Origin of the sequence: Rhizobium sp. 'Codium 1' (assembly GCF_020889605.1) — a bacterium.
Lineage (GTDB): Bacteria > Pseudomonadota > Alphaproteobacteria > Rhizobiales > Rhizobiaceae > Allorhizobium > Allorhizobium algae.
In genome coordinates this window covers 1-56,079 of the sequence record NZ_JAJGPW010000009.1, presented here as the reverse complement: position 1 = coordinate 56,079, position 56,079 = coordinate 1, and the positions used below count along the sequence as shown (strand labels likewise).

The 56,079-nt window shown below is 61.2% G+C and carries 54 protein-coding genes and 1 other RNA gene (1 of these 55 only partly in view); 28 read left to right on the top strand and 27 right to left on the bottom strand.

The window, feature by feature from the left end:
* On the top strand, positions 1-149 hold the 3' portion of the coding sequence (locus tag LJE98_RS18835; RefSeq protein WP_229576807.1) for a CreA family protein. 340 nt of this gene lie to the left of the window's left edge; 149 of the gene's 489 nt are visible here — the last part of the coding sequence; its start codon lies off the left edge, out of view; the stop codon is at positions 147-149.
* Between the two features lie 209 nt (positions 150-358).
* On the opposite strand, the gene LJE98_RS18830 is transcribed toward LJE98_RS18835, so the two are convergent.
* The 3 genes from LJE98_RS18830 to LJE98_RS18815 all read right to left on the bottom strand — a co-directional run bounded on the left by LJE98_RS18830 (position 359) and on the right by LJE98_RS18815 (position 2,641).
* Positions 359-721 carry a hypothetical protein gene (locus LJE98_RS18830; protein ID WP_229576806.1) on the bottom strand — a complete coding sequence of 121 codons (363 nt, stop codon included), beginning with the start codon at positions 719-721 and terminating at the stop codon, positions 359-361.
* Between the two features lie 241 nt (positions 722-962).
* Positions 963-1,427 carry a chemotaxis protein CheW gene (locus tag LJE98_RS18825; protein ID WP_006725961.1) on the bottom strand — a complete coding sequence of 155 codons (465 nt, stop codon included), beginning with the start codon at positions 1,425-1,427 and terminating at the stop codon, positions 963-965.
* Between the two features lie 425 nt (positions 1,428-1,852).
* Complete coding sequence (locus LJE98_RS18815) at positions 1,853-2,641, bottom strand: DUF2189 domain-containing protein (protein WP_229576805.1); 789 nt, start codon at positions 2,639-2,641, stop codon at positions 1,853-1,855.
* A gap of 136 nt (positions 2,642-2,777) precedes the next feature.
* On the opposite strand from LJE98_RS18815, the gene LJE98_RS18810 reads away from it, so the two are divergent.
* From LJE98_RS18810 to LJE98_RS18800, 3 genes are all read left to right on the top strand, one after another.
* The gene (locus tag LJE98_RS18810) at positions 2,778-2,933 is read left to right on the top strand and encodes a hypothetical protein (protein ID WP_229576804.1); all 156 of its coding nucleotides are present in this window, start codon (positions 2,778-2,780) and stop codon (positions 2,931-2,933) included.
* A 123-nt stretch (positions 2,934-3,056) separates the two neighbouring features.
* Entirely contained in the window at positions 3,057-3,656 is a 600-nt protein-coding gene (locus LJE98_RS18805; protein ID WP_229576803.1) for an SCO family protein, read from the top strand.
* Positions 3,657-3,744: 88 nt separating this feature from the next.
* Entirely contained in the window at positions 3,745-4,629 is an 885-nt protein-coding gene (locus LJE98_RS18800; protein ID WP_229576802.1) for a 50S ribosomal protein L11 methyltransferase, read from the top strand.
* 149 nt (positions 4,630-4,778) lie between these two features.
* Here LJE98_RS18800 and LJE98_RS18795 read toward each other — a convergent pair whose 3' ends face one another.
* The gene (locus LJE98_RS18795) at positions 4,779-4,952 is read right to left on the bottom strand and encodes a hypothetical protein (RefSeq protein WP_229576801.1); all 174 of its coding nucleotides are present in this window, start codon (positions 4,950-4,952) and stop codon (positions 4,779-4,781) included.
* Between the two features lie 263 nt (positions 4,953-5,215).
* On the opposite strand from LJE98_RS18795, the gene LJE98_RS18790 reads away from it, so the two are divergent.
* Complete coding sequence (locus tag LJE98_RS18790) at positions 5,216-7,051, top strand: aminopeptidase P family protein (protein ID WP_229576800.1); 1,836 nt, start codon at positions 5,216-5,218, stop codon at positions 7,049-7,051.
* Between the two features lie 3 nt (positions 7,052-7,054).
* Here the strand turns inward: LJE98_RS18790 and LJE98_RS18785 are convergent, their stop codons facing one another.
* The 6 genes from LJE98_RS18785 to pncA form a co-directional block, all read right to left on the bottom strand.
* A complete protein-coding gene (locus LJE98_RS18785) occupies positions 7,055-7,342 on the bottom strand; it encodes an AzlD family protein (protein WP_229576883.1) in 288 nt (95 codons plus the stop codon).
* Between the two features lie 20 nt (positions 7,343-7,362).
* Positions 7,363-8,067 (bottom strand): AzlC family ABC transporter permease, encoded by a 705-nt coding sequence (locus LJE98_RS18780; protein ID WP_229576799.1) that lies wholly within the window; start codon positions 8,065-8,067, stop codon positions 7,363-7,365.
* A 209-nt stretch (positions 8,068-8,276) separates the two neighbouring features.
* Positions 8,277-8,618: a hypothetical protein gene (locus LJE98_RS18775; RefSeq protein ID WP_229576798.1), complete on the bottom strand. Its 342-nt coding sequence runs from the start codon at positions 8,616-8,618 to the stop codon at positions 8,277-8,279.
* 151 nt (positions 8,619-8,769) lie between these two features.
* On the bottom strand, positions 8,770-9,597 hold the full coding sequence (gene panB / locus LJE98_RS18770; protein ID WP_229576797.1) for a 3-methyl-2-oxobutanoate hydroxymethyltransferase: 828 nt from the start codon (positions 9,595-9,597) through the stop codon (positions 8,770-8,772).
* Position 9,598: 1 nt separating this feature from the next.
* Positions 9,599-10,471, bottom strand: a complete 873-nt coding sequence (gene panC, locus LJE98_RS18765) for a pantoate--beta-alanine ligase (protein ID WP_229576796.1) — start codon at positions 10,469-10,471, stop codon at positions 9,599-9,601.
* An 89-nt stretch (positions 10,472-10,560) separates the two neighbouring features.
* Positions 10,561-11,187, bottom strand: a complete 627-nt coding sequence (gene pncA, locus LJE98_RS18760; protein ID WP_229576795.1) for a bifunctional nicotinamidase/pyrazinamidase — start codon at positions 11,185-11,187, stop codon at positions 10,561-10,563.
* A 192-nt stretch (positions 11,188-11,379) separates the two neighbouring features.
* On the opposite strand from pncA, the gene LJE98_RS18755 reads away from it, so the two are divergent.
* The 3 genes from LJE98_RS18755 to LJE98_RS18745 all read left to right on the top strand — a co-directional run bounded on the left by LJE98_RS18755 (position 11,380) and on the right by LJE98_RS18745 (position 14,847).
* On the top strand, positions 11,380-13,719 hold the full coding sequence (locus tag LJE98_RS18755; RefSeq protein WP_229576794.1) for a glucose/quinate/shikimate family membrane-bound PQQ-dependent dehydrogenase: 2,340 nt from the start codon (positions 11,380-11,382) through the stop codon (positions 13,717-13,719).
* Between the two features lie 130 nt (positions 13,720-13,849).
* Positions 13,850-14,128 (top strand): DUF6074 family protein, encoded by a 279-nt coding sequence (locus LJE98_RS18750; RefSeq protein ID WP_229576793.1) that lies wholly within the window; start codon positions 13,850-13,852, stop codon positions 14,126-14,128.
* Between the two features lie 119 nt (positions 14,129-14,247).
* Positions 14,248-14,847, top strand: coding sequence for a thymidine kinase (locus LJE98_RS18745; RefSeq protein ID WP_229576792.1), 600 nt, complete (start codon positions 14,248-14,250; stop codon positions 14,845-14,847).
* Between the two features lie 25 nt (positions 14,848-14,872).
* Here LJE98_RS18745 and LJE98_RS18740 read toward each other — a convergent pair whose 3' ends face one another.
* Complete coding sequence (locus LJE98_RS18740; RefSeq protein WP_229576882.1) at positions 14,873-15,826, bottom strand: glycosyl transferase family 90; 954 nt, start codon at positions 15,824-15,826, stop codon at positions 14,873-14,875.
* A gap of 87 nt (positions 15,827-15,913) precedes the next feature.
* On the bottom strand, positions 15,914-18,400 hold the full coding sequence (locus tag LJE98_RS18735) for an ATP-dependent helicase (RefSeq protein ID WP_229576791.1): 2,487 nt from the start codon (positions 18,398-18,400) through the stop codon (positions 15,914-15,916).
* 276 nt (positions 18,401-18,676) lie between these two features.
* Between LJE98_RS18735 and LJE98_RS18730 the strand changes: the two genes are divergently transcribed.
* The 4 genes from LJE98_RS18730 to LJE98_RS18715 all read left to right on the top strand — a co-directional run bounded on the left by LJE98_RS18730 (position 18,677) and on the right by LJE98_RS18715 (position 28,387).
* Positions 18,677-19,897: an efflux RND transporter periplasmic adaptor subunit gene (locus tag LJE98_RS18730; RefSeq protein WP_229576790.1), complete on the top strand. Its 1,221-nt coding sequence runs from the start codon at positions 18,677-18,679 to the stop codon at positions 19,895-19,897.
* Positions 19,894-23,043, top strand: a complete 3,150-nt coding sequence (locus tag LJE98_RS18725; RefSeq protein WP_229576789.1) for an efflux RND transporter permease subunit — start codon at positions 19,894-19,896, stop codon at positions 23,041-23,043. Before LJE98_RS18730 ends, LJE98_RS18725 begins: the two co-directional genes overlap by 4 nt.
* A gap of 120 nt (positions 23,044-23,163) precedes the next feature.
* A complete protein-coding gene (locus tag LJE98_RS18720; RefSeq protein ID WP_229576788.1) occupies positions 23,164-24,573 on the top strand; it encodes an FAD-binding oxidoreductase in 1,410 nt (469 codons plus the stop codon).
* 73 nt (positions 24,574-24,646) lie between these two features.
* Positions 24,647-28,387, top strand: a complete 3,741-nt coding sequence (locus LJE98_RS18715) for an AsmA family protein (RefSeq protein WP_229576787.1) — start codon at positions 24,647-24,649, stop codon at positions 28,385-28,387.
* Between the two features lie 27 nt (positions 28,388-28,414).
* On the opposite strand, the gene LJE98_RS18710 is transcribed toward LJE98_RS18715, so the two are convergent.
* The 5 genes from LJE98_RS18710 to ssrA form a co-directional block, all read right to left on the bottom strand.
* Positions 28,415-28,771, bottom strand: coding sequence for a hypothetical protein (locus LJE98_RS18710; RefSeq protein WP_229576786.1), 357 nt, complete (start codon positions 28,769-28,771; stop codon positions 28,415-28,417).
* A 152-nt stretch (positions 28,772-28,923) separates the two neighbouring features.
* The gene (locus tag LJE98_RS18705) at positions 28,924-29,145 is read right to left on the bottom strand and encodes a ribbon-helix-helix domain-containing protein (protein ID WP_229576785.1); all 222 of its coding nucleotides are present in this window, start codon (positions 29,143-29,145) and stop codon (positions 28,924-28,926) included.
* Positions 29,146-29,209: 64 nt separating this feature from the next.
* Complete coding sequence (locus LJE98_RS18700) at positions 29,210-29,401, bottom strand: DUF4169 family protein (protein ID WP_229576784.1); 192 nt, start codon at positions 29,399-29,401, stop codon at positions 29,210-29,212.
* A 50-nt stretch (positions 29,402-29,451) separates the two neighbouring features.
* Positions 29,452-29,955, bottom strand: coding sequence for an SspB family protein (locus tag LJE98_RS18695; protein ID WP_229576783.1), 504 nt, complete (start codon positions 29,953-29,955; stop codon positions 29,452-29,454).
* 169 nt (positions 29,956-30,124) lie between these two features.
* Positions 30,125-30,501: a transfer-messenger RNA gene (gene ssrA, locus LJE98_RS18690) on the bottom strand.
* A 137-nt stretch (positions 30,502-30,638) separates the two neighbouring features.
* On the opposite strand from ssrA, the gene LJE98_RS18685 reads away from it, so the two are divergent.
* The 6 genes from LJE98_RS18685 (at position 30,639) to LJE98_RS18660 (ending at position 36,116) form a co-directional block, all read left to right on the top strand.
* A complete protein-coding gene (locus tag LJE98_RS18685; protein WP_229576782.1) occupies positions 30,639-31,433 on the top strand; it encodes a thymidylate synthase in 795 nt (264 codons plus the stop codon).
* 21 nt (positions 31,434-31,454) lie between these two features.
* Positions 31,455-31,976, top strand: a complete 522-nt coding sequence (locus LJE98_RS18680; RefSeq protein WP_229576781.1) for a dihydrofolate reductase — start codon at positions 31,455-31,457, stop codon at positions 31,974-31,976.
* A gap of 153 nt (positions 31,977-32,129) precedes the next feature.
* Positions 32,130-33,257, top strand: coding sequence for an FtsH protease activity modulator HflK (gene hflK, locus LJE98_RS18675; protein ID WP_229576780.1), 1,128 nt, complete (start codon positions 32,130-32,132; stop codon positions 33,255-33,257).
* Between the two features lies 1 nt (position 33,258).
* The gene (hflC, locus tag LJE98_RS18670; protein WP_229576779.1) at positions 33,259-34,209 is read left to right on the top strand and encodes a protease modulator HflC; all 951 of its coding nucleotides are present in this window, start codon (positions 33,259-33,261) and stop codon (positions 34,207-34,209) included.
* Between the two features lie 4 nt (positions 34,210-34,213).
* Complete coding sequence (locus LJE98_RS18665) at positions 34,214-34,399, top strand: DUF2065 domain-containing protein (protein WP_229576778.1); 186 nt, start codon at positions 34,214-34,216, stop codon at positions 34,397-34,399.
* Between the two features lie 127 nt (positions 34,400-34,526).
* Positions 34,527-36,116 (top strand): Do family serine endopeptidase, encoded by a 1,590-nt coding sequence (locus LJE98_RS18660; RefSeq protein WP_420710178.1) that lies wholly within the window; start codon positions 34,527-34,529, stop codon positions 36,114-36,116.
* Positions 36,117-36,119: 3 nt separating this feature from the next.
* Here the strand turns inward: LJE98_RS18660 and LJE98_RS18655 are convergent, their stop codons facing one another.
* From LJE98_RS18655 to serB, 3 genes are read right to left on the bottom strand one after another with little or no spacing between them, the layout of a single operon-like run.
* Entirely contained in the window at positions 36,120-38,495 is a 2,376-nt protein-coding gene (locus tag LJE98_RS18655; RefSeq protein WP_229576777.1) for a putative bifunctional diguanylate cyclase/phosphodiesterase, read from the bottom strand.
* Positions 38,496-38,518: 23 nt separating this feature from the next.
* Positions 38,519-39,106 carry a GNAT family N-acetyltransferase gene (locus LJE98_RS18650; protein WP_229576776.1) on the bottom strand — a complete coding sequence of 196 codons (588 nt, stop codon included), beginning with the start codon at positions 39,104-39,106 and terminating at the stop codon, positions 38,519-38,521.
* A 10-nt stretch (positions 39,107-39,116) separates the two neighbouring features.
* Entirely contained in the window at positions 39,117-40,007 is an 891-nt protein-coding gene (gene serB, locus LJE98_RS18645; RefSeq protein WP_229576775.1) for a phosphoserine phosphatase SerB, read from the bottom strand.
* Here serB and miaA point away from each other — a divergent pair.
* Entirely contained in the window at positions 40,006-40,920 is a 915-nt protein-coding gene (gene miaA / locus LJE98_RS18640; RefSeq protein ID WP_229576774.1) for a tRNA (adenosine(37)-N6)-dimethylallyltransferase MiaA, read from the top strand. The genes serB and miaA overlap by 2 nt on opposite strands.
* Positions 40,921-40,926: 6 nt before the next feature.
* On the opposite strand, the gene LJE98_RS18635 is transcribed toward miaA, so the two are convergent.
* Positions 40,927-43,080, bottom strand: coding sequence for an ATP-binding protein (locus tag LJE98_RS18635; RefSeq protein WP_229576773.1), 2,154 nt, complete (start codon positions 43,078-43,080; stop codon positions 40,927-40,929).
* Between the two features lie 345 nt (positions 43,081-43,425).
* On the opposite strand from LJE98_RS18635, the gene LJE98_RS18630 reads away from it, so the two are divergent.
* Entirely contained in the window at positions 43,426-45,204 is a 1,779-nt protein-coding gene (locus LJE98_RS18630; protein WP_229576772.1) for an acetolactate synthase 3 large subunit, read from the top strand.
* 17 nt (positions 45,205-45,221) lie between these two features.
* Positions 45,222-45,794 (top strand): acetolactate synthase small subunit, encoded by a 573-nt coding sequence (gene ilvN, locus LJE98_RS18625; protein WP_076398065.1) that lies wholly within the window; start codon positions 45,222-45,224, stop codon positions 45,792-45,794.
* A gap of 58 nt (positions 45,795-45,852) precedes the next feature.
* Here the strand turns inward: ilvN and LJE98_RS20200 are convergent, their stop codons facing one another.
* Positions 45,853-46,389, bottom strand: coding sequence for a metalloregulator ArsR/SmtB family transcription factor (locus LJE98_RS20200; RefSeq protein WP_267499127.1), 537 nt, complete (start codon positions 46,387-46,389; stop codon positions 45,853-45,855).
* A gap of 162 nt (positions 46,390-46,551) precedes the next feature.
* Positions 46,552-47,397: an aldo/keto reductase gene (locus LJE98_RS18615; RefSeq protein ID WP_229576771.1), complete on the bottom strand. Its 846-nt coding sequence runs from the start codon at positions 47,395-47,397 to the stop codon at positions 46,552-46,554.
* Positions 47,398-47,570: 173 nt separating this feature from the next.
* Here LJE98_RS18615 and LJE98_RS18610 point away from each other — a divergent pair, with 173 nt between their 5' ends.
* From LJE98_RS18610 to LJE98_RS18590, 5 genes are all read left to right on the top strand, one after another.
* The gene (locus tag LJE98_RS18610) at positions 47,571-48,164 is read left to right on the top strand and encodes a LysE family translocator (protein WP_229576770.1); all 594 of its coding nucleotides are present in this window, start codon (positions 47,571-47,573) and stop codon (positions 48,162-48,164) included.
* A 9-nt stretch (positions 48,165-48,173) separates the two neighbouring features.
* A complete protein-coding gene (gene nthA / locus LJE98_RS18605) occupies positions 48,174-48,806 on the top strand; it encodes a nitrile hydratase subunit alpha (protein WP_229576769.1) in 633 nt (210 codons plus the stop codon).
* Positions 48,803-49,462, top strand: a complete 660-nt coding sequence (gene nthB, locus LJE98_RS18600) for a nitrile hydratase subunit beta (RefSeq protein ID WP_229576768.1) — start codon at positions 48,803-48,805, stop codon at positions 49,460-49,462. Before nthA ends, nthB begins: the two co-directional genes overlap by 4 nt.
* Complete coding sequence (locus LJE98_RS18595; protein WP_229576767.1) at positions 49,449-49,823, top strand: nitrile hydratase accessory protein; 375 nt, start codon at positions 49,449-49,451, stop codon at positions 49,821-49,823. The genes nthB and LJE98_RS18595 overlap by 14 nt, the downstream gene beginning before the upstream one ends.
* A 73-nt stretch (positions 49,824-49,896) precedes the next feature.
* On the top strand, positions 49,897-51,027 hold the full coding sequence (locus tag LJE98_RS18590; protein ID WP_229576766.1) for an ATP-dependent DNA helicase: 1,131 nt from the start codon (positions 49,897-49,899) through the stop codon (positions 51,025-51,027).
* A 16-nt stretch (positions 51,028-51,043) separates the two neighbouring features.
* Here LJE98_RS18590 and LJE98_RS18585 read toward each other — a convergent pair whose 3' ends face one another.
* The 3 genes from LJE98_RS18585 to LJE98_RS18575 all read right to left on the bottom strand — a co-directional run bounded on the left by LJE98_RS18585 (position 51,044) and on the right by LJE98_RS18575 (position 53,475).
* Positions 51,044-51,553: a DUF4405 domain-containing protein gene (locus tag LJE98_RS18585; protein ID WP_229576765.1), complete on the bottom strand. Its 510-nt coding sequence runs from the start codon at positions 51,551-51,553 to the stop codon at positions 51,044-51,046.
* 110 nt (positions 51,554-51,663) lie between these two features.
* Positions 51,664-52,353: a MerR family transcriptional regulator gene (locus LJE98_RS18580; protein WP_229576764.1), complete on the bottom strand. Its 690-nt coding sequence runs from the start codon at positions 52,351-52,353 to the stop codon at positions 51,664-51,666.
* Positions 52,354-52,530: 177 nt separating this feature from the next.
* On the bottom strand, positions 52,531-53,475 hold the full coding sequence (locus tag LJE98_RS18575; RefSeq protein ID WP_229576763.1) for a hypothetical protein: 945 nt from the start codon (positions 53,473-53,475) through the stop codon (positions 52,531-52,533).
* Between the two features lie 249 nt (positions 53,476-53,724).
* Between LJE98_RS18575 and LJE98_RS18570 the strand changes: the two genes are divergently transcribed.
* Positions 53,725-54,477 carry a pyridoxine 5'-phosphate synthase gene (locus LJE98_RS18570; protein ID WP_229576762.1) on the top strand — a complete coding sequence of 251 codons (753 nt, stop codon included), beginning with the start codon at positions 53,725-53,727 and terminating at the stop codon, positions 54,475-54,477.
* 18 nt (positions 54,478-54,495) lie between these two features.
* Here LJE98_RS18570 and LJE98_RS18565 read toward each other — a convergent pair whose 3' ends face one another.
* Positions 54,496-55,209 carry an aspartate/glutamate racemase family protein gene (locus LJE98_RS18565; protein WP_229576761.1) on the bottom strand — a complete coding sequence of 238 codons (714 nt, stop codon included), beginning with the start codon at positions 55,207-55,209 and terminating at the stop codon, positions 54,496-54,498.
* Between the two features lie 164 nt (positions 55,210-55,373).
* Between LJE98_RS18565 and LJE98_RS18560 the strand changes: the two genes are divergently transcribed.
* Positions 55,374-55,838 carry an Lrp/AsnC family transcriptional regulator gene (locus LJE98_RS18560; protein ID WP_229576760.1) on the top strand — a complete coding sequence of 155 codons (465 nt, stop codon included), beginning with the start codon at positions 55,374-55,376 and terminating at the stop codon, positions 55,836-55,838.
* Positions 55,839-56,079 lie beyond the last annotated feature (241 nt).

Below are 56,079 nucleotides of genomic sequence, written 5' to 3'. Positions count from 1 at the left end.
TCGTCAACCGGATCTACGACAAGGAAAACGACACGCTGATCTATCTTGCGCATTCGCGGCAGGTGGTCGAGGGGTCGGCGAAAATGGCGATCTCGACTGTGCCGCTCTTCAATCAGAACGTCGTATGGACGTCGGGCAAGCCACAATGATCGACCATATTAGGGGGCATTGGTCCCTTGCCGGATCGATGTGACGTCGATCACTTTCTCGGTTTTCGTGTCTCGTCCATGACAGCGCGGTCGGCAGGCGTAACCCCAATATCGCAGCCGGCCGGAGAGCAGCCTGTTCAGCTCCCCAACTAAAGACGCCCTGGAGCCTTTTCGGATCCAGGGCGTTTTGCGTGGTGATGGAAGATCGATTACTTGACGTAGACGATCTTGCCGCCATTGGCAGCTGTATCAACGTCGATGACATTCATGGTCTCGATGCTCTGCTCCTGAAGAGCCGCCATCAGGGCCGGGTCAGCGCTGACTTCAGCCTGGGCTTCAGCCATCGCAGACTGGTCGTTGGTCATCCGCTCAAGGCGCGTGTGCTGCTGACGATCCTGGTCGTTGTTCAGGCTGTCGAGGCGAACGATGCTCACACCTTCGGTTGCCATTGTCGTGGAATTCGTGGTGGTTGCGGTATCAACCATCGGTTCGGCGGTCTGTGCCAGGGCGACGCCCGAAACGGAAGCGATGGACATGGCACCGGCGAGCGCGAGCTTTACTGCAGAATTCATAGTCTTTCTCCTTGGTTTCTTTTCAGAAACTTCCGGTCGTCGGAAGCTGACAGGAGAACGTCAGACTATGCATACGGTTCCGCCCAGATGCGAAACTATTTATATAATACAACTACCATTCGAGGTAGTTTTATACAACGGCAGAGCGGTGCCCCTGGCTGAGCTGGTCACGTTCAGGAGAGTGCAGGAGAGGAAGATGCCCCGGATATTCGGGGCATCTTCCTCGGAAGGGTGGGTTGGCTCAGGCCGCCTGCGCCAGTTCGTCGGCGATGACGGTGTCGAGGTTGAGGAAGCAGACCATCGACTTTTCGAGTGCAACGATGCCACGGCAGAAGGCGCGCTGCGCTTCCGGGATGATTTCCGGTGCCGGCTGCAGGTCTTCGCTCTTGATCGTCATCATGTCGGAAACCTGTTCGACCAGAAGGCCGACCAGCTTGCCGGCGATGTCCGTGACGATGATCGCCGCGCGCTCGGACGGTTCGGTCATCTTCATGCCGAGCCGGCATGCCATGTCGATGACCGGAATGACGGCGCCGCGCAGGTTGATCAGGCCGAGGACGTAAGGCGGGGTGTGCGGCATCGGCGTCACCGGTGCCCAACCGCGGATTTCGCGGATGGCCATGATGTCGATGCAGAATTCCTGGTCGCCGAGATGGAAAGACACGATTTCCAGATACGCACCCGACTGTTTGATGGCATTGCTCATGGTCAGAACTCTTCCCAGTGTTCTTTCGCTTCGGCAGCTGAGGCTGGTGCCGAAGCAGTTCGGTTAAACGATCCCGCAACCCTGTCCATCAGCGCCCGCGGGGAAGACGGTCTCTGACGGGGAGGCGGCGTTTGCCGGCTCCTGATGTTGGACATGAGCAGTCTGGCCCAAGATCACCTTGAGCTCACCGGCGAGGTGCGAAAGGGGTTCCGCATCTTTCGCCAGCCTGTGGCCTGCCGCTGTGGTCTGCTCTACCATCGCAGCATTCTGTTGCGGGACCGGTCCATCTGGCCGACGGCCGAATTGATCTCGCTCAGTTCCGCCGATTGTTCACGCGTGCTGGTAACGATTGCCTTAACATGCTGGCATTTTCGTAAATATCTTCCCCAAAACGGTCCAATACGTGACCGGCCGCAGTCAGCTTGTCAGGTGGCTGTGATCGCGCGGCGATAGAGATGCCAGGTGGCGTGACCGGCAACGGGGAGGACGACGAGCAGGCCCAGAAACAGCGGTACAAGTGCAGCGATGGCCAGCCCGGCCACGACAAGGCCAAACGTCAGCATGGGGACGGGGTTTTCGATGACTGTGCGCATGCTCGTGAGCATGGCGGTCACGAAATCAACGTCGTGGTCGAGAAGCAGAGGCATGGAGATCACGGTGGCACTGAAAAGGATGGCGGCGAGGACCGCGCCGACGATGGTGCCAATGGCGAGGAAGAGCAGCCCTTCCGGTGTCGTGAGGACCACCCTGGCAAAGGCGTCGAGCGTGGCCGGGATGCGAAACCCCAGGAACAGGGCCATCAGCAGGCGGATCTGGTAGATCCAGATCCAGAAGATGAAGAGGACGACGAAGGCCATCCAGGAGAGCTGTCGCTCGCGCTGGCGGAAGACTTCGGTCAATACCGCTTTCCAGCCGATCTTCTCTCCCTGTTGGTGTCGGCGACTGATCTCGTAGAGACCGACGGCGACGAATGGGCCGATCAGCGGGAAGCCGATCGCGACGGGGATGATCATCCAGGGCAGTTGATAGGATGTCAGCATCACGGCGATGAAGATCCCGCCAAAGGCATAGATCGCGCCGAAAAACACCCCGAAGGCCGGATACGTGCGGAAATCACGCCAGCCATCGGCAAAGGCGCCGCTGATGTCGTGCATCCGCAGCCGGTTGATCTGCAGTTTCGGCGGTGAGCCCCGTTGGAGTGCCTGCTGTTCCATGGGTCCCTCCCAACACGTCTGGTCCTGCGGCAATCTGTCAGGAAATGCCGATTCTGTTCCTTGATATCCGTCAAGTCGCGAGAGACGTTCGCAAAATGTCGCGTTTCATCCTGCCAGAACTGCGCTAAGATAAGACATGTCCAATCTCGCGCGCACTCCAAAATGGTTGCCTTACACGGCTTTGCTTCTGGCGGGCGCCATCTTCACTTTGGCGGTCTTCCTCGGCTGGATGCGGTTCGGCGGTGAGATCTTCCTGTCCCTGATCGAGAGCGGTCTCGCCTATTGTTTCTGATCGCCGTTGGCCACCGTGACAAATCGGCGCTCTTTCCTGCAATATCGTGGAGTTGAATTGCCATCCGCGTCTCGGGAGCTTATCCGGCGTAGCAAGGATTTTAAACGCTAAGGATTAGCCAGCATGAAAACGGTCAGAGTGGTCTTGTGGGCGGCGGTGGTGGTCATGGCCGGCGTGCTCGGCTGGCTCACATACCAGGTCACGCAATCCAAGGAGCAGATCGCCGAAGCACCCTTTGGCGTGCCTTTCCAGCTCGCTGATCAGAACGGCCAGCCGATCACCGAGCAGGCCTTGCGCGGGAAACCGACCGCGCTCTTCTTCGGCTTCACCCATTGCCCCGAAGTTTGTCCGACCACGCTGTTCGAGCTCGACGGCTGGATGAAGACGGTCGATCCCGATGCGAAGGGGCTCCAGGCCTATTTCGTGACTGTCGATCCGGAGCGGGATACGCCAGAAATCCTTGGCCAGTATATCTCCAATGTGACGGACCGGGTGACGGGCATCGCCGGCGATCCGGCCAAGATCGCCGAGGTCGTCAAGGGATTCCGCGTTTATGCCAAGAAGATCCCGTTGGACGAGGCGCAGCCGGACGGGGACTATACGATGGACCACACGGCCTCCATTTTCCTCCTGGACGCGGACGGGCGCTTCAAGGGAACGATCGCCTATGGAGAAAACCCCGACACGGCGATCAAGAAGCTCGAAAACCTGATGAAGGGCTGATTGCGGGGCCCTCGCCGGAGGTTGCCATGGCGGCGATTGCGTTGTACCGCAACGCCTGACCATCCAGACCCGCCGAGGAAGACCGATCGTGAGCGAAATTCGCCTCTATGTGAGCACCACCGAGAAGAACGCCAACCGGATCCTCGATCTGATGAGCTTCGCTTTCGGCGAGGAAGACTTCGCCATCGCGACCACAGAGGTCGACGAGAAGGCGGACATCTGGGAAGCTTCCATTTATCTGATGGCCGACCAGGAGGACGAGGTCAGGCCCCGCGTACAGGACCTGCTCGCCGAGGAATTCCCCGACGCCACGATCGAGCGGGAAGTCATTCCGGATATCGACTGGATCGCAAAGTCGCTCGAGGGATTGAAGCCCGTACGCGCGGGACGGTTCCTGGTGCATGGCTCGCATGACCGTGACAAGGTCCAGATCAATGACGTCGCGATCGAGATCGATGCCGGCCAGGCATTCGGGACCGGCCATCACGGGACGACGGCTGGCTGCCTCGAAGTGATCGAAAAGGTGGTCCGTTCGCGCAAGGTCCGCAATGCGCTTGACCTTGGAACGGGCAGCGGCGTGCTGGCCATCGCTGTTCGCAAGCTGCTTCCTGTGCCGGTGTTGGCAACGGATATCGATCCTATCGCGGTCAGGGTCGCCCAGGAAAATGCGCGCCGCAACCAGATCATCGACGGCATCGATTTCCGCACAGCTCCGGGCTTTCACTCGACCGCATTTCGGGACCACGGCCCCTTCGATCTGATCATTGCCAATATTCTGGCGCGGCCACTGATCAAGATGGCGCCGCAGCTCGTCACCCATCTCGCACCGAATGGCTCGGTCATTCTCTCAGGCATTCTCGCAGAACAGCGCTGGAAGGTGATCGCCGCCTATAGCGGCGAGGGGCTTTCGCATGTGAAGACGATCTGGCGCAATGGCTGGGTGACCATTCACTTTACGCAAGGCAAGGGCTGACGCACTACGCCGGTTGCACGGACAAAAGAAAAGGCGGCCCACAAGGAGCCGCCTTTTTTGCACGGCATGGAGCCGCGCCGGGATCCGCGAGCGTGGGAGGAGCGCTCAAGCGGATTGTCGGCTGGACGGTCGGGTTCGACCGTCGCTGATCAGATGATCGAACGCTGATGCGGGCGACGGCGCAGTTCGTCGCGTGTCAGGCCCATGGCAGCAAGCGATGCGTCGTCGAGCGACAGAAGTGCGCCCGTTGCATAGAGATCGGCACGACGCTGGCGTGCCTCGACAAGATTGTTCAGGGCTGTGCGCAGGAAAGAATTGGCCATCTCTCGGTTCCTTCTAGGTTTCGGACGCTCGTCTCTGCGTCCTCGATGATTGACATATAGTCTCATCGGCCGGGTTCAGTCAGATGGCTTGGAGCACAGGAGGTCTGCGTTTGCTGCATAGCAACATGAGTTACGCCTCAATTTGCGGCATATCTGGGCTCGATGAGTGGCATCTGCCGCGAAACGATGCGCCGATGGTGGTGAGGGGCGGGTGGCCTTGCTATAAGCGCTGACAGAATCCACAACCCATCGCGAGCAAGTTCATGTTTCAATCCTTCGAGGTCAAATCCACGCCGATTCACGGCAAGTCCCGCGTCGCAGCGATTCGGGGCCTGTTTGGCGAGCTCGGCATCGATGGCGTACTTGTTCCTCGTTCAGACGAGTATCTGGGCGAATATGTCCCGGAGTCGGCGGAGCGCCTAGCCTGGGCGACGGGCTTCACCGGATCCGCCGGCATGTTGATGGTGACCGAGACGCTGGCTGTCGTCTTCGTCGACGGTCGCTATGTGACCCAACTTGCCCAGCAGGTCGACGCTTCGGTCTTCACACCTGGCGATCTCGTTGGCGAGCCGCCGCACAAATGGATCGAGAACCGCGCGCCGAAGGGTTTCCGCCTCGGCATCGACCCCTGGATGCATACGGGTGCCGAAGTTCGGCGCCTGGAAAAGGCACTTGCAGACAAGGGCGGCAGCCTCGTCTTCCTGCCGTTCAATCCCGTTGATCGTCTCTGGACGGATCGTCCCGCCGAGCCCAAAGGCGCTGTGATGATCCAGGCCCTTCATCAGGCTGGCGTATCGGCAGCCGACAAGCTGAAGAAGATCAGCGCCGATCTCGCCGAGAAGAATCTCGCGGCGGTTCTGATCACCGATCCCTCCTCGGTCGCCTGGATCTTCAATCTGCGTGGCAGTGACGTTCCGCACACGCCGCATCCGCTGTCGCGGGCGATCATCAAGGCAGACGGCTCGACGGAGCTCTTCCTTGACAGTGCCAAGACCAATGCCGAGGTCGAGACCTATCTGCGCGATCTCTGCGAACAGCTAAACCCAACGCTGCTCGCCGAGCGGCTGGAGCGGGTGGCCCGTGACGGTGGCCGCATCCTCGTCGATCCCGACCTCGCTCCTTATGCGCTTTCGCGCATGATCCGGGAAAGCGGTGGGGACGTGGTCGAGGGCAATGATCCGGCCAAGCTCGGCCGCGCGGTGAAGAACATGGTCGAGCTCAACGGCTCGGCTGCCGCCCATCTGCAGGATGGTGTCGCTCTGGTGGAGTTTCTCCACTGGTTCGATGAGCAGCCGCATGGCAGCCTGACCGAGATCGAGGCCGCGAAGAAGCTGGAAGCTGTGCGGGCCTCGGTTGGCGAGCGCATGCAGAACCCGCTCAAGGATATCTCCTTCGACACGATTTCCGGCGCCGGCGAAAATGCCGCGATCATGCATTACCGCGTGACGACGGAGAGCGACAGGCAGATCCGGCCGGCCGAGATGTTCCTGATCGATTCAGGCGCGCAATATGTGAATGGCACGACGGACATTACCCGCACGCTCGCCGTCGGCACGGTGCCGGAGGAGCAGAAGCGCTTCTTCACGCTGGCGCTGAAAGGCATGATCGCGATCAGCACGGCGCGTTTCCCGAAGGGCACGCGTGGCTGCGACCTCGATCCGCTGGCGCGGATCGCGCTCTGGAAGGCCGGTGCCGATTTCGCCCATGGCACCGGTCATGGCGTCGGCTCCTACCTCTCGGTGCATGAGGGTCCGCAGAGGATCGCCAGATTGTCGACGCAGGAACTGCTGCCTGGCATGATCCTCTCCAACGAGCCTGGCTATTACCGCCCGGGCAGCTTCGGGATCCGCATCGAAAACCTGATCTATGTGCGAGAGGCCGAGGCGATCGAGGGTGGTGACCAGCCGATGCTGGGTTTCGAAACCCTGACCTTTGTGCCGATCGATCGCAACCTCATCGTCGAGGACCTGCTGACGCGCGACGAGCTGCAATGGCTCGATGCCTATCATTCCAGGACCCGCGAAGAATTGTCGCCGCTAATTGCCGATGCCGCGACGCGTCAATGGCTGGAGCAGGCGACGGCGCCGTTTGGGCGCTGAGGATCAGCCGATCAGCTGACGCATCAACATGACGACGGCCCAGCCGCCGATCAGCATGGGAATGGCCCCAAAGCGCAAGCAGATCAGGACGGCTGCAGCCATGGCGACCTTTACGTCGATCTCGCCATAGAAGAAGGCGGGTGCAACGAGTGCGGTGAGGACCGCTGCGGGGACGGCATTGAGCGCCGCCTCCAGTCGCGGCGGCATGGATTTCAGCCGTTTGACGAGAAAATAGCCACCCACGCGGGTGAGGAAGGTCGCGGCGGCAGCCGCCGCGATCAGCAGCGTCATATAGGGGGTGAGCAGGGTCGTCACAGTGCGGTCTCCTTACCTGCCGCCACCGGCAGCGGAAGAACGGCTGCCAGCAAGATGCCGGCAAGCGCGCCCACGCTGATGTGCCAGGGGGCGCCGATCAGGTGCTGGGCAATGACCGAGACCACGGCGCTCACGGTGACGATCATCAGGAAATTGCCGCGCTTTCGAAAGCCGAGGACGAGGCCGAGGAAATAGATCGGCAGAAGCACGTCGATGCCCCAGTCGGCAGGATTGCCCATGACGCTGCCGAGCGCGCCACCGACTGCGCTCATGGAGACCCAGGGCACGTAGATCATTGCGCCGAAGCCGAAGTACCAGGGAAAGCTCACTGCGCGACCGCTTTCGCCACGGGCGATAGCCTCGGCGAATTGCGGATCTGTGAGCAAGAAGAAGCTCAGCATCTTTTGCGGGAATGTGTAGTGATCGATGAAGGGCGTGAGTGCGGCCGAATACAGGATGTGACGGAAGTTGACAGCGAGGATCGAGAGCACGACGACCCACATGGGCACGTTCTGGCCGAACAGTTCGATACCGACCAACTGGCTGGCGCCCGCGTAGACGGTTGCGCTCATCAGCGCCGCCTCAGCCACGGTCTGGCCGTTTGCGACGGCGACCGCTCCGAAGAGGACCGCAAACGGACCGGCCGAGATGATGACGGGAAGCGCCTTCAGCGCACCTTGGGCGAATTCGGATCGGGACATCTGGGCTGTTCTCGCGTTCATCTGCTCGCTAACGCCTGTTTGTCTTGCGGACAAACCAATTCCACTGATGGAACGACCATCGGCGTTGATGATTGCCAATGCCATCGGGAGGTTGCCGGCGTCTTGTCGAAAAGTTGCATTCAGGGTGGGCGGACCGTGGCTGGACGTTTGACCGGGTTCCCGGCGCCCCGGCGTGGTTGTTATTGCCGTCAGATCGATACCGGGCTCCGACCGTCAATCACCACCCGTTTGCGCTGAGACAGCGGCGGATATCTGAAAATACTGTGTTCAGGTTCTTCCTGAACCAGTGTCCCATCCACTTCAACCGCACTGATCCAGGACAGGCCGTATTGCGTCGCGAGATCCCGAACGGCCCTCCAATGCGCTGCTTTTGCGGCATCTCCCGCCCTTATTGCGCTTCTGACATAAGTAACGCACTCGTCGGACAGTCCCACTGTCAAAGGATGTCCCCATGCCTCGCGCAGTGCACAGAAGTCGCGCCAGACTTCGCCGCTGACAACAAAGATCACGTCGGGGCGATAGTCTTTCAATGTCGCGGCCTTATCAGCAATCGAGCATGCTGGATCGCTTCTGTGATGGCTGCGTTTCGCGGTGCGGATCGCGCATCATCCAACTCTGCCGCGCCTTCTCGTAAACCGGGGACACAATTCCGATCAGCAGGGCGGCCCATCGAAATTTCCGCTATTTCTTCGGGCGGATCTGGAAGGTGTGTTCCGGGCCGGGGAAAATGCGGTCCTTTACCTCAGCGGCATACCCCCCGGCGGCCTTGTCGATGACGTCGGCCAACTCGCTGTAGTGCTTGACGAAGCGCGGCTTGAATTCGTTGAACAGCCCGAGCATGTCGTCGGAGACGAGGATCTGGCCGTCGCAGGCGGGGGAGGCGCCGATTCCGATCGTAGCCGCCTTCACCGTTGTGGTGATTTCGCGGGCGAGGGGTTCGACCGTGCCTTCAATCACCATGGCGAAGGCACCGGCTTCGTCGATCGCCTTTGCGTCGCGGCGGATCTTGTCCTGCTCCGCTTCACTGTGGCCCTTGGAGCGATAACCTCCGGACGTGTTCACCTGCTGCGGCATCAGGCCGATATGGCCGAAGACGGGAACACCGCGGCTGACGAGAAATTCGACCGTTTCGGCCATTTCCGCCCCGCCTTCGAGCTTCACGCCGTCGCAGCCGGTTTCCTTCATCAGGCGCACGGCATTGCGGAAAGCCTGTTCCTTGCTCTCCTGATAGGCGCCGAAGGGGAGGTCGACGATCACGCAGGCGCGTGACGTGCCGCGCATCGTGGCCTGGCCGTGGGCGACCATCATATCCATGGTGACGCCAACGGTGGTCTCCATGCCGTAAAGCACCATGCCGAGGCTATCGCCGACCAGGAGCAGGTCGCAATGGCGGTCGAGAATGCGGGCAACAGGTGTCGTGTACGCGGTGAGCGAGACGATCGGCGTGACGCCCTTGAGGGCTGTGATGTCGGCCGGTGTCAGGCGCTTCTGGCGGGGTGGTGTGCTCATGTCAGGCGGCCTCCATGCCGGTGGCGGCCGCTTGGCCGATGATGCGGTTGTCGAGAAGCTTGGTCTTGCCGAAGCGGACGTAGAGCAGGACAAGTGCCGTGTCCTTCACCTTATCGATCCGCTCCAGGGTGCGCGGGTCCCGGATGGCCACGACCTCAGGCTCGGCAAGCGGTTCGGTGCGGATGAACTCGACGAGTTTCGCTTCCAGTGTCGGCACGTCACGGATACCGGTCCGAACCAGGCGCTCGGCCTCGGCGAGTGTCCTCGGCACGACGACCGCCGCGGCCCGCTCGGCGGCCGAAAGATAGACGTTGCGGGACGAGCAGGCGAGACCGTCCCCCTCGCGCACGGTGGCCACGGGAACGATGCGCACAGGCTGGGCAAGATCCTTGACCATCTTCTGGATGATCGTGACCTGCTGATAGTCCTTCTCGCCGAAATAGGCGCTGTCGGGCTGGACGATGTTGAAGAGCTTGGTGACGACGGTCGCCACACCGGCGAAATGGCCGGGACGGGCCTCGCCCTCGAGTTCGGAGCCGAGTTTCGGCAGATCGACCACCGTCTGCATCGGCTCCGGATACATGTCCTGGACATCGGGGGCGAAAAGGAAGTCTACGCCTGCTTCTTCCAGCATCGCACTGTCGCGGATGAGGTCACGCGGATATCTTTCGAGATCCTCGTTCTTGCCGAACTGCAGCGGGTTGACGAAGATCGAGACGACCGTCACCTCGTTTTCAGACTTGGCAAAGCCGACGAGGCTGAGGTGCCCCTGATGCAGATAACCCATGGTCGGCACGAAGCCGATGGTATGGCCGGCGCGGCGGCGGGGCGCGAGCTTCTGTCGCAAAGCGGCGATCGTGGTGACGATTTCCATGACCGGCGTTCTCCCTGTCTTCTCATTGGCTCGGCTCTAACGCTTGCCGTCAAAAAAGGCAATCGCACGAATCCTTTGCAGAAACTTGCTCAGAAACCGATTCGGCTGCTGTCAGTGATCTCGACACCCGCCTGGCGCATGGCCTCGATGGCCTCTTCAACGCCTTTCGGGTCGATGCCGCGGCAGCCGTCCGCAATCAGCCGGACCTTTGCCCCCGGCAGCATGTCCACCGCATCGAGCGCGGAGAATTTGACGCAGTAATCTGTGGCAAGCCCCATCACATCGAGCTCTGTCACGCCCTTTGCCTTCAGCCAGTCGGCAAGACCCGTGAGTGCCGCCTTGTCATTGTCGCGGAAGGCGGAATAGCTGTCGACCTTAGGGTTCTCACCCTTGCGCTGCACGAAGTCGATGCGATCGGTCGCGAGTTCGGGATGGAACTCGGCATCGACGCTGTCCTGTACGCAGTGGTCGGGCCACATGACCTGGGGTTGGCCGGAAAGCTCTCCCATGTCGAAGGGCTTCTTGCCGCGATGCTGGGAGGCGAAGCTGCCATGGTTGGAGGGATGCCAATCCTGCGATGCGACGATGATGTCATACTTGCCGCTTGCCATCAGGCGATTGGCGACGGGCACGACCTCGTCACCTTCCGCAACCGGTAGATTGCCTCCCGGGCAGAATCCATTCTGGATGTCGATGAGCAGAAGGGCCTTCGTCATGATCACGCTCCAATCCATGTGCGGCGCAAGATGGCAATCACCACGCTCGGGATCAAGGCCAGGGTCCGTGTTTTCCGAGGGTTCCGAAATATGGAACAATCATTTGGTTCCATCGTTCCGCTCAAAGCGTTCTTAGACGCGACCGCGCCTTGCGGTCGTATCCGCCACTTCTAAGCATCGAATGGAACCGGCATGTTTCTCATCGTTACCGCCGTCGTCTTCGGGGTCCTGGGACTCGTTCTCGGGGCAGGGGGAATACAGCTTCTCATCCTGGGCGGCAGTCCCTATTTCCTTCTCGCCGGGCTGGCCCTGCTGGCAACAGCTGTCTTGCTTTTCTTCAGGCGCGCGGAAGCGCTCTGGGTCTACGGCGTATTCATCCTTGTAAGCCTCATCTGGGCTGTTCTGGAAGTCGGTCTCGACTGGTGGCAGCTTGGCCCGCGCGGAGGCCTCATCGTCGTGCTCGGCCTGTGGCTGATGCTGCGGGCAATCCGGAGGAGGCTCGGTCCCGTTCATCGGCGAGATCGGGTGGCGGCCAGCATGCTGCCGGTCGCCGTGCCGGTCCTGGTGTCCGTCGTCGTTGCCGGCATTTCCCTGTTCGTCGAGCCCTATGGGCGCCACGGTGCGCTGCCGACTGAACAGGTAGCTGCCGCGCCTGCTCTTGGTGGTGATGTTCCCGATGCCGACTGGCACCAGTATGGCCGCACGTCCTATGGCCAGCGCTATTCGCCGCTCACCCAGATCACGACCGACAATGTCAAGGATCTGAAGATCGCCTGGACCTATCAAACCGGCGATGTGAAGCTGCCGGAGGATGTGGGCGAAACGACCTATCAGGTCACGCCGCTCAAGGTCGGAGACACGCTTTTTCTCTGCACGCCCCACAATTGGGCGATTGCCGTGGATGCGGCGACCGGGCAGGAGAAATGGAAATTCGATCCGAATGCAGGTCTCAATCCGGACCGGCAGCATCAGACCTGCCGAGGCGTTACCTACTACAAGGATCCGTCCGCCCTCGAAGACACCGTCTGCGCCGAGCGTGTCTACCTGCCGACGTCGGATGCCCGGCTGATCGCGCTTGATGCGGGTACCGGCGCCATCTGCGAGAATTTCGCCAATGGCGGCACGCTGCGGCTCGAGCAGAACATGCCCTACAATCCGGCGGGTTACTACTATTCGACCTCGCCACCGGTGATCGCTGCAGGCAAGATCATCATCGGCGGTGCGGTGAACGACAATTATTCGACACAGTCTCCCTCAGGCGTCATCCGAGCCTTCGACGTCAACACAGGGGAACTGGTCTGGAACTGGGACAGCGGCAATCCCACGCAGACCGCGCCCATTGGGCCGGACGAAACCTACACGCCAAATTCGCCGAACAGCTGGTCGATCTTTTCGGTCGATGAAGAGCTCGGCCTTGTCTACATTCCCCTCGGCAATCAGGTCCCCGACCAGCTCGGCATGGGTCGCAGCGAGAGTGTCGAGAAATACGCCTCCTCTATCGTTGCGCTCGACGTGAATACCGGACAGGACCGCTGGGTGCGCCAGACCGTGCATCATGACCTCTGGGACATGGATGTACCGGCACAGCCCGTCCTGATGGACCTCAACCGTGGCGACGGTACTGTGGTGCCAGCCCTGATCGGGCCGACCAAGCAGGGCGACATCTATGTGCTCGACCGCCGCAATGGCGAACCGATTATCCCGGTACGGGAGATCCCGGCCCCTGGTGGTGCGATCCCGGAGGACTTCGCAGCGCCGACGCAGCCAATTTCGGATCTCACCTTTCGGCCGCCGACGATGACCGAGAGCAATATGTGGGGTCTGACGATCATCGACCAGATGATGTGCCGGATCCAGTTCCACCAGCTGAAATACGAGGGCCAGTACACGCCGCCTTCGCTGGAAGGGACGCTCGTCTATCCCGGCAATTTCGGGACATTCAACTGGGGCTCGGTCGCGGTCGACCCTGAGCGGCAGGTGATGTTCGGAATGCCGACCTACCTGGCCTTTACCTCGCAGCTCGTGCCGCGGTCCGAAATTCCGCCGAAGGAGGCCGGCGCCACTGGATCCGAGCAGGGGCTGAACCGCAATGATGGTGCACCCTATGGGGTCATCATGGGACCGTTCCTGTCGCCGCTCGGCATTCCCTGCCAAGCTCCGCCATGGGGAACGATTGCCGGTGTCGATCTGAAGACGGGTCAGATTGCCTATCAGAAGCGCAATGGCACCGTCATGGACATGACGCCGCTGCCGCTGCCGTTCAAGGTCGGCGTTCCCGGCATTGGTGGTCCTATGATCACCAAGGGTGGCGTGGTCTTTCTGGGGGCGGCCGTCGACAACTATCTGCGCGCTTATGATCTGACCACAGGCGACCAGTTGTGGGAGACGCGGCTGCCGGCCGGCGGGCAGGCGACGCCGATGACTTATGCTCTGGATGACGGCAAGCAGTATGTCGTCATGGTGGCCGGGGGGCACGGCTCCGTCGGCACCGACCCGGGGGACTATGTCATCGCCTACACGCTCCCGGATTAAGCGACGTGAACCCGCCCGAACACTTCGGGCGGGTTCATTTTCGGGGCAGTTCGGCATGTCGGGCATTGCCGCGAAACGGAACGTTAACCATGTGATTCTAAACACATGTCGTAACGTGAGGATGTTTCGCATGAGTAGCCAAGCCATGAATGGCCCGACCACCCCAACCATCGCCTTCTTTCCGCTTGCGAACCGTAGGGATCTGGTGCGCCGTTCCGCGATCGAACTCGATCGGCTGAATGGCTATGCCGCGACGGAATTCTGGAAGGCGACCTGCCGCGGTCTCGGGAACGAACTCCTCGAACTCGGCTGCCCGGAAGACGAGATGCGGGCGGAAATCATGGACTTTCAGGCGGCAGTCCAGGTCGAATTGATGTGGCTGCACCGAGAGGAAGCTGCCCAGGGCTGAGGTTTTCTCGCTCATTGCCTTGATACTTCCTGTTGGCAACGCCGTGTGGTCCTTGTCCGTTGTCGTGCCGATCCGATAAGACGGCTTCGACACGGGATCCCATCACGAGCAGCGACGCCTTGGCCAAACTTCATTTCATCTATGCCACCATGAATGCTGGCAAATCGACGCTCCTCCTGCAGGCGGCCTATAACTACCAGGAACGCGGTATGCGGGTTGCCACGCTGATCAGCGCCTTCGACAACCGTGTCGGCAAGGGCTGGATCGGCTCGCGGATCGGTCTCAAGGCGGAAGCGGATGCTTTCGGCCCGGAGGACGACCTTTTCACCGCCATCAAGGCAGATCATCAGAAATCGCCGCTCTCCTGCGTCTTCGTCGACGAGGCACAGTTCCTGACCTCCGAGCAGGTCTGGCAGCTTTCACGGATTGTCGACGTGCTCGATATTCCCGTCATGGCCTATGGCCTGAGGACGGATTTTCGCGGTGAACTATTTCCGGGTTCCAAGGTCCTGCTGGCAATTGCAGACGAGTTGACCGAGGCTCGATCGATTTGCCATTGCGGTCGCAAGGCGACCATGGTCGTGCGCATGGGTGAGGATGGCACGGCGCAGCGGGACGGCGCACAGGTCCTGATCGGCGGCAACGAGACCTACACGTCGCTCTGCCGACGCCACTGGCAGATGGCGTTTGCGGCGGAAGAGGTGACTGGCGCCGCGTGAGCGTGGCGTGAGGTCGGTGCTGCGGTTACTTGAAAATGCTGTGCGCTTGCAATTGCCCGCTAAGACTCAGGTATTTTTCAAGTGCCAATATGGAGAGAGCGAGTTCTTTTTTTTCATCCAGGAATGATTTGAAATAAGTCTGCGCTTGGTCAATGATCTTCTTCGCTTCTTCAGGATAGGTTTCGTAATAATGAAACTTCTCCTCAATGTCCGCCATGTCATCCCGGATCTCGACATAATGTCGACCTGCTTCCAGGCGCCCCTCCATGTACCAGGTCTCGTACTTCGGTCTTGGAGAGAAGCACAGTGAATTGCTTGACATGATCCACTTCAGATTGGTTGCTACGTCATTGCCTTCGATTGAAACGATGTAGCGGTAGCGCAGTTGGTCGCTAATGGACAGGAAGGGCTTTTGCCAGTCGGTAGGAGCGCTGCCTCCCGTTGAACCCACATCGAATGAAGGGTGGTTGTAGAACTTCTCGAGGAGTGCGTGCCGAAGCCTATTGTTCGGTGATCCTCGCCATACAATCCTGGACTGTTTTTCCGCAAATGGACGCGGATCGTTCACGCCTTGGAAATGCCGGAACTTGTCCAGTTTCATCAGCACAGAATTCTGGTTTGTATCTCCGATAGGCCTGCTTTTGACAATGGTGGGAAGGTCCGGAACATGCGTAATGTCACCGAACATCGTCCTGACCCGCAAATCTCCATCGAAGTATCGAGCAGCTTCCATGAAGTCAAAATAATATCGACTTCTGTCTCGGCGTGTTTCTTCTATCGCATGACTACCAGATGACGCAGAAAATGGTCCGCTCAGCTTGTTGTAGTACTCAAGGCGCGACGAGATTTCTGCAAGATCGGCTTTTTCAATCGCGTTCAGGACGCCAGAACGTTTTGCGATGAAATAGCGGCGTGGAATTGCGTCTCGTACGGTATTTTGGGTGTAGTAAAGAACTCGCGCAACAGTTCTATTCAGCATTCCGGACACAGTGTTTGTCCCTTGGTCTTTTCGATCATTGCGGCGGCTTTACCATTAGATCCCGGGCTGGTCGAGTGACGCTTTATGTCATGCTACTCGCTCCACAAACCCGTCCAGAACACGTTTCTGGCCGGCCCGGTCAAAATCGATCGTCAGCTTGTTGCCGTCGATCGACGCGATGTTGCCATTGCCAAACTTGATATGGAAGACGCGGTCGCCGACCGAAAAACGCGAGGGTTCGGTCGTCGACGACTTGGCGACGAGTTCGCCGTCGATGGTCTTCGCCCTCGGGCCGCTCTCACCGTAACCGATGCGCTCGACGGCATGGCCGGAGCGGCTGCCCCAGTTGTCACGCGTGGCATCGGTCTTGTTGGCCTGGGCGCGTTTCCAGCCGGGCGTCGAATAGCTGTTCTGGAAGGGCTCCTGCTTGTCGAAGCGGGACTGGCCATAGGGATTTCGGCCATAGCCGCCATAGGAAGTTTCCGACTCGGCAACTTCCACATGCGCAGGCGGCAATTCTTCGAGGAAGCGGGACGGCAGGGTAGATTGCCACAGCCCATGGATGCGTCGGTTGGAGACGAACCAGATGTGGCAACGGCGCTTGGCTCGCGTGATGCCGACATAGGCAAGCCGGCGCTCCTCTTCGAGGCCCGAGCGGCCGCCCTCGTCCAGCGCGCGCTGATGGGGAAACAGGCCTTCCTCCCAGCCCGGCAGGAAGACGGTCTCGAATTCCAGACCCTTGGCCGAATGCAGCGTCATGATCGAGACGGCGTCGAGGTTCTCGTTGGTCTCGGCGTCCATGACCAGCGACACGTGCTCAAGGAAACCGCGCAGGCTCTCGAAGGCCTCCATCGAGCGGATGAGTTCCTTCAGGTTTTCCAGTCGTCCCGGCGCTTCGGCAGACTTGTCGTTCTGCCACATCGCCGTGTAGCCGCTTTCGTCGAGGATCTGCTCTGCGAGCTCGGTATGTGCCGTGGTTTCGAGCAGTGACTGCCAGCGGCGGAAATCGGTCACGACGTCGAAGAGCGCCTTGCGGGCTTTGGGCTTCAATTCATCCGTTTCGATGATGTCGGTCGCTGCCGCCAGCATCGGGATATCCCGGGCGCGGGCATAATCGTGCAGATTGCGGATCGTCGTGTCGCCGAGGCCACGCTTGGGCGTGTTGACAATACGCTCGAAAGCGAGATCGTCGGCCGGCTGGCAGACCAGACGAAAGTAAGCCATGGCATCGCGGATTTCGAGGCGCTCGTAGAAGCGTGGGCCGCCGATGACGCGGTAGTTAAGGCCGAGCGTGACGAAGCGGTCTTCGAATTCGCGCATCTGGAAGGAGGCGCGCACCAGAATTGCCATGTTGTTCAGCGGGTGCTGATTGCGCTGGAGCTGTTCGATCTCCTCGCCGACGGCCCTGGCTTCCTCTTCCGAATCCCAGGCGGCGTGAACCACGACCTTGTCGTCGTTGGGATCCACACGGTCGGTAAACAGCGTCTTGCCGAGGCGGCCCTCATTGTGGGCGATCAGGAAGCCGGCCGCACCGAGGATGTGTTCCGTCGATCGGTAGTTGCGCTCAAGCTTGATGACCTTGGCGCCGGGGAAGTCCTTCTCGAAGCGCAGGATGTTGTCCACCTCCGCGCCGCGCCAGCCATAGATGGACTGATCATCGTCGCCGACGCAGCAGACATTCTGCGGCACGCCCGGCGGACGCTGGGCAAGCAGGCGCAGCCACATGTACTGGGCGGTGTTGGTGTCCTGGTATTCGTCGACGAGGACATATTTGAAGCGCTGATGGTATTCCTTCAGCACATCCGGATTGGCTTTGAACATGCGGATCGGATGCAGCAAAAGGTCGCCGAAATCGCAGGCATTGAGCGTCTTGAGGCGGGCCTGATAGGCGGCATAGAGTTCGCGCCCCTTGCCGTTGGCGAAGGCGCGGGCATCGCCCTCCGGGATCTGCGCCGGATCGAGACCCTTGTTCTTCCAGCCGTCGATCATCTGGGCGAACTGCTTGGCCGGCCAGCGTTTGTCATCCAGCCCTTCGGCCTGGATGATCTGCTTGATGAGGCGCACGACGTCGTCGGTATCGAGAATGGTGAAGGCGGAGGAGAGGCCAACCAGTTCGGCATGGCGGCGCAGCAGCTTGACGCCGATGGAGTGGAAGGTGCCCATCCACGGCATGCCCTCGACTGCACCGCCGACGAGATGACCGACGCGCTCCTTCATCTCGCGCGCAGCCTTGTTGGTGAAGGTCACCGCGAGGATTTGGCTGGGATAGGCGTGATTGGTCGCGAGAATATGGGCGATCCGGGTGGTCAGCACGCGGGTCTTGCCCGTACCCGCACCGGCCAGTACCAATACGGGGCCATCGACGGTTTCAACCGCCTCGCGCTGTTCGGGGTTAAGACCGGAGAGATAGTCGGGCGCGCGGGCCTGGTTCCGGGCGGCCATGGCGCGGGCCGCAATGCCGAGGCCACCACCGGAGGACGCTCCAGGTTCTGCAGCAGGGGCCGGAGACGCAGCCGGCTTGCGCGGCGCGGGTTCTTCATCGAAGAATGGAATGTCGTCGAAACCGTTACTCATGCGGCCCAATGTAGTGATTCGGGTCGGAAAGGCCAGTGACGGCGTTCTGGTTTTATTCCTCGCGCCTGCTAACTCACGGATTTCAAACGTCTCCGGACGCCGCCCATGATATTGTGGAAGCGGCGCATATCTGCGGTGTGAACCGAGCCGTGTTCACGGTGGCGTGAAAAGACGCGAGATTACAAATCAGTAAGCTTGACGTTGTGCCATTGCCACCGACCGTTTGCACCCGATACTTAGCGCCTGACATTCCGTTTTTACATTTTGGAGCCTTGCATGCCGATTTGGAAGCAACTCGCCATCAGTCTTGCCGTTCTCTTCGCGGGTCTCTGTGCCCTGGTCTATTTTTCACCCGGAGCAGGGCGAACGCTCGTTTCCATGGGCGTGCCGGCATCGGCGGTCGCGCTGCTGTCCAGCGGGCCTGAGGGTGAAGGACAGGGCAGGCGGCAGGCGCAGTCCGGCGGCCAGGGACAAGGTGCAGGACAAGGGCAAGGCGGCGGCCAGGCTCAGGGCAACCGTCGTGGCGGTGGCAACCAGGCCATTCTTGTGGCCACGCAGCCGGTGACCATGGGCGTGGTGAACGACCGGTTGAGCGCGATCGGCGACGGAGAGGCCATCGAGGCCGTGACCGTTATGCCGCAGGCCTCCGGGACCCTTGCGGAGATCCTGGTCTCGTCCGGCCAGAAAGTGACGAAGGGCGACGTGATCGCCCGGCTGGATCGGGAAGAACAGGTTATCTTGCGCGACCAGTCGGCCGTGGCGCTGCGCAGCGCCAAGGAAAAAGCCGAATCCTACCGAAACCTGCAGAGCTTCTCGCGACTGGATGTCCTGGATGCGCAGATCGCTGAGGAGCAGGCACAGCTGCAGCTCACCACGGCCGAACTGAACCTGAAACGCCGCGACATCGTGGCACCGATCGACGGCGTGATCGGGATCGTCGGCGTCAATGTCGGCGACAATGTAACGAACACGACCGCCATCGTTTCCCTCGACAATCGCAGCCAGCTTCTGGTCGATTTCTGGGCTCCCGAGCGTTTCGTGGCAGCTGTCCGACCGGGCATGCCGGTCGAGGCAAGGTCCGTCTCGCGCCCGGGACAGGCCTTCAACGGCGTCGTCGAGGCCGTCGACAGCCGTGTGGATCAGGCAAGTCGCACGATCCGAATTCGCGCGAAGATCGACAATCCGGACGATGTCCTGCGTGCCGGCATGTCGTTTGCCGTATCGATGCGTTTCCCCGGTGATCGATATGCGGCGGTCAATCCGCTCGCGGTCCAGTGGGACGGTGAGGGATCCTTCGTCTGGCAGATTGTCGATAACAAGTCCGTGAAGACGCGTGTGACGATCGTTCAGCGCAATTCGGACCAGATCCTGGTCGAGGCGTCGTTGAAGGAAGGGGATGTCGTGGCGGTCGAAGGCCTGCAGCGTGTGCGCGAGGGTGGGGCGATCGAGATTGTTGGACAAGCCAAGGCCGGATCCGGGGAGGTTGCCGTACGATGAGTTCGACAGAGAACGCTTCCGAACAGTCCGGGCGCAGCTTCACCGCGCTCTTCGTCCGCCGGCCGGTTCTCGCGGCGGTCCTTAACACCCTGCTCGTCGTGGCGGGTCTCGCGGCCCTGGCCGGCATCGAAATTCGCGAATTGCCCGATGTCGACCAGCCGGTGATCACGGTCAGCACCGATTATGACGGCGCTTCGGCCGAAACCATGGATCAGGAGGTGACGCGCATCATCGAGGGCGCCGTCGCCCGGGTGAGTGGTCTGAAGTCGATGTCCTCGCGCTCCCAGTTCGGGGACAGCCGGACGACGCTCGAATTCAGCGATAGTGTCGACCTGGCCGTCGCTGCGAACGATGTGCGCGATGCGCTGGGGCGGGTGCGTAACCAGTTGCCCGACGATACGGATGAACCACGCATCGTGAAGGCGGATGCGGACTCGCAGCCGATCATGCGGCTTGCCGTGACCTCCACCACGCTCTCCATGGAAGATCTGACGCTTCTGGTCGACAACGAGATCTCCGACCGGCTGGCAGCAGTCGAAGGCGTCGCCGACGTCCAGGTCTATGGCGATCAGGAAAAGGTCTTCCGGATCGACGTCAACCAGGCGGCGCTCGCCAGCCGGGGGCTCAGCATCGCCAGCCTTGCAACGGCGCTCCAGGACTCTTCGCTCGACGTGCCGGCTGGCTCGCTTGAATCGCAGACACAAGACATCGTCGTGCGGGCGACCGCCAATCTGACCACGGTCGAGGATTTCGAGAACGTCCTGATCGGCGATCGCGTCCGGCTGCGCGATGTGGCAACGGTGACACTCGGGCCTGACGAAGGCTCGACCTCGCTGCGTTCCAATGGCGTCCAGGGCGTCGGCCTCGGCATCATCCGCCAGGCGCAGTCCAACACCTTGAACATCTCGGCAGGCGTTCATGGCGCCGTGGATGCCATGGCGAGCGCCCTGCCTGAGGGTACGCGTGTCATCGTCACCAGCGATGACGCGGTCTTCATTCAGGGGGCTTTGCATGAGGTCGAGATCGCGCTCGGGCTCTCGGCCGTCATCGTGCTCGTGGTCCTCTTCCTTTTCCTGCGCGACTGGAGAGCGACCCTGATCCCGGCGCTCACCATGCCGGTCGCCTTGATCGGGACGCTGGCGGCGATCTATCTCGTCGGCTTTTCGCTCAACATCCTGACCCTGCTTGCCATCGTTCTCGCCACGGGTCTCGTGGTGGACGACGCAATTGTCGTGCTCGAAAATATCGTCCGTCGTCGGGCGGAGGGGATGGGGCCGCGCGCCGCGGCGGTGCTGGGGACGCAGGAAGTGTTTTTTGCCGTCATTGCGACCACGGCGACGCTCGCTGCGGTCTTTGTGCCCCTGTCATTCCTGCCGGGCCAGCTCGGCGGCCTGTTCCGCGAATTCGGTTTCGTGCTCGCCTTCGCGGTGCTGCTTTCTTCGGCCACCGCCCTGACGCTGTGCCCGATGATGGCATCGCGCATGCTGTCACGCGAAACCAAGGACGACCGCGGCTTGCTGAGTGCATTCGGCAAGCGTTTCGCCGGCTTCTATGCACGGACACTGCGGGCCGGGCTCGGTAATCCTCTGCTGGTCTGCATCTTCGCCCTGGTGTTTTCGGGGGCGGCCTATGTTGCCTTTACGGGGATCCAGAGCGAGATCACACCCCGCGAGGACCGCTCCCTGGTTCTGATGCGGCTTTCGACACCGCAAGGGTCGAGCCTCGCCTATACCCGCGACCAGTTGCAGCGGGTTGAGGAAAACCTGCAGCCGCTGAGAGACAGTGGCGAGATCCAGAACATCTTCTCGATTTCCGGACAGGGCTCGTCGAACAGCGCCTTCATGGTGATGACGCTCGCGCCGTGGTCAGAGCGTGCGCGCAACCAGAACGAGATCGTTCAGGACGTGAATGCGGCGGCCGCCAAGGTGCCGGCGCTTCGCGGCAACGTGTTCCAGACCAACAGTCTGCGTATTCGTGGCGCTGGCAGTGGACTGCAGATGGCGGTGGTCGGCTCGAACCATGAGACGCTCACGGCCGCGGCGATCAAGATCGTCGAGGAACTGAGTGTCCGCCCCGAATTCCAGACACCGCGTCTCGAAAACGAGCCGACCCAGGCGCAGATCTCGGTGACGATCGACCGGGAACGCGCATCCGATCTCGGCATCGATATCGGCGCCATCGGCACCTCCTTGCAAGCCTTGCTCGAGGGGCGTTCGGTCACGGACGTCTTCGTTGACGGTAACTCGATCCCAGTTCGACTGGTGTCGAGCACCCAGCCGATCAACGATCCGACGGATCTGGAAAACATCTTCCTCACGACATCCGATGGCCGCGTGGTGCCGATGTCGACCATTGCATCGCTGGAAGAGAAGGCCGTCTCGCCGACCCTGAACCGCGAGCAACAGCTTGCCTCGGTTTCCTTCTCGGCCGGGCTTGGGGATGGTGTCGCTCTTGGAGATGCCGTCGAGATGGTGACACAGATCGTTCAGCCGCTCCTGCCGCCTGGTGCAAGGCTCATTCCGCTTGCGGAGGCTGCGACGCTGGAAGAGAACAGCTATGGCATGGCGCTCACCTTCGGCTTCGCCATCGCGATCATCTTCCTGGTGCTCTCCGCGCAGTTCGAAAGTGTGATCTCCTCGCTGATCATCATGGCCACGGTGCCACTCGGTCTGGCCTGTGCCGTGTTCGCGCTGATCGTGACGGGGTCGACGCTCAACGTCTACAGCCAGATCGGTCTCGTGCTGCTCGTCGGCGTGATGGCGAAGAACGGCATTCTCATTGTTGAATTCGCCAACCAGCTCCGTGACCGGGGGCTCTCCGTGCGGGAGGCGATCGAGACGGCCTGCACGATCAGATTGCGTCCGGTCATGATGACGATGATCGCGACTGTGCTCGGCGGGGTGCCGCTGGTGCTGGCGCAAGGTGCAGGTGCCGAAGCGCGCATCGCGCTCGGCTGGGTGATTGTCGGCGGTCTCGGCTTCGCGACGCTGGTCACGCTCTACATCACCCCCGTTGCCTACCTGTTGCTGGCAGGCTTCTCCAAGCCACATGCCCAGGAAGAGGCGCGCCTGAAGACGGAGCTGGAGGATGCCACGCTCAAGATCGCCAATGATGCCGGTGCTCCTCCGCGAATTGCAGCGGAGTGACCGGCTAGAGCGCTTGGATGTGCGCATCGGCCGTCTGGACAAATCTCAAGGCCTATCCCATAGCAGGGGCGCACCGGCACGTCGCCGCTGCGCCCCATGGCTGAATTCGAGAGGTCGCGGATGGCCCGCAAGGATGTAATCAACGGCAAGCGCAATGAAGACGGCATCGCGCTGGTCTTGCCCATGCTGAAACAGCGTTTCGGCGAACGTTTCCAGATCGGCGAAAGCTTTCGGGAGCAGCACAGCCACACGACCACCTATCTGCCGTCGCAGCGTCCCGACGGGGTGGTATTCGTCGAAGCTGCGGCCGAAGTGCAGGAGATCGTGCGTGTTTGCGCTGCCCATCGTGTGCCGATCATTCCTTTCGGCACCGGTTCGTCGCTGGAGGGGCAGGTCAACGCCCCCAGTGGCGGGATTTCCGTGGACTTTACCCGGATGAACAGGATCCTCTCGGTCAATGCCGAGGATCTCGACTGCACGGTCGAGCCGGGCGTAACCCGCGAGGACCTCAACACCTATCTGCGTGACACCGGCCTTTTCTTCCCCATCGATCCCGGTGCCAATGCCTCGATCGGCGGCATGACGGCGACGCGCGCTTCCGGCACCAATGCCGTGCGCTACGGCACGATGAAGGACAATGTCCTGGCGCTCACCGTCGTCACCGCCGATGGTGAAGAGATCCGCACGGCCCGGCGGGCTCGCAAATCCTCGGCCGGCTACGACCTGACGCGTCTCTTTGTCGGTTCGGAGGGCACGCTCGGCATCATCACCTCGATCACGCTGCGTCTGCAGGGCATTCCGGCCAAGATCAGTGGCGGCGTCTGCGCCTTCCCCACGCTTGAAGACGCCTGCAACGCGGTGATCATGACCATCCAGTTGGGCATTCCGGTTGCGCGAATCGAGTTGCTCGACGAGATGCAGATCCGCGCCTGCAACGCCTATTCGAAGCTCTCCTATGCCGAGCGCCCGACGCTCTTCGTCGAGTTTCACGGCACCGAGGAGACGGTCGCCCTGCAGGCCGCGCAGTTCAGAGAGATCGCGGCCGATTTCGGCGGTGATGAATTCGCCTACACGGCGAATGCGGAAGAACGGAGCCAGTTGTGGAAGGCCCGCCACAATGCCTATTGGGCAAGCCGGGCGCTGGCGCCGGAGCTTGCAGCACTCTCGACCGATGTCTGCGTGCCGATCTCCAGGCTCGCCGAATGCGTTGCCGCAACGCAGGCCGACATTCGCGAACAGGGGTTTCTCGCTCCGATCGTCGGGCATGCGGGTGACGGCAATTTTCACGTTCTTCTGCTCTTCAACGACAAGGATGCAGCGGATGTGGAAAAGGCGGAAGCCTTCCTGGAGCGGCTGAATGGCCGAGCACTTGCGCTGGATGGCACCTGCACGGGCGAGCATGGGATCGGGCAGGGCAAGATCGGCTATCTGCAGCAGGAACTCGGCTCGGCACTGCCGGCGATGCGCGCCATCAAGGCGAGCCTCGATCCTGACAATATATTCAATCCCGGCAAGATCTTTCGCCAGTGACTGCAAGAGCTTGCGGGTTGCCCCGCTGGTGAATTGCGTTACCTTCGGGCCGTAATCAAGGGAGTGAACATCCGTGCTCGGACGCATACTGGCAACGCTTGGCGGTCTTGTGGTGGTTGCGCTCTTTGCAGCCCTGCTGGCGCCTGTCTTCGTCGACTGGACCAATTTCCGTCAGAACTTCGAGGACCAGGCGAGCCAGTTGCTCGGCAAGAAGGTTGTGGTCAATGGAGCGGTCAGCGCGCGGCTCCTGCCGTTCCCCTCTGTTACCATGGAGGATGTGACCGTCGGCACCGATGTCGACGGGACGCCATTGGTGCGGGTGGCGCGGTTTTCGCTCGACGCAGAGCTTGCGCCTTTCCTCTCAGGGGAGGCCCGCATTTTCGACATGCGGATCGAGGAGCCGCAGGCGCGCATCCGTTTGCTGGCGGATGGTTCGCTGGACTGGCTGCGCGGCAGCAGGCCGAGCATTCCCGCCCGCACCGTGGTCCTGGAAAAGGTCTCCGTCAGTGGTGGTACGATCGAGTTCATCGATCAGCAGTCGGGACGCGACCGGATCGTGACCAATCTCGACGCGTCTCTTTCTGCGCGCACGCTCGCCGGTCCGTGGTCCATCGAGGGACGTGCCGAACTGGATGGAGAGGCGGCAAGTTTCGGCCTCACGACATCCGAATTCGCCGGGACCTCCCTGCCGCTGAGGATGCGCATCGATCCCGAGAGGCGACCTTTCGACCTCATGCTTGAGGGGGATCTGGCCCTCCAAGACGGCAAGCCGCATTACACAGGAAACTTCACGTCGACCTGGAAAGTCGCCGACGCGCCCGAGGCTTTCGAGGCCGGCCAGAAGCCGGTGCCGGCCCCGCGCGTTCGTGGTGAGTTCAAGCTGGCGAATGACAGCATCACCATCCCGACCTACCGGCTGGAACTTGGCGATTTCGTCGACCCGTATGTGATCACCGGTGAAGCCAAGCTCGACACGGGTACGAATCCGGAATTCCTGCTGACGGCCGAGGGGCAGCAGGTCGATGTCAACCGGCTGGCGGCCGACGGGAGCCGGGCAAAGACGTCACGGAACGGGTCCGTTTCTGTCCAGCAGAGGATGGTGTTGCTTCTGGCGACAGCCGCGCAGATCCCGATTCCCAAGGTGCCCGGCCGGGCAAGCCTTCGGCTGCCGGCGCTTGTGGCCGGAGATGCTGTATTCCGGGATCTGCAGCTTGACATTCGCCCGGCCGGTGACGGCTGGACCGTGGACAGGGCTGTCGGATTGTTGCCTGGACGCACCCAGGTCGAGGCGAGCGGACGGCTGGTGCTCATCGGCACGCCGTCCTTCGAAGGAAACCTGCTTGTCGCCTCGACACAACCGTCGGGACTGGCCACCTGGATCTCAGGCCGGGTGGATCCGGCCATCCGCGGGCTGACATCCGCCGGGTTTTCCGCCTCCGTCAACCTGACCCCGGAGCTGCAACGCTTCGAGAAGCTGGAGCTTGCGATCGGTGCGGAGCCCCTGAAAGGCCGGATCGAACGCGAATCGCGCGCCGGTTCCGCGGCAAGCCTTTCCGTCGATCTCGATGGAGAAAAGCTTGATCTGGACGCCGCGCGGGCGATCGCAGCCCTCATCATCGGTGAGGATGCCGAACAGCGTCTTCTGGCCGAACGGGTCGCTGCCCGTTTGAATGTCGACGAATTGCTGGCATTCGGCGTCACCGCCGAACAGGTCGAGGCGATCGTGACCTACCAGTCCGGCCAGCTTGCCATCGAGCGCCTGAACCTTGGCAGTGTGGCCGGCAGTTCGTTGCGCGTCAGCGGCAAGCTGCGAGATACCGAGACCCAGCCGGTCGGCGAGGGGCAGATCGCATTCAAATCTGCCGACCCGGAACCGTTCCTGGCGCTGCTGCGTGAGCGGTTGCCGAACAGCCCCATCATCGAACGGCTGGCCAAGGCGGCACTCTGGTATCAGGACACGGATATCCAGATCACGCTGAGCGTTCCGGAAGACGGGGCGGTGGTTCTTGATGCGAACGGTCGAGCCTCTGACAGTGTGGTTTCGCTCAAGGCTGGCGCTGGTGATCTGTCGACCCTTCTGTCAGGCGGCGAGCGGCGCTTCGAGCTGCAGCTCGAAAACGATGAGGCGCAGATCCTGCTCGGGCAAGCAGGTTTCAATCCCTTGCCCTGGACGATCGGGGAGGGCGGTGCGCTGACCCTCACGCTTGACGCAGCAGGTGATGGGAATGCCGAGGCCGTTGTGCGCTTCGACGGCGTCGCAACGACCCTCGACGCGACCGCGGAACTGACAGCGTTTGACACGTCCGGCCTTCTTGACGGTGATTGGCAGGTCTCGCTCGAAAGTGCTGATATCGGCCCTTATCTGATGGCACTTGGCCTGAGCTTGCCCGATGCAGCGACCGGCGTACCGATCGCGGGCGAAACGCGGCTTTCGCTGGCCAAGGGCCAACTTGCCGTCGAGAGTTTCGAGGCGAGCCTTGCCGGTCAAGCGGTCGCGGCCGAGGGGCGTGTCGATCTGACGACTGCGGTGCCATCTGCCGTCGGGAAGGTCACTCTCGATCAGCTCGACCTCGACTGGCTGGCGGAATCCGCGGTCGGCCCGCTCAGAGATCCGACAAGCGGCACTCTGTCTTCTGCAGCCTTGGGGCCCATGGCACTGCCTTTCGATCTCGATCTGGGGCTGACCGTCAACCGGCTTTGGCCCGGTCTGGGCGAAGCCATGACCGATCTATCCGGAACCCTTCGCAACAAGGCCGGCGAACTCACCTTCGATGATGTGTCGGCCGATTGGCTGGGCGGGCGGATCAAAGGGCGCTTCTCGGTGGCGAACACCGACGGAAACGGTTTCCTTCGAGCGCGGCTCGATCTGGCCGACGGCGATATCGCCCGCATGGTCAACGCTTTGCGTGTCGAACGAGGCATCGCGACGACGGACAGTCCTTCGGGTCGCATGGACCTCACCTTCGTCGTGGAGGGTGGTGGCAAGACGCCGGCAGAGCTGATCGGACTGTCGAGCGGATCCGGAGAGGCGCGGATGAAGGGCCTGACGCTGGATGAGTTCGATCTGTCCATCATGCCGAGGCTGATCACCGAAGCCGATGCGCTCGGCACCGAGATCGATGAGGAAAAGGTCCTGGCGCTCGTGGACAGACTGATCACGGCCGGATCCACGCCGCTGGGGGACGTAACCGTGCCTTTCGCGCTGTCGGACGGCACCGTGCGTGTCCAGGCCGCGACCCATCAGACGGCGCAGGCAGAACTCGACGGCGCGCTGCGACTGGATCTGCGTGCCGGCACGCTGGATGGGGAGGTCGGGATTGCCTTCGATGCCGGGGATGCTGCCATGGACGGGACACAGCCCGATCTACGCCTGTTGCTCGAGGGGCCGACCCTTGCGCCCGAACGGGTGCTCGACGTGACTGAGCTCACCAATTTCTTCTCCTTGCGAGCCTTCGAGGCCGAGCGGCGGCGGGTCGAGGCACTGCAGGCGACCGTTCTGGAGAAGCAGAGGCTCAGGCGGGAGGCAGCCCTTGCACGCGCCCGAGACGACGAGCGCCGGCGTGCTGAGGCTGAACGGCTCAGACTGGAAGAAGAAGCCCGTTTGAAGGCGGAAGCTGATGCAGCAGCCTTGGAGGCTGCCAGAGAGGCTGACGCGGCTCCGAAGCCCTCTGATCCGCCGATTCCGGAGGAGCGGGGCTTTGTGACGACGGAGACGGTTCCATCGCAACCGGTCGTGCCAGTGGCGCCGGAGGAGCGGGTGACCCGCCAGCCCCTGCCGGAACTTCAGTTCAATGGCTTGCCGGGGGTCAACTGAACCGGGTCCAGGACCGGATCGACCGGATCAAACATACGCTGTCCGCTCACCAAAGGGTGTGTCTTCGACATTCTCGGAGAGGTTCGATGTGCCGATCGTTTCGCTTTCACCCGACAGCAGGGTTTCGGCCTGAACTTCTGCCGTCGGTTCGGACGTCGGCTTCAGCTGGGCCAGCTTCGCTTCGGCAGCGGCCAGTGCTGCGCGGAGCTCCGTGAGCGCTTCATTGATTTCCGCTTCCTCGTCGTCCGTAGTGGCCGAGCTCAAGGCCTCTTCCTGACTGGAAATGCTTGCCTCAAGACTTGCGATCTCGGACTTGATTGCAGAGGTCGAGTTGCTTGTGGACGATAAGATCGTCTGGGTAGTCGAGGTGGAAACCGTCGTCATGGAAAATGGCCTCTTGCTGAATGGGTGCTGGAACGATTCGCCAGAGGCAATACAAAATCCGGCGGCGATGGGCCCTAGGATCTACCCTTCGGGAATCACAGGATGAACGATACAACGCGATACCTAAATATGCCTGTCTCGCATTGTGTATTTCATGGCCGTTGATGCCTCTCCTTCAGGTCCCGCAGCACGAAGAGGCGCAATGCGGAAGAGAGGTTCGAATCAAGTGGCCGGGCTTCGTCGATGTCTGCGATCAGGGCCGCGAAACTCAGTCCACGTTCAGAGGCGATTGTCCTGAGTTCGTCGAGAAACGCGTCTTCGACGGAGAAACTCGTCCTGTGGCCGTGAAGGGTGATCGAGCGCTTGCGGATCATGGCGGTTCCCCGGGACAATATTCGGAGGATGGCGCTGACAGGATCGCCAAGGACAGGCGGGCCCTTACTCCGGATCCGACTTTTCGATGCGGCCCTGCTCGTGTTCGCGGAAAGCCTTGTCATTCTGCGCCCGGGTGAGGGACTTTTCCGCCTTGGTCCGCCCGTAGGTTATGCGGTTCTGTTCGGCGGTCGTCTCGCGCTCGCTACGGGCCTTCGCCTTGCGGAACTGGCGGAGATTGACGACGTCTGCGGCCATTCTGGTCCCTCGATGAAGACGGCCGGGCATCGGCCCGGCCATTCGTCAGATCACTGCTTCTTGCGGAAGGCGTCGAGCGAGACGACGGAGCCTTCCTTCTTCTCGTCCGATTTCGCTGATTCCGGCTCATCCGTCTTCGCAATGGCCTCCACCGGATAAGCCGTGATTTCGGCGTCGTTCTCTTCCTCCTCCGTCAACGGGACATCGAATTCGAGTTCGAAGTTCACCGACGGATCATAGAAGCCGCGGATGGCATTGAAGGGGATGACCAGCTTCTCGGGCGTGTCGGAGAAGGAGAGGCCGATCTCGAAAAGGCTGTCGGTAACCTTGAGCTCCCAGAACTGGTGCTGCACGACAATCGTCATCTGTTCGGCATATTTCGCCTTGAGATGCTGGGAGATGCGCACGCCCGGCGCTCCGGTCAGGAAGGTGATGAAGAAGTGGTGGTCACCGGGCAGCCGGCCTGTCGCCGCAACCTCGGTCAAGACCTTGCGGATGACTCCGCGCAGGGCGTCCTGGGCCAGAATGTCGTAGCGAATGTGGTCGTGCCCCATCAGATCCTGCTTTCCTAATCATGCCGATTTCGACGGCTTATGCCATGACGCGGCGACGCGGAAAAGCCCCGACGCGTTAAACTGGTTCGGCGAATGTACATCAATTCGCGGCCTGCGGGTAGCGGCGAAATCCGAAGCAATTCATGGGGAAAGACTGAGGGAGAAGTTAGGTGAAGGCTTCTGTTGCCAGGTGCCTTCGGACCCCGCCTTAAGGGGCTAACCCTAAGGACTTAGAGCGGGTTTCCCGCACCACCGTTAGGCAGCGAGAGCGTAACCCTTAGCGTTGTTGTCGTTTGCAACTACACTTGTGACCCGATAACGGCGGTATCATGCCGAGCAAAAGTTCGATCTTTACGCCCTTGTCGATCCTATTTCGCCCCCATCAAAAGCCGGTCCGCAAAGACTTCGTCATCGACCGGTTTTTGGTGGAGGCGCCGGGTACCGCCCCCGGGTCCAATAGGTTTATTACATCGACCGTTTATCGCCATATCCGGAGCAAGCCCCGGCAAGGCTGATATAGGTGTTTCCGTCCCTGATGAAAAGAGGGTGGAAGCACAATCGTCGGTCTGCGATAAATTCCCCGGAGCGCAGGCAGCGATCGAGCGGGGAAAAGACGATTTGGCGGATTGGTTAAAGGTCGCGCCGGAAGTAAGCTGTGCCTAGAATAGATCGGGACTAGAGCCATGCACCAGTATCACGACCTCTTGCGCCATGTTTTGGACAATGGCAGTGACCGCGGCGATCGCACCGGGACCGGCACGCGCTCCGTGTTCGGTCATCAGATGCGATTCGATCTGGCCGACGGCTTTCCTGTCATCACGACCAAACGCCTGCACTTGAAGTCGATCATTCATGAACTGCTCTGGTTCTTGAAGGGTGACACGAATATCCGCTACCTCAAGGAAAATGGCGTCAGCATCTGGGACGAATGGGCCGACGAAGACGGCAATCTCGGACCTGTCTACGGTGCGCAGTGGCGGTCCTGGCCGGATTATGATGGCGGCCATATCGATCAGATGGCCCGGCTCGTCGAGAGCATCAAGACGAACCCCAATTCGCGCCGGCATATCGTCACCGCCTGGAACCCGGCGCTGGTCGACGAAATGGCGCTGCCACCCTGCCACTGCCTCTTCCAGTTCTACGTCGCCGACGGACGGCTCTCCTGCCAACTCTACCAGCGCTCTGCCGACATCTTTCTCGGCGTGCCCTTCAACATCGCGTCCTATGCGCTGCTGACCTTGATGATGGCCCAGGTGACGGGGCTCGAGCCGGGGGATTTCGTGCACACTCTGGGTGATGCGCATCTCTATGCGAACCATTTCGACCAGGCCAAGCTTCAACTGACCCGCACGCCGAAGGCATTGCCGGTGATGAAACTCAATCCCGTCGTGAAGGATCTGTTTTCCTTTGCCTATGAGGACTTCAGCCTGATCGGCTATGAGGCCGATGCGAGCATCAAGGCACCGATCGCGGTCTAGGCGCGGCGAGGACAAAAGAGCATGACTCCCATCAAGACCGTGATCATCGTGGCCGTTTCGCAAAACGGCATTATCGGCCGTGATGGCGACATGCCATGGAAGCTGTCGACGGATCTCAGGCGCTTCAAGGCGCTGAGTATGGGCAAGCCGCTGGTGATGGGGCGCAAGACTTTCGAATCCGTCGGGTCGAAGCCGCTGCCGGGTCGTCTGCATATCATTGTCAGCCGCAGCGAGGGCTTCGACATGCCCGGCGTGGAAAGCGCGACGAGCCTCGAAGACGCGCTGGACCGTGCGAAAAGCATGGCCCGCACAAGTGGCGTCGCGGAAGTCTGTATCGTCGGCGGTGGTGAAATCTACCGTCAGGCGCTTGAGCACGCCGACATGCTGCATGTCACGCATGTCGAGACCGTCGTGGATGGCGATACCTCGTTTCCACAGATCGATCCTGCGGTGTTCGAGCTCATCGAGGAGACTTCGGTTCCGGCGGGCGAAAAGGACAATTTCCCGACGCGATACGCGATATACCGTCGCAGAAGCGCCTGATAACGCAAAATTTGCCCTTTCCGATGAAGAAGTTGCCCCCTTCGCGTTGAAAGGCGGGGCCACGATACCTATAACCCTCTGGAACCTCATGCATGCTAGCCGATCGGCCAGCGGGCGGGGGACTTGGGAGCTTTTTACAGCAAAGAGGTATTGATGCCCTGGAGCAATCAAAACGGCGGCGGCGGCGGTCCATGGGGCGGCGGCGGTGGCGGCGGTAACAATCAGGGTCCCTGGGGGCAGGGGCCGAACCGGCCACGCGGCAGCGGCGGCGGCGGCAATCAGCCCCCGGATCTCGAGGACCTCATCCGCCGGGGCCAGGATCGACTGAAAAATGTCGTGCCCGGTGGCTTCAACGGTGGCGTCTTCGTCATCGTGGGTATCGTGCTTGTCGCCTTCTGGGCCATGCAGTCGATCTACACTGTGCAGCCCGACGAGCGCGGCGTTGAACTTCGCTTTGGCAAGCCGAAGCAAGACATTTCGATGCCGGGCCTGCATTTCCATCTCTGGCCGGTCGAATCGGTCGAGATCGTCAAGGTCACGGAGCAGCAGCAGAATGTCGGCAGTCGTCCGACCTCCAACAATCCGGGCGCCGGGCTCATGCTCAGCGGCGACCAGAATATCGTGAGCGTCCAGTTCTCGGTTCTGTTCACGGTTTCCGATCCGCAGGCCTTCCTCTTCAACCTGGAAGATCCTTCGCAGACCCTGCAGCAGGTGGCCGAAAGCGCCATGCGTGAAGTCGTCGGCCGTCGTCCGGCCCAGGATGTCTTCCGCGACAATCGTGAGGAAATCTCGACGCAGGTGCGGGCGATCATTCAGGGGACCATGGATACCTACGGCTCCGGTATCGCGATCAATGCTGTTCCGATCGAGGATGCGGCGCCGCCGCGCGAGGTGGCTGAAGCCTTCGAAGAAGTCCAGCGCGCCCAGCAGGACGAAGACCGTTTCGTCGAAGAGGCCAACCAGTATTCCAACCAGCGTCTCGGTCAGGCACGCGGTCAGTCCGCACAGATCCGTGAAGAGGCGGCCGCCTACAAGGATCGTGTCGTCAAGGAAGCCGAAGGTGAGGCGCAGCGCTTCATCTCGATCTACGACGAATACGTCAAGGCACCCGACGTCACGCGCCAGCGCATCTATCTTGAAACAATGGAGAATGTCCTGCGCAATTCGAACAAGGTGATCATCGACGAACAGCAGGGGGTTCTGCCCTATCTGCCGCTCAACGAAATCACGCGTCAGTCGAGCAATCAGCCGGCAGGCCAGTCTTCGACGGGAGGGAACTGAGATGGAAAATCGTCTCCCCTATTTCCTCGTCGCCATCGGCGTCGCGCTCTTCCTGGCATACTCGTCGATCTTCGTGGTCAACGAACGCGAACAGGCTCTTGTTTTGCGCTTCGGCCAGATCCAGGACGTGAAGGCCGAACCGGGCCTTTACTTCAAGCTGCCTTTCGCCTTCATGGACGCCGATCGAGTCCAGTATGTCGAAGACCGCGCCTTGCGCTTCGACCTGCCGGATATCCGGGTGCAGGTCCGTGGCGGTGCGTTCTATGAAGTGGATGCCTTTGCGGTCTATCGCATTACCGATGCCCGCCGTTTCCGTGAAACGGTCTCTGCCGATCGCGAAGCCGCCGAGTCGCGTCTGCGCACCCGCCTCGATGCGGCCCTCCGCCGCGTCTACGGTCTGCGCAACTTCGATGCGGCTCTCTCCGAAGAGCGTGGTTCGATGATGTCGGATGTTCGCGACGATCTCCAGGCCGCTGCCGAAAGCCTCGGCCTGCAGGTCACGGATGTTCGGATCCGCCGCACCGACCTTACCCAGGAAGTCTCGCAGCAGACCTTCGAGCGCATGAAGGCCGAACGTCTGGCCGAAGCGGAACTGATCCGCGCACGCGGTAACGAAGAAGGCCAGCGTCGCCGGGCGATCGCCGACCGTCAGGTCGTCGAACTCCAGGCCGAAGCGCAGCGCGATTCGGAAATCCTTCGCGGTGAGGGCGATGCGCAGCGCAACAGCATCTTCGCTGATGCGTTCCAGCGGGATCCGGCCTTCTTCGAGTTCTACCGCTCGATGCGTGCCTATGTTGCTTCGCTGAGCAATCAGGGGACCACGATGGTTCTCTCGCCAGACAGCGACTTCTTCCGCTTCTTCAACAGCGGAGTAGGAACCGGTGGAGCAGGACGGGCTGCGCCCGCTCCGGCACCAGCGCCGGCAGCGCCGCCGGCCGCGGTCGGCAACTGACACGATGGATGACCTGTTCGCAGGGATTGCCATCTTTCTGATCATCGAGGGGCTGGCCTATGCGCTGGCCCCTCGATTTCTTGTGCGGATGGCGCGGCTCCTGCCACATATCCCCGAAGACCAGTTGCGGCTTGTCGGCATGACCGCTGTCACTTTCGGCGCGGCAATCCTGTGGCTGCTGCGCGGCTGACAAGATCTGGTCGCAAGCAGCGGATAGAGCTATTCCGGGAATTGTGATTTTCCCTCCGCCCAAACCGACTTATGTTCAGCAAAAGCCCAGACAATCAGTGAGGAAGCCGATGATGAAACCTGCCCGCATGTCGCGAACGATCTTGTCGGCATTCCTCATGGGTACGGCGCTTGCCGTCTCCCCCGTCATCGCTCAGCAGCCTGCACAGGCGCAGGGGCCCGAATCGGTGGCCGATCTCGCCAGCGGCCTGCTTGGAGCCGTCGTCAACATTTCGACCTCGCAGAGTGTCGCCGAGGAAGGCGATGGTCCCCTGCCGCAGGTGCCGGACGGTTCTCCGTTCCAGGAGTTGTTCGAGGATTTCTACAAGAATCGCGAAAGCGGCCCGAGCAATAACAGGGTGAATTCGCTCGGCTCCGGTTTCGTCATCGATCCGACAGGCTTCATCGTCACGAACAACCACGTCATCGAGAACGCCGACGACATTGAAGTCATCTTCTCGGACGGCTCGAAATTGAAGGCCAAGCTGATCGGCACGGACACCAAGACCGATCTTTCCGTGCTCAAGGTCGAGCCGCCGCAGCCGCTCACCTCGGTCAAGTTCGGTGATTCCCGCAAGATGCGGATCGGTGACTGGGTCATGGCGATCGGCAACCCGTTCGGTCTCGGCGGCTCGGTCACCGTCGGCATCATTTCGGCCAGCGGCCGCAACATCAATGCCGGCCCCTACGACAACTTCATTCAGACGGATGCGGCGATCAACAAGGGTAATTCCGGCGGCCCGTTGTTCAACATGAGCGGTGAGGTGATCGGGATCAACACCGCGATCATCTCGCCGAGCGGTGGTTCGATCGGCATCGGATTTGCCGTCCCAACAGAGCTTGCGCAGAACATCGTCAATCAGCTGATCGAATTCGGCGAGACGCGCCGTGGCTGGCTCGGTGTGCGCATTCAGCCCGTGTCCGACGAAGTTGCGGAAAGCATGAAGATCGGTCGCGCGCGGGGCGCCCTGATCAGCGGGATCGTCGAAGGCGGACCCGTTGCCACAGGCCCGATCCAGGTCGGAGATATCATCACCAGCTTCGATGGCCGGCCGATCTCCGAGACACGCGATCTGACCCGCATCGTGGCGGAAAGCCCGATCGGGGAGCCGCTCGACGTGGTGATCCTCAGAGATGGCAAGGAGCAGACGGTGAAGGTGACTCTCGGTCGTCTGGAAAACGATGAGGTTGCCAGCGACGAGACGGAGGCGGAAACGACTCAGGAGCCGAACGAAGAGGAGACCGCACCCGACGGTGATGGACAGGAGGATCCGGCAACGCCTCCGACCGATCAGCCGATGCCGGAAGATCCGGCTCCGGATGCCGAGGAAGGCGCAGGCGAGACGATTGCACCTCAGGACGAGGCAAGCGCACCGGTGACCGAAGGCCTGATCGGGGTCGAACTGTCCAACCTCGATGATGCCAAGCGCGTCAGCTTCTCGATCGCCGAGGGTGTCGAGGGGGTACTGATCACGCGCGTGCTTCCGGGTTCCAAAGCTGAAGGCAAGGGACTGAAGGTCGGCGAGGTCATTGTCGAGGTGGCACAGGAATTCATGAAGACGCCGAAGCAGGTCGCCGAGAAGCTGACCAGCATCAAGGGCGAGGGGCGCCGCAGCGGCTATCTGATGATCGCCGACAAGGACGGCAACCTGCGTCTCGTTGCTGTTCCCCTGGAATAGACGTCACGCATAGAGGCGCTCTACGGCACTGCCGTTTTCGCGGAGATAATCCTCGAACCGGTCGACCGGCATCGGTCGACCGACGAGGTAGCCCTGGATTTCGCCGCATCCGAGCTGCCGCAGCATATCGAACTGGGCACTGGTCTCTATCCCTTCTGCCGCGACGCTCATGCGCAGATCGCGCGCGAGATTGATGATTGCTTCAACGATCGCGCGGCTGTCCTGATTGGTTTCGAGATCTGAGATAAACGACTGATCAATCTTCAGCTTGTCGAAGTGATAGCGACGCAGGTAGCTCAAGGAGGAGAAGCCCGTTCCGAAGTCGTCGAGGGCAATTCTAAGCCCGAGACGGGAGAGCGCTGCAAGCGTTTCTTCCACGCCGGAGCTCATGTCCATCAGAAGACTTTCCGTCACTTCGAGTTCGAGCCGATTGACCGGAAGGCCGCTCTGTCTCAGCGCCGACTCAACCAGTGGCAAGAGGCCCGGACTGAGAAACTGCCGCGATGACAGATTGACGGCGATGCGGATATGGGCGGGCCAGTTGACTGCGTCCTTGCAGGCCTGGCGCAGCACAAAGCTGCCGATGGCGCCGATCTGGCCGGTCTCTTCCGCAATGGGGATGAACTCGCCAGGGCTGATCGCTCCCAGCGTCGGATGGCTCCAACGGACGAGAGCTTCGGCGCAGACGATCTGCCGGCTCTGGGCATCGACGAGTGGCTGGTAGTTGATATCAAGCGTTCCTTCAGCGATCGCCAGCGCCAGTTCGCGTTCGATCAGGCTGCGGCGGCGGGCGGCGGCGTCCAGGGAACTGTCGAAGAACCGATAGCGGTTTCTCCCGTCGGCCTTTGCCCGGTAGAGCGCAAGATCGGCACTACGCATCAACTGGTCGGGATCGATGCCGTCGATCGGCGCACAGGCGATGCCGATACTGACGCCGATATGTGCCGAGCCGGACCGCAGGGTAATGGGTTTCTGGAGGGTATTGATGATCCTTGCGGCGAGGCTTGCTGCGCTTTGTGGATCGTCTCCCGACAGGTGCAATATGGCAAATTCGTCGCCGCCGATGCGGGCGAGCGTGTCTGCATCGCCGCAGAGCTGGCTCAAAATGCTCGAGACGACCCGCAGAAGTTCGTCGCCGCCAGCATGTCCAAGGTTGTCGTTGATCTGCTTGAAGCGGTCGAGATCGAGAACGAGGACGGAAAAAGCGTCGCCGAGACGATCGTAGCGAGAGACGGCGCGGGCGAAATCCTCGGCCAACATGACCCGGTTGCCAACCTCCGTCAGGGGGTCGTGGCGGGCCATGTGCTCGATGCGCAGACGGCTCTCCCGGCTGGCGGTCACATCACGCCCGACGCCGCGATACCCCTTGAAATTGCCATGCTCATCCAGAATGGCCTTGGCAGTCAGTGACCAGATCGCCAGCTCGCCGCCCAGTTCCACGCAGATGTCCTGGTCGCGAAACGACTGGCGTTTTTCCAGGCAGGCCTCAAAATTCTGCCGGCAGTCTAATCCGTCTATGCCGACGGTTGAGAATGGCATGATGTTGATCAGTGGCTTGCCGACCACCATGCCCTCGGGCACCTGGAGCTGCTCATAGAAGCGGATCGATGCCCGCTCCATGTTCATGCCCTGGTCGACGCCCCAGAGCCAGTCAGCGGCATTTTCTTCGAAATCATTCAGGAGAAGGTTGATCACATCACGCTGTTCGTCGGCGGCAAGCTTTGCGCGGACACGTTCGGTGAGACTGTTGCAGACCGCCAGTGAGGAACGGATGATGATGGCGGCAAATACCAGATAGAGAACAAAGAGGTAGGCCCCGACGATCGAAGGATCGCGCGAGAGCGCGATGGCGGCGCCTACGGCTACCGTGCTGCAGAAGACGAGAGAGGCCGGTGGCACCGTCGCCAGCGCAAAACCGCCTCCGCCGGCCATGCCGACCGTCAGCGCGATCAGCACCATTCTCTGCGTTTCATCGGCCGTGTGATAGGCCACGACGTCGAGCATTGCCCAAAGGCCGCTCAAGAGAAATGCGTAGATGACGGCACGGCTCGTCCCGCGGATGCTCGCCCGCTCTCGCGGCCCTCGTTTGCGGTTCCGCAACCAAGTATAGCTGGTGTAGACGGCGACTGCGAGAATGAGGCTGCAGACAACGAAAACCGATGTCGATGACGGGCTATCCTTGAACGCAAATAGTGTCAGAAGCGCATTGCAGAGATTGGCGACCATCATCCACGGAGTCGTGGCCGCCATGACGGATAACCGGATTGCCCGGATACGCGATGCTTCGTCGGCTGTCTGCCCACTCTCCCCGAGGCGCAGGAAGCGGTCGACCATGTCTGCAACGGAAGCCGCTATACGCGCCGGGACTGTTTTCTCCATGCGCGATATTTAGCATCTACTTTTTAAGTCTGAGTAAATTGGTCGTTTCGTTTTTTTCGTATCTTGAGAGTTCTCGCGGTGGTCCGATACAATACGTGTCGTTTCAAATGAGGATGTGTATCCGGCACCTTGGGGTGGTCGAAGTCTCTGTCCCCATAATGCTCCATACCAAGGCGCCGCATCACGGCGATCGATCGGTCATTGTTCTGGACTGCGAAGGCGTAGATTTCGGCGAGCCCCAAGGCGGTCAGCCCATGCTCGACAAGTCTTTCCGCGGCTTCGGTGACATAACCCTTTCCCCAGAACCGCGTGGCAAGACGCCAGCCGATTTCAACGGATCCCTCCGGCAGGATGCCGGGCAAGTCGACGGGAGTCAGGCCGCAGAAGCCCATGGCTTCGTCGGTGTCGCGATCGGCGAGGGCGTAGAAGCCTAGCCCGGTCCCGGTGATCATGTCGCGATTGCGGTTGAACAGCAGGTCGCATTCGGCATGGCTGCGACGAAACGGAAAGAAGGCCATGACCTTCTCGTCCCGATTGATTTCACGAAACAGATCACGGTCTTCGTCCCGCCAATTGCGAAGAACGACCCGCTCTGTTTCGACAATGATCATGGAAGGTCGGTTACCCCGGGACGAAATCGGTCTTGCGATAACCCTGGAGGTAGAGGAGGGCGGTGAGGTCGCCGTGATCGATTCGGATACGGGCTTCCGCGGCAACGGCGGGTTTGGCATGCAATGCGACGCCCGATCCCGCAATGCCGAGCATGCCGAGATCATTGGCGCCGTCGCCGACGGCAATCGTGTCTTCAGGGGAAATACCGAGCCTACGGGCGATGTCGAGCAGCGCATCCACCTTGGCCTGTCTGCCGAGGATCGGTTCCGCGACCGCCCCCGTCAGAAAGCCGTCACTCTCGATGAGAATGTTGGCGCGGTTTTCATCGAAGCCGAGCGTGGCGCCGATCCTGTTGGTAAACACGGTAAAACCGCCCGAGACGAGTGCGGTATACCCACCCCTGGCCTTCATCGTGGCGATCAGTTCGCGGCCACCTGGCGTCAGGGTGATGCGTTTTTCAATCACCTCGTCGACCACTGTAATCGGCAAGCCCTTGAGCAGCGCCACCCGCTCGCGAAGGGCTGGTTCGAATGCGATCTCCCCGTTCATGGCGCGTGCGGTGATTTCCGACACCTTTTCCTTCAACCCGACTTCGGCTGCCAGTTCGTCGATGCATTCCTGGCCAATCATGGTCGAATCCATATCGGCAATCAGGAAGGATTTGCGGCGGGTTTCGGCGTCCTGCACGGCGATATCCACGGGCTGGCCTGCAATGACCTCACGCAATCGGCGCTCCGCATCGACCGCGTCCGTGCCGTCCGGGATCGGGATGTCGCAGGCAATGCCGTCGGCAAGCCAGTAGAGCCGCGTCGATGCGACCGCATCTGCTGCCCTCTCGGCGAGCGCCGGGGTCAGAACAGGGTTTGACGGATTGGCGACAAGCGTGGCAACCAAGGCCATGATGGAAGATCCTAGCAAGAACTCAGACGCGATCCTGATAACCGGGCCGACCGCCAGCGGCAAGTCCGTGCTCGCGCTCGATTTTGCCCGACGCCATGGCGGCATCGTGATCAATGCCGACAGCATGCAGGTTTACGACACGCTGCGGGTGGTGACCGCCCGGCCGAGCGCGCAGGAGATGGACGGGGTTCCGCACGAACTCTACGGCCATGTGCCCGCATCGCGCAGCTACTCCACCGGGGACTGGCTGAGGGAGATGGAACAACTCCTGCGACAGCTGAAGGAGGAGGGGCGTCTGCCGGTCATCGTCGGCGGGACGGGGCTCTACTTCAAGGCGCTGACGGGAGGACTTTCGGACATGCCGCCCGTGCCGGATGCGCTGCGGAGTGAAATACGGCGCAGGTTGGAGGTGGAAGGGGCCGCGGTTCTGCATGCAGAACTGGGCAGACTGGACCCGACGGCAGCGCAAAGGCTCAACGCCAGTGATGGCCAGCGGATCGTCAGAGCCCTGGAAGTGTTTCGCGCGACGGGACGCTCCATTACCGAGTTCCAGAAGCGCTCCGGGCCGATGCTGATCGACCCGGAGAGGTCGCTGAAACTTGTCGTCCTGCCCGACAGAGCCCTGCTCCACGATCGGATCAACCGGCGTTTTGCGATGATGATGGAGGAGGGGGCCGTCGAGGAGGTAAAGACGTTGCTTGCGCTTGATCTTGCGGCCGAAATGCCGGCCCTGAAAGCAATCGGCGTGTCGCAGATTGCCGATATGGTGGCGGGACGGATCAGCCGCGCAGAGGCGACCGATCGAGCCTCTGCGGCGACGCGGCAATATGCCAAGCGGCAGATGACCTGGTTCCGCAACCAGATGGATGAAAGCTGGCAGCGCATCGACCCGGTTACATTCCGGATCGGCTGAGTCCTTTCAATCGCGCTTGTAGAGGCTCGACAGCGGCTTCTTCAGAATGCTTTCCCGAAGCGAGGAGCTGCCCTCGCGGCGCAGTGGTTGCGAGGCGAAGGTCGCGGGTGCCGGCTCCGTCGCGTATGCGGGGGCAGGGGCAGGCATTTCGGTGCGCGGGCGGATGCGCTCTTCCATGCCGGCACGGGGAGGCATGTCGGCACGGGGAAGCATGTCGGGACGATAAGGCTCGATCGGTGGCGTTTCCGACGATGGCAATGTGTGTCGCTGGATCGGAGGATCATAGGCCGGGCGCGTGACAGGTGGCGGCGGCGCGAGCGGCATGCTGGTCGCCATGGGTCGAGGAGCCTGAGGCGGAGCGAGGGGCTGGCTCATGCTGCCGAAACCTTCGTCATCATCTTCGAACTCCTCATCGTCGTAGATGCCCTCTGGCGCAAGCGGAATGTCAACGCGGCCAAGGCCATTGTCGAAGCTCTGCTGAAAAGCCGAAATGTCGGGGCCGGCAATGGCGCGCATACGACCGACGATGTTGCGAAGATCGACCGTATCCGGTGTCTCCTCCGTGTTTTTCGCGGTGACGCCGTTCGCCTTGGGCAATGCCGATTCGTCGACGCGCGTGAAGCGCATGCGCATGGGAACGGCGATCGCCTCGCCAAAGGCGATGGCTTCACCATTGCCGATGGACGAGATGAAGCTGGTGGTCGAAATGGAACTGTCGGGGATCGCCGAGCGGATGATCTCCTGGTCGCGGTCGTTGGCGAGGCGCATGGCAAAGAGCGTCGAGCACTGCGAAAGGATGGTCTGGTCGAGCTCTCCGGGGCGCTGGGTGATCACACCGAGCGACACGCCGTATTTGCGGCCTTCCTTGGCAATGCGGGCGATGGCCTGACGGGTCGGGAAGAAGCCGAGATTGGGGTCGGCCGGGACGTAGCGGTGAGCTTCCTCGCAGACGACAAGCATATGGATCGCACCGTTTGACCACAGCGCAAGTTCGAAGGCCATGCGGCAAAGGACCGAGGCAACGGAGTTGACGACTTCGGAGGGAATCCCGGCCAGTTGGAAGGTCGAGACCGGGCGATCGTCTCCCGGGATGCGGAAGATGTGCGCGATCGTCTCCATGATCGTGTCGCTGATCGTGTTGTTGGAGAACATGAAGTGATAGCGCGGGTCGTTGACCGCGGACATGATGCGCATCTTGAGTGACCGCAGGAAGGGCTTTTCACCGCGCCCCTCGAGCCGGCCGATGCGCTCGTCGATGAGCGCCATGAGGTCGGCGATGCGGTAGGGGACGGGCGTGTCTGCTGTCATCGAGCTCTTGTCGGCCATGCGGCGCATCAGGGCGCTCTCATTGCCGCGGAAGGCACGTTTTGCTTCGGGCATCAAATCGCGAAGAATATCGAGTTCCTCCGCCACCGGCGGTCGACCACGGAAGAGGACCTCCGCGAATTCGTCCAGGCGCATCAGCCAGAAGGGCAGGTCGAGCGTATCGGTGTCGATGACGACAGCGAGATCCGGGAAGGCGGCGGCAAATTCGTTGTGAGGGTCGAGGATCAGGACGCGGAGCTTTGGGTCGCTCTCGATCGCCTTGCGCAAGAGAAGCGAAACGGCTGTCGATTTGCCGACGCCGGTCGACCCGACCACGGCAAAATGCTTCGACAGCATCGAGGGGATGTGGATGGTCGCGTCGATCGTCTCGTCCTGGGTCAGTTTTCCGATGACGGCCGTGTCGTTGAGGCGGGTGTCGTAGATGCGCAAGAGGTCGGCCGCACGAATGCGATGCGCGATGGCGCCGAGATAGGGATAGCGCGAAATGCCGCTGGAGAAGGTCTCCTTCCCGTCCTCCTGGACATAGACCTCGCCCATGAGCTCGACCTCGATCAGGAACTGGTTGTCGGCGCCTTCGCCCCAGTCCTTGCCTTCGGTCTGCATCGAATAGGCCAGTGCCACGACGCGGTTCTTGCCGACAGTGATGGAGATCAGACGGCCGACGGACCAGAGTTCTGTGAGATCGGTGCCGCCTTCCGCAGCGACGGCGGAAATGGTCGCGCGCGAGCCATTGCAGGCGACGACGCGCCCCAACATTCGATTGCCTGGCCGCATACCATCGCGGCGCTCCTGGTCTCCGGCGTCGCCGGACTTGTGAAGATCATCGTTCAACAAGCGCGCATTCTCCCTGCTGGCGCAAGCTTAGGACTGAGCGCTTAAAATATGGTGTATTTCGTTAAAGCGGCCGCGAAGATTGAAGGCTTCGGCGCAACAAACTTTCGCGAGCCGTCAGCAAAAGTTACGAAAGATGCGTTGACGCTGGGCTGCTTTCTGGCTAACACTTCGCTCCATGAAAAACTCGGTTGCACTTATCGTGGTGGGACGGCGCATGGGCAGGATGGTGTAACCATCCGGCGATAGCCACCCATGCGCTAGATGACAGGCTCCTCAAGGGGCCTTTTTTTATGCCCTGAACCGGGTTATCAGCCCAAAAACCAAGAAGGCAGATGGAAACACAGCATGACGGGTAAAGACAATCAGATGACTGGCGCCGAGATCGTCCTGCGCGCGCTGAAAGATAACGGTGTCGAGCACATCTTCGGCTATCCCGGCGGGGCCGTGCTTCCGATCTATGACGAGATCTTCCAGCAGGACGAAATCCAGCACATCCTGGTTCGTCACGAGCAGGGCGCCGGCCATGCGGCGGAAGGCTATGCGCGTTCGACCGGCAAGGTCGGCGTCATGCTGGTCACATCCGGTCCCGGCGCTACCAATGCCGTCACCCCGTTGCAGGACGCGCTGATGGACAGCGTCCCTCTGGTCTGCATCTCCGGTCAGGTTCCGACCTCGCTGATCGGCTCGGATGCGTTTCAGGAATGCGATACCGTTGGTATCACGCGTCCCTGCACCAAGCACAACTGGCTGGTCAAGGACGTCAACCAGCTGGCCAGCGTGATCCATGAGGCCTTCCGTATCGCCCAGACCGGTCGTCCTGGCCCGGTTCTCGTCGATGTGCCCAAGGACATCCAGTTCGCCACCGGCACCTATACCCCACCGGATTCGCACAAGGCCTTGAAGAGTTACCAGCCGAAGGTCACCGGTGACGCACGCGCAATCCAGGCCGCCGTCGAACTGATGGCTACGGCCCGCCGGCCGGTGATCTATTCGGGCGGGGGTGTCGTCAATTCCGGCCCGGAAGCCACCAAGCTGCTGCGCGAACTCGTTTCGCTCACCGATTTCCCGATCACCTCGACGCTGATGGGCCTCGGTTGCTATCCGGCCTCGGGCAAGAACTGGCTTGGCATGCTCGGCATGCACGGTTCCTACGAAGCCAACATGGCCATGCATGATTGCGACGTCATGGTCTGCATCGGTGCGCGCTTCGACGACCGCATCACCGGGCGCCTGAATGCGTTTTCGCCGGATTCGAAGAAGATCCACATCGATATCGATCCGTCGTCGATCAACAAGAATGTCCGCGTCGACGTGCCGATCACCGGCGATGTCGGCCGGGTTCTGGAAGACATGGTTCGCGCATGGCGGGCTCTGCCGAAGAAGCCCGAGGCTTCCCAGACGGCCGATTGGAATACGAGCATTGCCAAGTGGCGGGCCCGCAATTCCTTCGCCTACACGCCGTCCAAGGATGTCATCATGCCGCAATATGCGTTGCAGCGGCTCTATGAGCTGTCCAAGCATCGCGATACCTACATCACGACCGAAGTCGGCCAGCACCAGATGTGGGCGGCCCAGTATATCGGCTTCGAGCAGCCGAACCGCTGGATGACCTCGGGCGGTCTCGGCACCATGGGCTACGGCCTGCCGGCTGCCATCGGCGTGCAGGTCGCGCATCCCGATGCGCTGGTCATCGATGTCGCGGGCGACGCCTCGATCCAGATGTGCATCCAGGAAATGTCCTGCGCCATCCAGTACGAGCTGCCGGTCAAGGTGTTCATCCTGAACAACCAGTATATGGGCATGGTGCGCCAGTGGCAGCAGCTGCTGCATGGCAACCGACTGTCGAACTCCTACACGGAAGCCATGCCGGATTTCGTCAAGCTGGCGGAAGCCTATGGTGGGGTCGGTATCCGCTGCGAGAAGCCTGGAGATCTCGATGGTGCCATCCAGGAAATGATCGACGTCAAGAAGCCCGTCATCTTCGATTGCCGCGTCGCCAATCTCGCCAACTGCTTCCCGATGATCCCGTCGGGCAAGGCGCATAACGAGATGCTGCTGCCGGACGAGGCGACCGACGAAGCCGTTGCCAATGCCATCGATGCCAAGGGCCGTCAGCTCGTCTGACCGGGAGGAACAGAACCATGAACGCACATCTTCAGCCGACCGGTTCGGCCTATTTCATCGCCAAGGAAACGTCCGCCATCGAGAGCCATACGCTCTCGGTGCTGGTCGACAATGAGCCGGGCGTTCTCGCCCGCGTCATCGGCCTGTTTTCCGGCCGTGGTTACAATATCGAGAGCCTGACCGTTTCCGAGACCGAGCATGAGGCGCATCTGTCGCGCATCACCATCGTCACGCGCGGCACGCCCGGTGTGCTCGAACAAATCAAGGCGCAGCTCGAGCGGATTGTACCCGTACACCGGGTGCTGGACCTGACGGTCAGGGCGCGCGAACTCGGCCAGGAACGGCCAATCGAGCGCGAAGTGGCGCTGGTGAAGGTCGTCTCGACCGGCGAGATGCGGGCCGAAACGTTGCGCCTGGCCGATGCCTTCCAGGCCAAGGTGGTCGACGCGACCGTCGACCACTTCATCTTCGAGATCACCGGCAAGTCGTCGAAGATCGACCAGTTCGTCTCGATCATGAAGCCGCTCGGCCTCAACGAGATCTGCCGCACCGGGATCGCCGCGATGAACCGTGGTCCACAGGGCATGTAAGGACTTCGAGATTTCCCGAAATAACAAAAGGGCGGCCTTTCGGTCGCCCTTTCTGTTTTCAGTTCATGCCGAGCAGGTCGAGAAGGCCCATCTGCTGTGGTGCCGGAGGCAGATCGGCGTCCGCCTTTTTCGGCTTTTCCTTGGCGGGTTTCTCGGTCTTCTGAGCCTTCGAGGCTTTGCCAGGCTGCTGGGCGGATACTTCGGACTCTGCCGGGTCGGCCTTTTTCTTCGAGGGCTTTTTGACCTTCGTAGCCGTGCCCTCCCTAGCCGCTGCCTCGGCTTCTTCGCCCGCGACTTCGGTCGCCGTCAACATCGCTGCCAGCGCATGCCGCAGGGCCGCAGATTTCAGGCTGTAGTGGATGTATTGCCCCTTCTTCTCGCCTTCGATCAGCTCGGCATTTTCCAGGATCGAGAGGTGCTGGGAGATCGAGGGCTTGGCCATATCGAAACGGGCTGCGATCTCGCCAGCGGTCAGGGTCGCTTGGGAGAGGTGTAGCAGCATCATGCGGCGAGGATCGGAAGCGAGGGCATGGAAGACGCGGGACGAGGTCTTGTCCATCGCCGGGTGCAGGTCGGTCTTGCCGCGTTTCGCCATGTGGTCCCTCAGCCGTGCGGCTCTGTCTCCGCAATTCTCGAATTAGGCAATCTCCTAATTTCCTGAGGGGCTGGCGTAAAGTGCCGCAAATGCAGGGCCTGTGGATAGATCACGATTTTCCGATGCTGGGGAGAGGATCGGGAGCGCTTGCTCCTCCACCTTTTACAGCATCTCCAGCGGCACTTTGCGCGCCGGCGGTGAGAAGGCGGCATCGAGGCGCGCCCAGTCATCCTCGGATATGTCGAGATCAACAGCCTCGCGATTTTCCTGCAGGCGGCGAGGGCTCGAGGTCTTCGGGATCGGGATCACGCCCTCACGTTCCATCAGGAAGGCGAGGGCGACCTGGGCCGGGGTGGCCTGATAGGCCTTGGCGATGTGGATCAGTTCGGAATTGTCCAGAATCCGCCCTTGCTCGATCGGTGAATAGGCCATGACCGGAATGCCATGCTCCTGGCACCAGGGCAGAAGATCGAATTCGATACCACGGCGGGAGAGATTGTAGAGAACCTGATTGACGCTGCAGTTCTTGCCGTCTGCCACCTCGAGAAGTTCTTCCATGTCACCGATGTCGAAATTGGAAACACCCCAGGCGCGTATGCGGCCAGCGACCTTCAGTTCTTCCATGGCGGCGACCGTGTCGTCGAGCGGGTACTCACCCCGCCAGTGCAGGAGATAGAGGTCGAGATGATCCGTGCCCAGCCGGTCGAGACTGGCGTGGCACGCCTTGATGGTGCCGCTGTAACTCGCGTTCCATGGGAGGACCTTGGAGACGAGGAAGGCGTCCTCGCGCCTGTCCTTCAGCGCCGTGCCGACAATGCGTTCCGCGCCGCCGTCACCATACATTTCGGCGGTGTCGATTACTGTCATTCCGAGATCGAGCGCCAGCCTGATGGTATCAATTTCGACTTTTGCGACGGACTTGTCCTCGCCCATCATCCAGGTGCCGAAGCCGAGGCTCGGGACGTCCTCGCCGCCCGGCAAGGTGACAGTCGGAATGGCGTCGTGCATCGTGCGGTCCTCGCTTGTGTCGTCATCAGGATAACCACACGCATCGGCGCAGCAAGAGTCAAATGACGCAGTGCTCTCCACTGAGGACCCTTCGTGTCACCGTCACAAGATTGCGGATGGTTTGTGAGGATGGGCCAGCTAGGCTCACCTCAAGATCTGGAGGAGAAACATTCATGTCGGTCGATACGCTGCTCGCGCTCGCCCTCTTCGCCTTCGCGACCTCGATCACGCCGGGACCGAACAACATGATGCTGTTCGCCTCGGGGGTGAACTTCGGCTTCCGGCGGACCATTCCCCACATGTTTGGCATCGGTGCCGGCTTTCTCTCGCTGCTGATCGCCGTGGGGCTTGGTCTCGGCGCGCTTCTGTCCGCTTATCCACCGGCCTTTGTCGCGCTTAAGGTCGCAGGTGGGCTCTACCTTCTCTGGATCGCCTGGAAAATCGGCTCGTCACGCTCGATGGGCAAGGGCGAGGCAAAGGCCCGCCCGATGACCTTTCTCGGCGCGGCCGCCTTCCAGTGGGTCAATCCGAAAGCCTGGGTCATGGCGATCACGGCGATGGCGGTCTATCCTGACCCGGAGCAATATGCTCTGACAGTTTCGATCGTCGCGCTGGTTTTTGCCGCGGTCAACGTGCCCAGCGTGTCGACCTGGGCCGGCTTCGGTTCGGCGCTGCGCGAGTGGCTCTCGGTGCCGGTGCGGCTCAAATGGTTCAACATCACCATGGCTTTGCTCCTGGTGCTCAGTCTCTGGCCCATGCTGAAATAGGAAACAATGATGTCCGGCCATCACCACGACCACGACGATCATCATCATGATAACCACTATTCCGACATGCAGGCGCGGGTCAAAGCACTGGAAACCCTTCTGACCGAAAAGGGCCTGATCGATCCTGATGCAATCGACGCAATCGTCGAGACCTACGAGACGAAGGTGGGCCCGAGAAACGGCGCACGCGTTGTTGCCAAAGCCTGGGCCGATCGAAACTTCGCCGAATGGCTGAAGCGGGATGCGACGGCAGCGATCGCGAGCCTCGGCTATACCGGGCGGCAGGGCGAGCACATGCGGGCCGTCTTCAATACGGCCGAGACCCACAATCTCGTCGTCTGCACGCTCTGCTCCTGTTATCCTTGGTCGGTGCTCGGCCTGCCGCCGGTCTGGTACAAGGCGCCGGCCTATCGTTCGCGGGCGGTGATCGATCCGCGTGGCGTGTTGGCCGAGTTCGGGGTGACCTTGCCGGAGACCATGGGCATACGCGTCTGGGATTCGACGGCGGAGTTGCGGTATCTTGTCGTGCCTCAGCGTCCCGCCGACACGGAGGGGCTCGCCGAAGAGGCGCTTGCCAATCTCGTGACGCGGGACTCGATGATCGGCACGGGTCTCGCGCTTTCGCCGGAGGCATTGCGATGAACGGGCCGCATGATCTTGGCGGACAAATGGGCTTCGGTCTCGTCGCGCCTGAAAAGGATGAGCCATACTTTCATGCCGAATGGGAGAAGCGGGCGCTCGGCATCACGCTGTCCTGCGGCGCCTTCGGGGCCTGGACAATCGACGAAAGCCGGCATGCGCGCGAGAACATTCCGCCAGCCAACTATCTGGCGGCCAGCTATTACGAGATCTGGATACGCGGTATCGAGATACTGCTCGAACGGCATGGTTTCGCAACCGGCCAGGAGCTGGCATCCGGTCGGCATCTGGAGCAGGGACACGCGCCGAAACGTGTGTTGAAATCCGAAATGGTCGATGCTGTGCTGGCGCGAGGCGGGCCGTGTGATCGACTCGTGGCGACGGTGCCGAAGTTTGCCATCGGTGACCGGGTGCGGACGAAAAATCTCAACCCGACGGGGCATACCCGCCTTCCGCGCTATGCTCGGGCGAAGGCGGGTGTCGTCGAGGCCGTGCAGGGTGGCTTCGTCTTTCCCGACGACAATGCGCATGGGCGCGGCGAGAACCCGCAATGGGTCTATGCCGTGATCTTTACGGCGGCAGAGATCTGGGGCGAGGGCGCCGATCCGACACTCACCGTCTCCATCGATGCCTGGGAGAGCTATCTTGAGCGCCTGTGAGACCAGCACTGATCTCGTCGCCTCGCCCGGTCTGCCGCGATCACCCGAGGGAGCGCCGGTCTTTGCAGAACCCTGGCATGCACAGGCGTTTGCCATGACCGTGCATCTCCATGCGCGCGGCGTGTTCAACTGGCCGGAATGGGCAGAGAGCCTCTCGGCCGAAGTCCATCGGCCGGAGCGGGCTGTGAATGGCTCCGACTATTTCGATGCCTGGGTTGCCGCTCTTGCCCGTCTTCTTCAGCGCAAGGGGGTGGCGGATACTGAAACGATCGAGGCTTTGCGAAAAAGCTGGCAGCGGGCGGCGGAAGCGACGCCGCATGGGGCGCCGATCGAGCTCGCCAACGATCCGCGCCGGGCGTGATGTCCATGATTTGTTCTGTTTGTCCCGGCTTTTGCCTTGCATCGGGCGTCCGAATCCGCGCATGACCTAGGCCATGCAATTCGCGCCCCAGCAAGACGAGGCCCTCAAGGCCGTTTCAAAATGGCTGAAAGAGGGGAAAACTCCCGTCTTCCGGCTGTTCGGCTATGCCGGCACGGGCAAGACGACGCTTGCCAAACATTTTGCCGAACATGTCGATGGCGACGTGTTGTTTGCCGCATTCACCGGCAAGGCAGCCCAGGTGCTGCGTTCGCGGGGAGCCTCGAACGCAAAGACCATTCATTCGCTGATCTATCGCCCGCGAGGCGAGGAGGCCGTTGAAGACGAGGAGACCGGCAGGACCTCGATCGCCCCGATGTTTTCGATCAACCGTCAGAGCCCTGTCGCCAAGGCGGCGCTGATCGTCATCGATGAATGTTCGATGGTCGACGAGGCGCTCGGCCGCGACCTGATGAGTTTCGGTACGCCGATCCTGGTGCTGGGGGATCCGGGCCAGTTGCCGCCGGTCTCAGGGGGTGGTTTCTTCACCGATCAGGAGCCGGACTACCTGCTGACGGACATCCACCGCCAGGCGCGTGACAATCCGATCATCCAGCTTGCGATGCATATTCGCGAAGGCAAGGAGATCATGCATGGCGATTATGGCACGACGGCGCGGGTGATCTCGAAGAACGAGGTCACACAGGACCTCGTGCTCGGCGCCGACCAGGTGCTGGTCGGCACGAACAAGACGCGGCGGCGCTACAACATGCGCCTGCGGGAATTGAAGGGGTTCACGGTCGATTATCCCCAGGCTGGCGACAAGCTCGTCTGCCTGCGGAACGAGCAGGTCAAGGGTCTGCTCAACGGTTCACTCTGGCAGGTCATGACCTCGTCGCGCGAGACGGTGAAGCCGGGGATCAACCTTTTGATCAAGCCTGAGGACGACGACATGGATCGCGGTGCGGCCAAGATCAAGCTCCTCAAGGCGGCCTTCGAGGACATCGATACCGAAATCCCCTGGTCGACGCGCAAGCGCTATGACGAGTTCGATTACGGCTATGCGCTGACCGTGCACAAGGCTCAGGGGTCGCAGTGGAACGACGTCGTGCTGTTCGACGAGAGCTGGGCCTTTCGCGACACGCGCGAGCGCTGGCTCTATACTGCCGTGACACGTGCAGCGGAGACGCTCACCATCGTCCGGTGAGCGCGCCTTTTTCGCATCATTTCGCCTTCATTGCGGCCAGTGTCGCCATCAGCGCCATCGTGTTCTTGCCGGAGGCCGTGGCAATCTCGGAGAGAGGTGTGGCCGCATCGGCAGCGGTGAAGCCACCTTCCTTCAAGGCTGCGACGACTTCGGCATCGGTCTTTTCGAGGAGCGGCGCCACCTCGGACGGTGTGCCGGCAGCGATGATGCTGACCATAGCCACGGTCGGGTTTGCGCTTGCACCGGCATTGCCGGTCAGGGACGGCCACGCAAAGGCGAGGCCTGCGGCAAGGCTGAGGCCCAGCGCCAGCGCCATCGGCAAACGCTTGAAATAAGCAAGGAACGGACGCCAGTTCTTCCAGACATGCAGCAGGAACGGCGCGACCAGCACCATGCTCAACCATTCATGCATGCCATGAAAGGCGGCTGTGCCGAGATGGAAAAACAGGGCGATGCCTGAGACGAGAGAGACCAGGAAAAGGCCGGTTGTCAGAGGCGTGGCATATCGGGAGAGGAGTGAGGACATTGCGGAAACCCATGCTTGTGGAACGCTGTCCTCATAAGCTCGGGTCCGGCGGAGGTCTCGTTACATCTCCTCCATGTTTTGCATTTGCCAATTCTGCCCTCGGTCTGGCGTCAATTGGCAACAATACCGATCAGCACCGCTTTCGCGACTGCCTGAAACCTGTTGCGGGCTCCGAGCTTTTCGGCCACGCGACGTTCGATCGCCTCTGTTTCGTCTGGCCTGAGTTCGAGGGTGCGCGAAATCCGGATCTGCGAGTAACCCTCCGCCATCAGCTGCAGGCAGCGATGTTCGATCTCATCGAGTTCGGGCCGGTGCCGGTCGACATGGGGTAAGGTGACGCCGCTTTCTTCTTCCGGGGTGAGCAGCATGCTGATTTTCCGCAACTGTCGGTGCAGCGTCGACAGGTTCGCCGCAAGCTCGCGCTGGCGGACCAGCATGGCCTCTTCGAAAAACAGGTTGGCTTCGGTCTTCGAGGTCGCCGTCGCCAGGGTCTCGAACAGGTCCTGGATCAGCGAGATCGGCATGCCGACCTCTCGGCAGGCATTGATCAGCACCATGCGCGACACGTCGCGCTCGCTGTAGACCCGCATGAGGCCCAGCCGGCTCGCCCGGATCAGATCCTTCTCTTCGTAAAAATGCAGGGTTCGGTGCGTAACGCCGAAGAATTCCGCCATGTCGGCGATCGCCACCGGCCCCTTGGGAAGTTCGCGCGCAGTCGCAATATCCGGGAGAATGATCTCTTGTCCTGTCGTGCCGGGCTGTATTGCGATGCTGCGCAGATTGTGTGGTCCGTTCGACATGTATCCCCCATGTTTTGTGTCGACGCGCCTGCTCTTCCTTTGTTCCGCTCGGATCTGTTTTGCCCGTTTCTCCCTCTGCGAGTCACTCGCCTAGGTAAGAGCTAAAGCATATTCGAAAGCAATAAAATGAATTTATATTCGGGTGCGTCACGACGCGTGAACCGCGTGCACGGACCCTCAGGCGTGCTGATTGGCAAGGGCGATCAGCCTTGGAATTTCCGCAAAGATGTCCGTATCGTCGCCGAGGTCGGAACATTGCTGCTGATGCCGCCGAGCCGCGATATAGGCATCGGGTGTGCCTTCGAGTGCGTAGCGGTAGGTGGCGTCGAGGCACTTCATTTCGCGCGTCGAGAGATCGCTTGCGTGGCAAAACTGGTAGATGGGGCCGGGGATCGTCAGGTTGGCGGCGACGAACTGGTTCGCCAGTCTCGCAACATCCAGAATGTCCCCCGGGGCGTCGAGTGTTCGGCCCGTCGCAAGAACTTCGCTGCCGGACTGCCGGTGTCGCAGGCTGAGTGACAGCCCAGAGGCCCCCTCGTCCCTCACCTGCAGAATGAAATGCAAGGAGCGGTCCTGATCATTCCGTTCGTGAAGTTCCGCATCCCATCCGGCGATCGCGACCGCCCAGAGGCGGCCTGTCCAGATCCGAAGAGCATTGACAAAGATCCGGCTCGTGCCATCCCTGGGCCGGAGCGGCGCCAGATACAGACGGGGCAGGCCGTGCCAGCGGGAGGCATCGGTCCCGCGGTCGTCTTCAATCCCGATCGATTGGGCCGTCGCTGCCAGTTCGTAGGTCGGTACGTAACCTCCGAGCGGAATACGAATGCGCAGCGCTTCTTCGCGCCCTTCTTCCGCGTAGAACTGATTGAGCAGGCGTCGCAGCTTGCCAGCCTGGACGCGAACCAATGGATCGGTGCCCGGATCGAAACCTTCGTCGCGGCTGAAGACGTCGATGCCGATCGTATAGCCTTTCAGCTGATGGGCCAGACCCAGCTGCTCCATTTCAACCACGAACTTCAGGAAGGACCTCAGACGCTCGGAGCGCGCGAAGGTGCGGCTGGACAGGACGCTGCCCAATGCCTCTGCCACCTGACGGCTGTCGATCCTTGCATCGGTTGGCATCGTCGCTCCACCTTGTCCAGGCGATCGCCAAGCTGTGGCAGGGGCGCCGGCAGCCATTTGTGCGATCCGTCACAATCGCCCACCTGACTAATGCAAAGCGCGTTTGGGTCAATACCTTAAAAATCCGGGGTTTTTCCGTTTTGGATCCATCAATCGCGGAGATCGGATGATTTGCGATTCTCGTTGGTTTTCCGCCTTGTGATGTCCTAAAGATGCGGGCCTATGAACCTTGGCTCCGGAATCGTGATCATGCCTGCGAAGCTCTCCGTCAATCTCAATGCCATCGCCATGCTGCGCAACCGTCGTGACCTGCCATGGCCGGATGTCGCTGTTCTCGGCCGGATTGCGCTGGGGGCGGGTGCCAGCGGATTGACCGTGCATCCGCGACCCGACCAGAGGCATATCCGGTTCAGCGACCTGCCGGTTCTGCGCTCCCTGATCGACGATGAGTTCCCCCAGGCGGAATTCAATATCGAGGGTTATCCGACCGAGGATTTCCTGGCACTTTGCGAGGCAATCGAGCCGGAACAGGTGACCCTCGTTCCCGATGATCCGGCGCAGGCGACGTCCGACCATGGCTGGGATCTGGTCAAGCACCAGGAATTTCTCAGGGGTGTGGTTGCTCGGTTGCGGTCGAAGGGAATGCGGGTTTCGCTGTTCGTCGATGGCGACGGGATGGCCGAGTCGATGGCGCTGGCGCGGGCGACTGGCGCGGAACGCGTCGAGCTTTACACCGGGCCTTATGGCGGCTGCCACGACAATCCGGAGGAGGCCGCCCGGCAGGTCGAATTGCTCGGCTTGACCGCCGATGCGGCGAAGGCCGAGGGACTTGCCGTCAACGCCGGCCATGACCTCACGGTCGCCAACCTGCCGATGCTTGCCCGGCGGATCCCGCATCTGGCGGAAGTCTCTATCGGCCACGGCCTGACGGCGGATGCACTGGAATACGGCATGGCAGAGACGGTGCGGCGCTTTTGCCGTGCCTGCGGCCAATCGATCTGATTTCGACCGGGCGCCACGTCAGGCGGCGAGGGTGCTCGACGGGTCAGCCAGCGCAAACGCGACCGCTGCATCTGCATGGATCGTTGTCGAATCGAAGCCCGGCAGTGGTAGGTTTTCAGGATCGAGAATGAGGCAGATTTCGGTGCAGCCGAGGATGACACTGTCTGCGCCGTCGGCCTTGGCCTTTTCGACGATGGCGATCAGCTTCTCGCGAGACTGCGGGCGAACTTCGCCGGCGCAGAGTTCGCTGAAGATGATGTCATGGGTCGTTGTACGGCCATCTGCGTCGGGCACCATGACCTCGATGCCATGGCGGCGCATGCGATCGGCGTAAAAGCCGTGTTCCATCGTGTACCGGGTGGCAAGCAGGAGCGGGCGGCTGGCGCCGCGCTGCGCCAATACGCTTGCCGTTTCATCGATGATGTTGATCAGCGGGACGGAGATGCGGGACGCGACGGGTTCGGCGACGAGATGCATCGTGTTGGTGCAGATCAGCACGCAATCAGCCCCTGCGCGTTCCAGGCCCTCTGCCGCACGGGCAAGGCGGTCGGCGGCTGCGTCCCACTTGCCGGCCTTTTGCAGGGTGACGATCTCCTCGAAATTCACGGAATGAAGAATGACTTCCGCGGAGGACAGGCCGCCCAGCCGCGCCCGCACGGCTTCGTTGACCAGGCGATAGTAAACCGCCGAACTTTCGAAACTCATTCCACCGATCAGGCCGATCATCTGCATCACATCGTCTCCTCGAACTTGATGGCCGATGATGCCCGGGGTCGAACGCGCGATGTTTGCAATTTGATGGGAGTGATGCCGTCTTGCCGCTGTGCTGATACGGCGATACAGTTGCTTGGCGCTGAATTTTTGCGCGAGCGTATCAAATGGCGGGATTTGTCAGCGTGATCGACGATAGAGACAGGAAGATTCTCGACATTCTCCAGCGGGATGCGAGCGTGGGCGTCAGCGATATTGCCGACATGGTTTCACTGTCGGTTTCCGCCTGTTCGCGACGGATCCAGAAATTGGAGGAGAGTGGCTATATCGCACGCCGGATCGTGGTTCTGGATCGCGACAAGGCGGGCGTGCCGACCACCGTCTATGCGCTGGTGAAAACCGCCCATCATGCCGATGACTGGATCGAGGAGTTTCGCCGCGCGGTGAGCGATATTCCGGAGATCGTCGAGGCGCATCGGCTGACCGGACACTACGACTATATCTTGAAGGTCGTGCTGCCGCGGGTCGAGCATTACGACGTCGTCTACCGACGTCTGGTCAAGCGGGTGGAGCTGTTCGACGTCTCGGCGTCAATCTCCATGGAGACGCTCAAGCAGGGGCTGGCTGTCCCCGTCGACTATGCTCGGTGACGCATCCTGCAGAGCACGAAAAAAGGCCCCGGGGCCGAAGCCCCGAGGCCCACCACGCACCCTTGGATCAGGAAGCGTTGGAAACCGTGCGGTTGACGAGGGTCACCGACTTGTCGGCATTGACCTTGTAGATCTCGCGGACGTCGCGGCCGTCACCGTTTGCGAATGTGTGGAAGAAGGTCGAACCAACAGGTGCCTTTTCCAGCTGAACAGTGGCGTTGTCATAGGTGATCGAACCCGG

Bases quoted from the DNA above. Each gene is read 5' to 3' on its own strand.
- LJE98_RS18830 (WP_229576806.1), bottom strand. From the start codon at position 721: ATGAATTCTGCAGTAAAGCTCGCGCTCGCCGGTGCCATGTCCATCGCT.
- LJE98_RS18825 (WP_006725961.1), bottom strand. From the start codon at position 1,427: ATGAGCAATGCCATCAAACAGTCGGGTGCGTATCTGGAAATCGTGTCT.
- LJE98_RS18815 (WP_229576805.1), bottom strand. From the start codon at position 2,641: ATGGAACAGCAGGCACTCCAACGGGGCTCACCGCCGAAACTGCAGATC.
- LJE98_RS18810 (WP_229576804.1), top strand. From the start codon at position 2,778: ATGTCCAATCTCGCGCGCACTCCAAAATGGTTGCCTTACACGGCTTTG.
- LJE98_RS18805 (WP_229576803.1), top strand. From the start codon at position 3,057: ATGAAAACGGTCAGAGTGGTCTTGTGGGCGGCGGTGGTGGTCATGGCC.
- LJE98_RS18795 (WP_229576801.1), bottom strand. From the start codon at position 4,952: ATGGCCAATTCTTTCCTGCGCACAGCCCTGAACAATCTTGTCGAGGCA.
- LJE98_RS18790 (WP_229576800.1), top strand. From the start codon at position 5,216: ATGTTTCAATCCTTCGAGGTCAAATCCACGCCGATTCACGGCAAGTCC.
- LJE98_RS18785 (WP_229576883.1), bottom strand. From the start codon at position 7,342: ATGACGCTGCTGATCGCGGCGGCTGCCGCCGCGACCTTCCTCACCCGC.
- LJE98_RS18780 (WP_229576799.1), bottom strand. From the start codon at position 8,067: ATGTCCCGATCCGAATTCGCCCAAGGTGCGCTGAAGGCGCTTCCCGTC.
- panB (WP_229576797.1), bottom strand. From the start codon at position 9,597: ATGAGCACACCACCCCGCCAGAAGCGCCTGACACCGGCCGACATCACA.
- panC (WP_229576796.1), bottom strand. From the start codon at position 10,471: ATGGAAATCGTCACCACGATCGCCGCTTTGCGACAGAAGCTCGCGCCC.
- pncA (WP_229576795.1), bottom strand. From the start codon at position 11,187: ATGACGAAGGCCCTTCTGCTCATCGACATCCAGAATGGATTCTGCCCG.
- LJE98_RS18755 (WP_229576794.1), top strand. From the start codon at position 11,380: ATGTTTCTCATCGTTACCGCCGTCGTCTTCGGGGTCCTGGGACTCGTT.
- LJE98_RS18750 (WP_229576793.1), top strand. From the start codon at position 13,850: ATGAGTAGCCAAGCCATGAATGGCCCGACCACCCCAACCATCGCCTTC.
- LJE98_RS18740 (WP_229576882.1), bottom strand. From the start codon at position 15,826: ATGCTGAATAGAACTGTTGCGCGAGTTCTTTACTACACCCAAAATACC.
- LJE98_RS18735 (WP_229576791.1), bottom strand. From the start codon at position 18,400: ATGAGTAACGGTTTCGACGACATTCCATTCTTCGATGAAGAACCCGCG.
- LJE98_RS18730 (WP_229576790.1), top strand. From the start codon at position 18,677: ATGCCGATTTGGAAGCAACTCGCCATCAGTCTTGCCGTTCTCTTCGCG.
- LJE98_RS18725 (WP_229576789.1), top strand. From the start codon at position 19,894: ATGAGTTCGACAGAGAACGCTTCCGAACAGTCCGGGCGCAGCTTCACC.
- LJE98_RS18720 (WP_229576788.1), top strand. From the start codon at position 23,164: ATGGCCCGCAAGGATGTAATCAACGGCAAGCGCAATGAAGACGGCATC.
- LJE98_RS18710 (WP_229576786.1), bottom strand. From the start codon at position 28,771: ATGACGACGGTTTCCACCTCGACTACCCAGACGATCTTATCGTCCACA.
- LJE98_RS18705 (WP_229576785.1), bottom strand. From the start codon at position 29,145: ATGATCCGCAAGCGCTCGATCACCCTTCACGGCCACAGGACGAGTTTC.
- LJE98_RS18700 (WP_229576784.1), bottom strand. From the start codon at position 29,401: ATGGCCGCAGACGTCGTCAATCTCCGCCAGTTCCGCAAGGCGAAGGCC.
- LJE98_RS18695 (WP_229576783.1), bottom strand. From the start codon at position 29,955: ATGGGGCACGACCACATTCGCTACGACATTCTGGCCCAGGACGCCCTG.
- LJE98_RS18685 (WP_229576782.1), top strand. From the start codon at position 30,639: ATGCACCAGTATCACGACCTCTTGCGCCATGTTTTGGACAATGGCAGT.
- LJE98_RS18680 (WP_229576781.1), top strand. From the start codon at position 31,455: ATGACTCCCATCAAGACCGTGATCATCGTGGCCGTTTCGCAAAACGGC.
- hflK (WP_229576780.1), top strand. From the start codon at position 32,130: ATGCCCTGGAGCAATCAAAACGGCGGCGGCGGCGGTCCATGGGGCGGC.
- hflC (WP_229576779.1), top strand. From the start codon at position 33,259: ATGGAAAATCGTCTCCCCTATTTCCTCGTCGCCATCGGCGTCGCGCTC.
- LJE98_RS18665 (WP_229576778.1), top strand. From the start codon at position 34,214: ATGGATGACCTGTTCGCAGGGATTGCCATCTTTCTGATCATCGAGGGG.
- LJE98_RS18660 (WP_420710178.1), top strand. From the start codon at position 34,527: ATGTCGCGAACGATCTTGTCGGCATTCCTCATGGGTACGGCGCTTGCC.
- LJE98_RS18655 (WP_229576777.1), bottom strand. From the start codon at position 38,495: ATGGAGAAAACAGTCCCGGCGCGTATAGCGGCTTCCGTTGCAGACATG.
- LJE98_RS18650 (WP_229576776.1), bottom strand. From the start codon at position 39,106: ATGATCATTGTCGAAACAGAGCGGGTCGTTCTTCGCAATTGGCGGGAC.
- miaA (WP_229576774.1), top strand. From the start codon at position 40,006: ATGATGGAAGATCCTAGCAAGAACTCAGACGCGATCCTGATAACCGGG.
- serB (WP_229576775.1), bottom strand. From the start codon at position 40,007: ATGGCCTTGGTTGCCACGCTTGTCGCCAATCCGTCAAACCCTGTTCTG.
- LJE98_RS18630 (WP_229576772.1), top strand. From the start codon at position 43,426: ATGACGGGTAAAGACAATCAGATGACTGGCGCCGAGATCGTCCTGCGC.
- ilvN (WP_076398065.1), top strand. From the start codon at position 45,222: ATGAACGCACATCTTCAGCCGACCGGTTCGGCCTATTTCATCGCCAAG.
- LJE98_RS20200 (WP_267499127.1), bottom strand. From the start codon at position 46,389: ATGGCGAAACGCGGCAAGACCGACCTGCACCCGGCGATGGACAAGACC.
- LJE98_RS18615 (WP_229576771.1), bottom strand. From the start codon at position 47,397: ATGCACGACGCCATTCCGACTGTCACCTTGCCGGGCGGCGAGGACGTC.
- LJE98_RS18610 (WP_229576770.1), top strand. From the start codon at position 47,571: ATGTCGGTCGATACGCTGCTCGCGCTCGCCCTCTTCGCCTTCGCGACC.
- nthA (WP_229576769.1), top strand. From the start codon at position 48,174: ATGTCCGGCCATCACCACGACCACGACGATCATCATCATGATAACCAC.
- nthB (WP_229576768.1), top strand. From the start codon at position 48,803: ATGAACGGGCCGCATGATCTTGGCGGACAAATGGGCTTCGGTCTCGTC.
- LJE98_RS18590 (WP_229576766.1), top strand. From the start codon at position 49,897: ATGCAATTCGCGCCCCAGCAAGACGAGGCCCTCAAGGCCGTTTCAAAA.
- LJE98_RS18585 (WP_229576765.1), bottom strand. From the start codon at position 51,553: ATGTCCTCACTCCTCTCCCGATATGCCACGCCTCTGACAACCGGCCTT.
- LJE98_RS18580 (WP_229576764.1), bottom strand. From the start codon at position 52,353: ATGTCGAACGGACCACACAATCTGCGCAGCATCGCAATACAGCCCGGC.
- LJE98_RS18575 (WP_229576763.1), bottom strand. From the start codon at position 53,475: ATGCCAACCGATGCAAGGATCGACAGCCGTCAGGTGGCAGAGGCATTG.
- LJE98_RS18570 (WP_229576762.1), top strand. From the start codon at position 53,725: ATGCCTGCGAAGCTCTCCGTCAATCTCAATGCCATCGCCATGCTGCGC.
- LJE98_RS18565 (WP_229576761.1), bottom strand. From the start codon at position 55,209: ATGCAGATGATCGGCCTGATCGGTGGAATGAGTTTCGAAAGTTCGGCG.